The organism is Flagellimonas sp. HMM57 (assembly GCF_021390175.1).
GTDB lineage: Bacteria > Bacteroidota > Bacteroidia > Flavobacteriales > Flavobacteriaceae > Flagellimonas.
The window spans coordinates 3055750-3113420 of the sequence record NZ_CP090004.1 but is presented as its reverse complement, the minus strand read 5'-3'; the positions used below and the strand labels follow the sequence as shown (position 1 = coordinate 3113420).

Annotated in this window: 49 protein-coding genes and 1 tRNA gene (1 of these 50 running past the window's edge); 17 read left to right on the top strand and 33 right to left on the bottom strand. The window is 37.8% G+C overall.

Features of this window, described 5'->3' with window-relative positions:
• Window positions 1-992: 992 nt before the first annotated feature.
• Window positions 993-1610 (top strand): hypothetical protein, encoded by a 618-nt coding sequence (locus tag LV716_RS13865; protein ID WP_163418383.1) that lies wholly within the window; start codon window positions 993-995, stop codon window positions 1608-1610.
• A 187-nt stretch (window positions 1611-1797) separates the two neighbouring features.
• Window positions 1798-2310, top strand: coding sequence for a hypothetical protein (locus tag LV716_RS13860; RefSeq protein ID WP_163418382.1), 513 nt, complete (start codon window positions 1798-1800; stop codon window positions 2308-2310).
• Window positions 2311-2438: 128 nt separating this feature from the next.
• Here LV716_RS13860 and LV716_RS13855 read toward each other — a convergent pair whose 3' ends face one another.
• From LV716_RS13855 to LV716_RS13745, 23 genes are all read right to left on the bottom strand, one after another.
• Window positions 2439-2993 (bottom strand): hypothetical protein, encoded by a 555-nt coding sequence (locus tag LV716_RS13855; protein ID WP_163418381.1) that lies wholly within the window; start codon window positions 2991-2993, stop codon window positions 2439-2441.
• Window positions 2994-2995: 2 nt separating this feature from the next.
• On the bottom strand, window positions 2996-3655 hold the full coding sequence (locus LV716_RS13850; RefSeq protein ID WP_163418380.1) for a hypothetical protein: 660 nt from the start codon (window positions 3653-3655) through the stop codon (window positions 2996-2998).
• 17 nt (window positions 3656-3672) lie between these two features.
• Window positions 3673-4344, bottom strand: coding sequence for a hypothetical protein (locus LV716_RS13845; protein WP_163418379.1), 672 nt, complete (start codon window positions 4342-4344; stop codon window positions 3673-3675).
• A gap of 637 nt (window positions 4345-4981) precedes the next feature.
• Window positions 4982-5308, bottom strand: a complete 327-nt coding sequence (locus LV716_RS13840) for a pentapeptide repeat-containing protein (protein WP_233759140.1) — start codon at window positions 5306-5308, stop codon at window positions 4982-4984.
• Window positions 5309-5383: 75 nt separating this feature from the next.
• Complete coding sequence (locus tag LV716_RS13835; protein WP_163418378.1) at window positions 5384-5926, bottom strand: hypothetical protein; 543 nt, start codon at window positions 5924-5926, stop codon at window positions 5384-5386.
• Between the two features lie 4 nt (window positions 5927-5930).
• On the bottom strand, window positions 5931-6344 hold the full coding sequence (locus LV716_RS13830) for a hypothetical protein (RefSeq protein ID WP_163418377.1): 414 nt from the start codon (window positions 6342-6344) through the stop codon (window positions 5931-5933).
• A 330-nt stretch (window positions 6345-6674) separates the two neighbouring features.
• On the bottom strand, window positions 6675-7115 hold the full coding sequence (locus tag LV716_RS13825; protein WP_163418376.1) for a hypothetical protein: 441 nt from the start codon (window positions 7113-7115) through the stop codon (window positions 6675-6677).
• Between the two features lie 17 nt (window positions 7116-7132).
• A complete protein-coding gene (locus LV716_RS13820) occupies window positions 7133-7738 on the bottom strand; it encodes a DUF695 domain-containing protein (protein ID WP_233759139.1) in 606 nt (201 codons plus the stop codon).
• A complete protein-coding gene (locus LV716_RS13815; protein WP_163418375.1) occupies window positions 7726-8133 on the bottom strand; it encodes a hypothetical protein in 408 nt (135 codons plus the stop codon). Before LV716_RS13815 ends, LV716_RS13820 begins: the two co-directional genes overlap by 13 nt.
• An 18-nt stretch (window positions 8134-8151) precedes the next feature.
• Window positions 8152-8385, bottom strand: a complete 234-nt coding sequence (locus tag LV716_RS13810; RefSeq protein WP_163418374.1) for a hypothetical protein — start codon at window positions 8383-8385, stop codon at window positions 8152-8154.
• Window positions 8386-9058: 673 nt separating this feature from the next.
• Window positions 9059-9448, bottom strand: coding sequence for a hypothetical protein (locus tag LV716_RS13805; protein ID WP_163418373.1), 390 nt, complete (start codon window positions 9446-9448; stop codon window positions 9059-9061).
• 23 nt (window positions 9449-9471) lie between these two features.
• A complete protein-coding gene (locus LV716_RS13800; RefSeq protein WP_163418372.1) occupies window positions 9472-10152 on the bottom strand; it encodes a hypothetical protein in 681 nt (226 codons plus the stop codon).
• A gap of 74 nt (window positions 10153-10226) precedes the next feature.
• Window positions 10227-10958, bottom strand: coding sequence for a hypothetical protein (locus LV716_RS13795; RefSeq protein ID WP_163418371.1), 732 nt, complete (start codon window positions 10956-10958; stop codon window positions 10227-10229).
• Entirely contained in the window at window positions 10955-12550 is a 1596-nt protein-coding gene (locus LV716_RS13790) for an RNA-directed DNA polymerase (protein WP_205600129.1), read from the bottom strand. The genes LV716_RS13795 and LV716_RS13790 overlap by 4 nt, the downstream gene beginning before the upstream one ends.
• Window positions 12551-12750: 200 nt before the next feature.
• Window positions 12751-13416, bottom strand: a complete 666-nt coding sequence (locus tag LV716_RS13785; protein WP_163418370.1) for a recombinase family protein — start codon at window positions 13414-13416, stop codon at window positions 12751-12753.
• Between the two features lie 291 nt (window positions 13417-13707).
• Window positions 13708-14271 (bottom strand): BfmA/BtgA family mobilization protein, encoded by a 564-nt coding sequence (locus LV716_RS13780; RefSeq protein WP_163418369.1) that lies wholly within the window; start codon window positions 14269-14271, stop codon window positions 13708-13710.
• Between the two features lie 478 nt (window positions 14272-14749).
• Window positions 14750-17104, bottom strand: a complete 2355-nt coding sequence (locus tag LV716_RS13775) for a TonB-dependent receptor (protein WP_163418367.1) — start codon at window positions 17102-17104, stop codon at window positions 14750-14752.
• Between the two features lie 6 nt (window positions 17105-17110).
• The gene (locus LV716_RS13770; protein WP_163418366.1) at window positions 17111-18064 is read right to left on the bottom strand and encodes a DUF4249 domain-containing protein; all 954 of its coding nucleotides are present in this window, start codon (window positions 18062-18064) and stop codon (window positions 17111-17113) included.
• 132 nt (window positions 18065-18196) lie between these two features.
• Window positions 18197-19132 (bottom strand): hypothetical protein, encoded by a 936-nt coding sequence (locus LV716_RS13765; RefSeq protein ID WP_163418365.1) that lies wholly within the window; start codon window positions 19130-19132, stop codon window positions 18197-18199.
• A gap of 664 nt (window positions 19133-19796) precedes the next feature.
• Window positions 19797-21047: a site-specific integrase gene (locus LV716_RS13760; RefSeq protein ID WP_163418364.1), complete on the bottom strand. Its 1251-nt coding sequence runs from the start codon at window positions 21045-21047 to the stop codon at window positions 19797-19799.
• A 215-nt stretch (window positions 21048-21262) separates the two neighbouring features.
• Window positions 21263-21336: transfer RNA gene (locus LV716_RS13755), tRNA-Pro, on the bottom strand.
• Window positions 21337-21418: 82 nt separating this feature from the next.
• Window positions 21419-21715 carry a hypothetical protein gene (locus LV716_RS13750; RefSeq protein WP_163418363.1) on the bottom strand — a complete coding sequence of 99 codons (297 nt, stop codon included), beginning with the start codon at window positions 21713-21715 and terminating at the stop codon, window positions 21419-21421.
• A gap of 176 nt (window positions 21716-21891) precedes the next feature.
• Window positions 21892-30243, bottom strand: a complete 8352-nt coding sequence (locus tag LV716_RS13745) for a T9SS type B sorting domain-containing protein (RefSeq protein ID WP_163418362.1) — start codon at window positions 30241-30243, stop codon at window positions 21892-21894.
• Between the two features lie 147 nt (window positions 30244-30390).
• Here LV716_RS13745 and LV716_RS13740 point away from each other — a divergent pair, with 147 nt between their 5' ends.
• The gene (locus LV716_RS13740) at window positions 30391-31509 is read left to right on the top strand and encodes a PQQ-dependent sugar dehydrogenase (protein WP_163418361.1); all 1119 of its coding nucleotides are present in this window, start codon (window positions 30391-30393) and stop codon (window positions 31507-31509) included.
• Window positions 31510-31519: 10 nt separating this feature from the next.
• Here the strand turns inward: LV716_RS13740 and murQ are convergent, their stop codons facing one another.
• The 3 genes from murQ to LV716_RS18560 all read right to left on the bottom strand — a co-directional run bounded on the left by murQ (window position 31520) and on the right by LV716_RS18560 (window position 33087).
• Complete coding sequence (gene murQ / locus LV716_RS13735; RefSeq protein ID WP_163418360.1) at window positions 31520-32335, bottom strand: N-acetylmuramic acid 6-phosphate etherase; 816 nt, start codon at window positions 32333-32335, stop codon at window positions 31520-31522.
• 3 nt (window positions 32336-32338) lie between these two features.
• The gene (locus LV716_RS18565) at window positions 32339-32809 is read right to left on the bottom strand and encodes a DeoR/GlpR family DNA-binding transcription regulator (protein ID WP_370637531.1); all 471 of its coding nucleotides are present in this window, start codon (window positions 32807-32809) and stop codon (window positions 32339-32341) included.
• Window positions 32810-32910: 101 nt separating this feature from the next.
• The gene (locus LV716_RS18560) at window positions 32911-33087 is read right to left on the bottom strand and encodes a DeoR family transcriptional regulator (protein ID WP_370637413.1); all 177 of its coding nucleotides are present in this window, start codon (window positions 33085-33087) and stop codon (window positions 32911-32913) included.
• Window positions 33088-33264: 177 nt separating this feature from the next.
• Here LV716_RS18560 and nagB point away from each other — a divergent pair, with 177 nt between their 5' ends.
• From nagB to LV716_RS13685, 9 genes are all read left to right on the top strand, one after another.
• On the top strand, window positions 33265-35181 hold the full coding sequence (nagB, locus tag LV716_RS13725; RefSeq protein ID WP_163418358.1) for a glucosamine-6-phosphate deaminase: 1917 nt from the start codon (window positions 33265-33267) through the stop codon (window positions 35179-35181).
• A 17-nt stretch (window positions 35182-35198) separates the two neighbouring features.
• Window positions 35199-38291 carry a SusC/RagA family TonB-linked outer membrane protein gene (locus LV716_RS13720; RefSeq protein ID WP_163418357.1) on the top strand — a complete coding sequence of 1031 codons (3093 nt, stop codon included), beginning with the start codon at window positions 35199-35201 and terminating at the stop codon, window positions 38289-38291.
• Between the two features lie 10 nt (window positions 38292-38301).
• A complete protein-coding gene (locus LV716_RS13715; protein ID WP_163419460.1) occupies window positions 38302-39612 on the top strand; it encodes a RagB/SusD family nutrient uptake outer membrane protein in 1311 nt (436 codons plus the stop codon).
• A gap of 94 nt (window positions 39613-39706) precedes the next feature.
• The gene (locus LV716_RS13710) at window positions 39707-41224 is read left to right on the top strand and encodes a glycoside hydrolase family 10 protein (RefSeq protein WP_163418356.1); all 1518 of its coding nucleotides are present in this window, start codon (window positions 39707-39709) and stop codon (window positions 41222-41224) included.
• 1 nt (window position 41225) lies between these two features.
• The gene (locus LV716_RS13705) at window positions 41226-41708 is read left to right on the top strand and encodes a GNAT family N-acetyltransferase (RefSeq protein WP_163418355.1); all 483 of its coding nucleotides are present in this window, start codon (window positions 41226-41228) and stop codon (window positions 41706-41708) included.
• Window positions 41705-42985 (top strand): MFS transporter, encoded by a 1281-nt coding sequence (locus LV716_RS13700; RefSeq protein ID WP_163418354.1) that lies wholly within the window; start codon window positions 41705-41707, stop codon window positions 42983-42985. Before LV716_RS13705 ends, LV716_RS13700 begins: the two co-directional genes overlap by 4 nt.
• Entirely contained in the window at window positions 42978-44588 is a 1611-nt protein-coding gene (locus LV716_RS13695; protein ID WP_163418353.1) for a glycoside hydrolase family 3 protein, read from the top strand. Before LV716_RS13700 ends, LV716_RS13695 begins: the two co-directional genes overlap by 8 nt.
• The gene (locus LV716_RS13690) at window positions 44585-45253 is read left to right on the top strand and encodes a bifunctional 2-polyprenyl-6-hydroxyphenol methylase/3-demethylubiquinol 3-O-methyltransferase UbiG (protein ID WP_163418352.1); all 669 of its coding nucleotides are present in this window, start codon (window positions 44585-44587) and stop codon (window positions 45251-45253) included. Before LV716_RS13695 ends, LV716_RS13690 begins: the two co-directional genes overlap by 4 nt.
• Window positions 45250-46326, top strand: a complete 1077-nt coding sequence (locus LV716_RS13685) for an anhydro-N-acetylmuramic acid kinase (protein ID WP_163418351.1) — start codon at window positions 45250-45252, stop codon at window positions 46324-46326. Before LV716_RS13690 ends, LV716_RS13685 begins: the two co-directional genes overlap by 4 nt.
• A 6-nt stretch (window positions 46327-46332) precedes the next feature.
• On the opposite strand, the gene LV716_RS13680 is transcribed toward LV716_RS13685, so the two are convergent.
• From LV716_RS13680 to LV716_RS13650, 7 genes are all read right to left on the bottom strand, one after another.
• A complete protein-coding gene (locus LV716_RS13680) occupies window positions 46333-47547 on the bottom strand; it encodes a multidrug effflux MFS transporter (protein ID WP_163418350.1) in 1215 nt (404 codons plus the stop codon).
• A gap of 73 nt (window positions 47548-47620) precedes the next feature.
• Window positions 47621-47914, bottom strand: coding sequence for a type II toxin-antitoxin system RelE/ParE family toxin (locus tag LV716_RS13675; RefSeq protein ID WP_163418349.1), 294 nt, complete (start codon window positions 47912-47914; stop codon window positions 47621-47623).
• The gene (locus LV716_RS13670) at window positions 47901-48143 is read right to left on the bottom strand and encodes a type II toxin-antitoxin system ParD family antitoxin (RefSeq protein ID WP_163418348.1); all 243 of its coding nucleotides are present in this window, start codon (window positions 48141-48143) and stop codon (window positions 47901-47903) included. The genes LV716_RS13675 and LV716_RS13670 overlap by 14 nt, the downstream gene beginning before the upstream one ends.
• 102 nt (window positions 48144-48245) lie before the next feature.
• Entirely contained in the window at window positions 48246-48725 is a 480-nt protein-coding gene (locus LV716_RS13665; RefSeq protein WP_163418347.1) for a hypothetical protein, read from the bottom strand.
• Window positions 48726-48735: 10 nt separating this feature from the next.
• A complete protein-coding gene (locus tag LV716_RS13660; protein WP_163418346.1) occupies window positions 48736-50277 on the bottom strand; it encodes an acyl-CoA carboxylase subunit beta in 1542 nt (513 codons plus the stop codon).
• Between the two features lie 5 nt (window positions 50278-50282).
• Window positions 50283-51725 carry an acetyl-CoA carboxylase biotin carboxylase subunit gene (gene accC, locus LV716_RS13655; RefSeq protein WP_163418345.1) on the bottom strand — a complete coding sequence of 481 codons (1443 nt, stop codon included), beginning with the start codon at window positions 51723-51725 and terminating at the stop codon, window positions 50283-50285.
• 7 nt (window positions 51726-51732) lie between these two features.
• The gene (locus tag LV716_RS13650; protein WP_163418344.1) at window positions 51733-52218 is read right to left on the bottom strand and encodes an acetyl-CoA carboxylase biotin carboxyl carrier protein subunit; all 486 of its coding nucleotides are present in this window, start codon (window positions 52216-52218) and stop codon (window positions 51733-51735) included.
• Between the two features lie 194 nt (window positions 52219-52412).
• Here LV716_RS13650 and udk point away from each other — a divergent pair, with 194 nt between their 5' ends.
• From udk to LV716_RS13625, 5 genes are all read left to right on the top strand, one after another.
• Window positions 52413-53021 carry a uridine kinase gene (gene udk / locus LV716_RS13645; RefSeq protein WP_163418343.1) on the top strand — a complete coding sequence of 203 codons (609 nt, stop codon included), beginning with the start codon at window positions 52413-52415 and terminating at the stop codon, window positions 53019-53021.
• Between the two features lie 4 nt (window positions 53022-53025).
• Window positions 53026-53358 (top strand): septum formation initiator family protein, encoded by a 333-nt coding sequence (locus LV716_RS13640; protein ID WP_163418342.1) that lies wholly within the window; start codon window positions 53026-53028, stop codon window positions 53356-53358.
• Window positions 53351-54748, top strand: a complete 1398-nt coding sequence (locus tag LV716_RS13635; RefSeq protein ID WP_163418341.1) for a methylmalonyl-CoA mutase subunit beta — start codon at window positions 53351-53353, stop codon at window positions 54746-54748. Before LV716_RS13640 ends, LV716_RS13635 begins: the two co-directional genes overlap by 8 nt.
• Before the next feature lie 61 nt (window positions 54749-54809).
• Window positions 54810-56807 (top strand): methylmalonyl-CoA mutase, encoded by a 1998-nt coding sequence (gene scpA / locus LV716_RS13630; protein ID WP_370637530.1) that lies wholly within the window; start codon window positions 54810-54812, stop codon window positions 56805-56807.
• 135 nt (window positions 56808-56942) lie between these two features.
• Window positions 56943-57671 carry the 5' portion of a ParA family protein gene (locus LV716_RS13625; RefSeq protein WP_163418339.1) on the top strand. It continues 45 nt past the right edge of the window, so 729 of the gene's 774 nt are visible here — the first part of the coding sequence; its start codon is at window positions 56943-56945; the stop codon falls past the right edge of the window.

The window sequence follows — 57671 nt, the reverse complement described above, 5'->3', positions numbered from 1 at the left end:
TTGTCGTTTTTCACACCTAATATGGTCACTGGGTCATTAAGGGAATGAACAAAGTGCTTTTGGCGGCAATAAAGACCCAAATAAACTTGTGTAATAGAGAAACGAGAATTTATATAAAAATATTAATGGGGATTGCTTATTTCCTTATAATCCCAAGAAAAATTTGTAACATCCCAATATTCCCCTCCTACGTCACATTTTTTAATAATACCAGCACTTATTGTATGATAGTTTCTACAAAGGATTGATTTTTAACCAACGAATGAGAATTGAAATATTCTTTGAGTTAGTAGTTAGTATTAACGACGGAGGCTGTTATTAAAACCTCCGTCGTTATTTTAAGATCATAGGACTGTTGGCGTTCGTTCTTGTACAAAACCCTGCACGATTAAAATGATACCTAATCAAACGATAACATGAATTCAAAAGAACCAACACCGGACTTTTTCTATAAGGTCACGCATTCAGTAACCTTATTTCTTCTAGGCATAATAATACTTAGTGCTTCTTTCTGTCTTAACCAAGGTCTCATTCATGCAATTATGCCAGGGGCATTGATTGGAGCAAATATTAAATACGTTCTTTCATTATTGAAATCTAAATAAGCGATGATTCAAAATTCAACAAAGCCACCTGAGAGTAGTGATATCACAGATTTAATAGAGATGCTTGCCATTTGGGCATGTGGAATAATCCTGTTGGTGATAATAATTCGAACCATATATTTCTCTTACAAAAACGATGAGTAATAATTTCGAAGCCCAAATTCAAAGAAATCTTATTGGAAAACAGTTGTAAAAGGAAGATAAAGGATGAGGCCTAAGGAAAAGAACAGCTATTCCCTTCGACACGCCGCCGCAATAGACCTGTTCACATTTATGAGACCCTAAAAATCGTGGTCAATAAGTCATATAAATTGAATATGATCATTAACTATACATCCCTATATTAGTTAATGATTATATCCAATTGTTAGCCACAAATTGAACACAATGAATAAAACTGATGAGTCATATGCGCGAATTGCTAACTTGAGTCAATCTTACTTGAAAATTAGTGTCGATAACTATTTAGCTTACTCAAAATGTAGAAAAGAACTTGAAAAAATTGAAAATGAAATAAGTGATGACTTAAACTTATACTTCCACGAAAAACATAGCTCGCTTAGAGATGAAACAGGGACATATTATGTTATAAGTGTTATTTTTTGTTCTATGTTCTTGGAAAGTTATATTTACGATTTTGGAGCGAGGAATACTAGTGATAAATATATTTCAAAATATCTAGATAAATTGGACACAATGTCTAAGTGGGTTATTATTCCAAAAATCATTTCTGGAGTTGAAATAGACCGTTCAAAAAAATCGTTTGAGTTTATTTCTAAGTTAATATCTGCAAGAAATAAATTGATTCATTGGAAATCGAAAAGAATGACTTTTGAAACATTGGAGAAAAATAAAGACGAAAAAATTTACAATTTAGTTGATTTGGAAAAAGTATTTATTTCTATTAAAGACATTTTTGCCCAACTTGATGATGGTCAAGAAGTAAAATCACATAGTTTTTATATAAGTTATATCGATGAAAAATCTGTGGCTAACAATGTATAACCGCAATTACGGCGGATTTGACTATGCGTCGACTACGCTCAGTGCAATTGAATCCACTCGGAATTGTTAATCTCAGTGCTAAACCTAACCTAAAATTAACGCATATAAAACCGTAACTGATAGTTATACGAGACCGTTGTAGCCAATTTATAAATTGGAACAATTTTTGGAGGATTACTCAATAATTATGAAGAAAATTTTACTCTATACATCATTTATTATAATACTAGGTATTATAAAAGTCACAGCTCAAACCGATGACAATAAGTGTTCAATAATGCGTGATGGCACTTTCTTTTATGGAAAAAAAGAAGATAAAATGATTATTATCAATGGAAGTATTGTCACTGAATATTTTAGAGGTTATACGATAAAAGGTAAACTGGTTTGGGTAAATGAGTGTGAATATAATAGGACTATAACAAGTGTTAAACTTCCAAGTTATCTTAAGAAAAAAAAGAATATAGATTGGTCACGAAATGATAGAGATTTTTATGTCCCGGAAAGAATAGAAAGAAAATATAGGAATCATATATTTAGTGTTGGAGATGTTTTAAATGTCAAAATTAATAGAATAATAGAAAACGAAATATTTTATACTGCATCGAGAAATGGTAAGAGTTGGGAAGGAAAAGTGATTAAAAAAATAAAAGAGAAAGGAAATAAAAAAACTGGTCACAACAGCGTGTATAAAACATAGGTACTATTTCAGTTTTTCTTTATCCCATATCGTTATTTTTTAGCACCGAGGCGTTTCTTCTGCCATAAAGACCAAAAAGGCCTATACTAAGGCATAAAAAACCGCCCAACTTGGGGCGGCTCTCTGTTCTATTCCTCGGGTATGTACTCGTACTCCCTCAGTTCTTCAAGCTCTTTTAATACTTTGACTTTCCACTCCAATTGTTTCTTTTGGTCAGTGACGACATCAATATCATATTCTTTATGGAGCTGTTTGTTCATCTGTAGATTTTCTCCAAAAATCTCTTGATAAACCGTTACATCGGACACTCCATTTTTGCTCAATTCCGCAAACTTTTTCCGTATTCTTCTTGCTGATAGCTCAAAAATGTGAAAATGGATTTGTTCATGCTCCAATGATTCTAGATCATCGGTTATTGTCCAAGAACTGCATTTATCCATGAAAACGCCAACTGTAAATATTGGGGTATTGTTTGCCGACCATTTAGTGCCAATCGTTTTGATCTCACCAAAAATTTCTGCCAATACATTACCGTGGTAGTTCAATTGCTTGCCCTTAAAATCTTTCCATGTCAAAGATCTGTCCGCCTGCCACAGGAGCAGGCTGTCATTTTCTATGACAACCTCCTGCGATAGAACTTTGCCGAAGACAAAGAGCAATATCAAACATACTATGTTCCTCATACCTAGTTGTTGTTTCTCAACTCGAACTTTTGGTCGTCACGTATCGTATTGTCTGGCCTTCTCCTGGTCTCGAACCTTTTCGGGTCAAAATCCCAGTTTATCCTTTCAGGGTCGATTCCCTGGTTCTCGAAGAACTTGATAATCGCCGCAGCCCTCTTGGAGACAAGCCCTCTGTGCCTGTCCTTGTCAAAACTGCCCTTTGCCTTTATATCCGTCAGGAAGTTCACGTACATGAACATCTTTAATTGTGGATAGTCCTGTAAGGTCTTTACGATGGCGTTCAACGTCCTGTTGTTCACATTATCGTTTCTATCCAAGACCGTGCCATCGTTGCCCGAGAAGTTGATACGGGTTGGCACTGTAAGTCTCGTAGCGATTTCTCTTCCTTGAAACATAGGAATTGAAGGTCTTGGAAAAAGGATGTTGCCCAAATTAGGTGTTGCAAAACCATGCGGCAAATCTATTGCAGCTATGCCAGAGGTGTTGCCAGCCCTAGCTTTTCTTTCTCTCTTTACGGTACTTCCAGAACTTTTAGAACGTTTACGCTTTCCTTTTCCTTGTCTTGGTAAAAAGTCAGGCCTTTCAAAAGCATCCGCTACTGATTCAATGGCATCACAGCTACACTGCTTGCCCTGTGTCACTCGCTTGACACCTCTTTTCAAACGTTTCCAAAAATTCCCTATGACCACCACTCTGACCCACCAATAGTACCACTTCTTGGGTATGTTTGACTAATAATAGGCTTACAGAAGAAGTCATCAATCAATTCCCCATAGGTATAACTTTCATCACGATCACCATACAAAAAAGTCAGATCGCATATTGATCCAACGCAATTCTTTACATGGTAATCCAAATATCCTTTTCGATGCGCTTTTCCTTGGACTCCCATATCAAAATACCCCTTGTTAAAAAAACACTGTTCAGCTTGTATCTGACCATCTTCTCTATAATTCAAACATTCCGTTTCATCAGCAGAACTTGGTATAGAGGTGAAAACCGTTGATTCATCAGGGACACCCCTAACTTTCCTGGTAATGTAACCTCCGACATTCAAGGTCCACCCCATTCCCAGTTCACCATTTATGGCATCTACTCGATTACTGGCACTGTTATAGGTAAGTGATATATCGTGCTTTAAATTGATTCCTTCGAGACTGAAAAGTCCGATTGTAGGGTGAATTTTTCCCGTACTCAAATCTACAAAGTCATTGAAGTCCTGGAATTCTGTCAGTTCCCCTGGAATATCATGATCAATTTTTTCGTTACCGGTAATCCTTTGCCCATAGGTTTTGGATATCAAAATTGAACATGTAACTACTAATTGAAGTAGAAACTTATTTTTGTTCATGGTCATATTTGTTTGAAATAATTAGATGTAAAATGAAAACAATAAACGCCTTATTGGAATTCTCAGAAATTCACAATAAAGGATACTGGGAAAAGAGCTGGTCATTATAATCTATATTACATATTGTATATATGTAATAAAAGGAACTCTAAAAACGATGATTTTTCATATTGGATTGTTAGATTATACATGAATGTTTGATTGATGGAAAAGTATTAATAATCTAATAAGAAAAAAATTACAAATATCATGTTTTTAGAATCTGATTTTTATTACGTTAACGCCTGTTCATTTATAAAAAATTAATACTCAATAGATTAATACTAAACAGCTATTCTCGAAAAGAATGATATAAATACAAAATTTAGCATTGATTTAATCTATTGTTGATAAGTGAATAAACGTGGTGATGGGCTGGATTTATCTAAAGAATTATTGCACAAGGGTTTGGCACGGCCTCACAAAAAATACTCTAAAGACCAAAATTTGGGACTAATGGATGCGGTCGCACATCAGGCTATTGGTCGATAAAGCACGTATGCCGCCGTGTGAATTGCGGAGAGGATACATAACGAAACTGGTCGAACTGGTCGGCTATTATATTTAGAGATGTCATATCAAGTAATTTTCATAATTATTAATCGATGGCGATTCTTCTTCCTAACTCAAAAGTTGGTAATTCTCTTGTGCTATAAGGTGTTTTTCTAATTATAATATGGACCTTAACAATTGAATCTTCAAAATACAAAATACTGTCCATTCTATATTGTTTGAAAATATCATTAGCCCCCTTTAAATTTAGGCTGTCCTTAATGTAAGTCAACCAATCATACCTATCTACTTTTACACTATCCAGTGACCAAATATCTGTAAAATCAGCATGATGCAGATTCTCTCCCCACAATACCGCTCCTTTCAAACTACTCCTTTTCCATTTTGTTTCTCTTAAGTCTGTATTTATCAATGCAGTATTTTTTAAGTCTGATTCTTCAAAATTGGAAGCCCTTAAATATCGTTTATTTGAACTTTATCAAAATTTTCATTTGCCCTTTATGGAACCCAAAATACGATTTATCAGTAAAGAATCTTGTCTGTCAAATTCTCTATTGTGGGCACTGATGTTCAAATTCAATGAACCATCTAGTCCATCTTTTCTTAAGAAAAAGTTCCTCGTGCGAAGGTTCAAGTTGTTCAAAGAATCTATCCCCTTTGCAGAATATTCGTAGATATCAAAACTGTTTAAAGTGTAAAATTTTTGATTTGAAGTTTGAAATCCTCCGTTTTTATTTATGGAGTCCATGGAGCTTTCAAAGTGATCATTCAAAAAAATTTCCCAATCATTCCATGTCAAATGAACCAATATTGTTTCTTTAATTGTTTGTGATGTATCGCTAGCAATGATGGTAGAGTGGCGCTCTGAATTTTCTTTTTCAACATGCCAATTTTTTGGGCTGCCAACAGTAAACTTTTCACTTAAGTCACTTTGTTGAATCAACTCCAACGAAACCTCATTTTTACAACCCCAAAAGCATATTAAGATAATGGCCATGAGGATTAGTGATTTATCTAACTGTGTTGTCATTGTTTTATTGAACTTTTGTTAGGTCTCGAAATCTAAATACTTGACTTATGGCAAGTACGCCAATGAAATAATACCAGTAAAGATAATCTTCTGTCATGGCCCAGATTGCAAATGGAATAGAAACAATAATAAACTCGATCATCAATAACCTTTTGATTTCGGTATATCGTAATTTCTTTTTTGAAAATGCGAGTTCAAAAACTAACATGAAAATTAATGTCGGTGGCCATATTATAATACCATAGGTAAAAAAGGAAAAAATTGAACCTAAAATACCAATTCCCAACACTTGACTTATACTATCAACCTCGCTGTCAAAGTCGGATATTTCCCCAATCAAACCAAGTACAACTATTCCCAACAAAAGAGATATCCATGTTATCCATAGTGTTTTAGGAAGTTTAAAATTTAGACTCAAGCTACAATCGTTTATTTGAACTTATTTAGTTTTTAGGAAAAAAATTAACCAGAATAAGGACCAAATCAAACCCAATATATTGATAATTGTTAGCCAGATACCTTTTCTACTAAACCTAATTTCTACAATAGCAGGAAGCAACAATAAGTTGATAGAAAGTGTTATTGGCAAGGCTATTAATCCAATTCCCATGGACCCTCCGGCGTCTTTAATTATTACAAAAGTGCACCACAGGAAGTAGATATTTAGAAAAACAACAAGTGCGGCAGGTATTTGCTTAAAGCTTCTTATCATAAAGCTGTCATTAAAGACTCATGGTTTTATCGAACTTTATCTATCGTATATACTATCTAATTCATGTAAGAAATCAATATAGTCCCAGCTATCCTTTATGTTTGAAAAGTTAAGCCTAATCATGGTATCTAGTTCTCTCCTTCTTAATCTCATATCCAAGGTTTTCTTCTCTTTAGTAACCGAGTCACCTATCTTTAAGAACTTAAATAGTTCTGCCCACTCATAGTCAAACCTTACCTCTCTTGTTTCATATTGATTTACAAGAACAACTTTTTTATATCCATGTTGCTCCCAGTCAACAAGCTTTTTTGATATAACCCCACTAAAACTATCATTGTAATATGTGTTTGCAACCCTTATGAAAAAATCATCATTAAGCCCTATGGCGTTATTGACCTTTTTTTTCATTAAGTAAAATCCAAAAATCCATCCGACTAAAACCAGAACCACTATTGCTAAAATCTTTGAACTCTTCACAATCGTTTTTTTGAACTTTATTTCTGTTTAAAATCTTTGAGTATCCTCTTGAAATCGGTCCACTCCTTATCCTCATAAAAGTTTATTTCAATAGGAAAAACATCATGATTTTCTAAAGCACCGTTGAGCATTTTCATAAATTCGTCTTGCTTAGTGGTATAATAAACCAGTTCTTTTAAACTATTTCCCGTTCTACTGTAAACGTGAGTAAAAATGTCTGAATTACTCATCGAACTTTCTAAAGCTCCCTCAAGTACAATCATTCTTTCGTTAACGCTTTTAGTAGGCATTCCGTTTCTCTCACCTCCATCATATTTCCATGAGACCACCGTAAGGAATGGAAATTTGCTTACGATTGAATCATTTGGGGGCTCATTCACAAATTTCATAATTACTGGAAGACCATCTTCGTAATATCTGCCAATTATTCCTTTTGGCTCTTCTGTCGAATTTTTTTCTTGAGCTCTACCTTTTCCTAATCCAAAAAATGAAAACATAAATATCAAAATTAAAAGTCGAGTCATTTCACTAATCGTCTTTTGCGAAGGGAATCGTTTATTTAAACTTTGATTAAGGTTAGCTATATATTTAGCCATTGTTGTGGATAGTTTTATTTCAAACATATCCGTCCTATTTTTTTCACGGATTTACCGTTAGCTAGAGTTAAGACTGCTGTATAGTACATACATCTGTCATTCAGTGGAGTTTGTGTGACAACAATTCCATTATTATCATTGACAAGCTTTTGTGATTTGTTTAGTTCATGCTTGCTTTCGTCAAATTTTAATCTATATGTGCATTCATCAATCCATTCTAGATTAGAATAAGCGCCATTTTCTTTATCTCTAAGACCCGAATACTCTACCTGGACATTTCCTTTTCTTTCCATTAGAACAGAATCCTTGTCGGAATATATCATATAAAAGGCCCCTGTTTTAACTTTTTCACATGTTAGATAAGGACCGCATGAACTTACCATTATGGCTAATAAAATAAACAAGGATAATTTTATTCTCATCTATTGTTTATTTGAACTTTATTCTTTGTTTACAACTAGTTTTAACCTTCTTAATGCGTCAACTGCATTCTCAAGTTGGGTCAATTTTCGATCCCCAATTATTTCTAGATTCAGAGGCAGGTAAGTCAATTTGATTTGCGAAAATTGTCTTGGGTCAAGTATCTCTAAATTTGAATCAAGGATATATTCTGTTTTGATATTGGATTCTCCAAAGTACTTCATCAATCTATTGTATTCATCTTCAATCTCCATAAATAAGAATCCTTTATTTGAACTTTTTGATATATAATTTAATACTTGAACATACTAATGCCTTTCTGGAATAAAAATTCTGGATCTTATTATCATAAAACACGATCCAGCAAAAATGAGGGTAAAACAGATTCTTGGCATTTGACCTATATCTATTTGCCAATGTATCATAACATTCAATAATCCAAATCCCAAAGCAAAAAGTATAAATATTCCATTTAAAATCTTGTTTGCAGGTATGAGTCTATTGAGCAATTGAATGTAATCAAATGTAATAAAACCAATAAGTCCTGCTCCTAAGATTGTTATAAGAACTATCCAGAAATTCGATAATCTTTCGAATAATATGAATAGAAAACTTAGTAGATAATAGAATGCCAATAGGGAAATCAGGCTTAATAAATAGAGTAAAGTTTTTTTAATTATCTTCATTCTTTATTTGAACTTTATCTGTTTCTTAATATCTTTTCTAAGATAAAACAGATTATTGTCATTGGGAGAAAAATTAAGACCGATCTGTTAATATCCTCAATCGTTCTCGTTTCTCCATAATCCTTTAAAAAGTAGTTAATCAATATCAGGATATCTACCACTATTAAAATCACCAAAAAGAAAACCACAACTTTATATATCCATGATTTGATATTCAAAACAAATCGTTAAATTGAACTTTTTAGTATATAGTTCTTGTGTTACCGCTTTTCAAAATCCATTGTTCGACAACCCCATAGGCTTCAAATAAAACTTTGGTAAGATTGGAATCTCTACCTGTTCTTTTCCATTTTTTATTCTTTTTCCCACTCTTATTATTGGATACCCAAACTTTCAAACGTCTCCATTTGAGAGTTTCAATCCAAATTTGATAATCGTTTCCAGCATCATCCACTACCTTCATCGAACGTACCTTATCATCTTTATATTCATATTGTGGATGAAGCCCAACCTTTTTTGACCAATCCTCAACAACTCGATTTATTTTGGAATGCCTTCTTTTCTTAGAATTGGAACCAAGCCAGAATAAATCCAAGACTGAAATTAGAATTTCGGCAATACCTTCGAGCATATACTTTATCCTTTTTTTGAACTTTACTGTTTATAGATATGTTTGGCCAAGATTGAATTCATATTTGTAAAATACTTCTTAATTAAATCTATGAAGGATGTTAGGAATGAAATCTTTTCAATATAAATTTCATGATTAACTAGATTCACTCCAGGCTTGTTTTCTATAAATCTTTCCAAATCAGCATCTATTTTTTTAAGCTTACCTTTATTATGAGCTATTGCATTTCGAAGAATCTGATGTTTTCTGATTTGAGCCCATTCTGTATTTAAAGGTTCAAGGTCAACACCTACTACCTTGACTAAATAGTTGCGACATAGTTCAATATAATTTCCTCCAGCCAAATCTTTTACGTGAAGAGAACTACCAATCTTTTTTCCAACAAGTACACATAGCTCTTCAAAGTGAGATTCAAACAAAGAGTAAATTACCAGAAAAATAGAGTTATTTAATAGCTCAGGAAATTTCTCATGATTTAACACTTCATTTTCGTAAATATCAAAAGCATCCGGAACATCTGGATTATCTGCATGCTCTTTTTCCCATTTCTTAAATTTTAGCTTAATCTCTTCTCCTTTCCTCCTTATCATTACTTCAGATTCCTCTAGATAAGAAATTATAGGGTCAAACTTGAAATCCAACATAACTTCATCAGCATGAAAAAGCCATAATTTAGAATCCCCCATCCTATTTATTCTCGCCATTTTTTTGAATTTTTAGTTGCTTTGAGAGACTAGACTATGACTTTTCATAGGACACATTGTTGTCCACAGTTTTATTAGAACTTGCTGTCAACTTCTATGTCTCTCATCAGTCCATTCAGTAGGTTTTCCAAAGTTTCGTTTGGTGTTTTTCCTCCAGTTAAGTTGTAAATCAAGCTCTTCACGTTAAACTTGCAAAATGTCCCTTTTCTCGGATTGTATAAGCCAGCATATTTCCAATTTTTGCCATCCTCAACTTGTTTTAGAGCTAAGTAAATAAAAAGTTGTTTTAAATCGCTCGACTTAAAATTTCGATTAACAGTTTTGATTTCGTACAATGTGTCGTCAATTGATACATCTGCAGTTAAATCTGGAATAAAACTGTATCCCTTTAATTTAGGTTTAAATTCAACTTTATCTTTTTTTAATAGCTGTATGAACTCTAAAGTGTTAGAACATATATTTCGAATTTCGTTCAATTCGGATTTTTCAATTTTCAAATCACTTTTTGAATAGTTACCTGAAGTCCAAATCGATTCTGCGGTTTCTGAAACTATTTTTTTAAACCTTTTCGCATCATCAATTATCTCGTCTATCGTTTTGTCCCCAACTGTAGCAATTTCACACAGATTAAAGGCTGTTTCAGCTACAATATCATATCTAACATTTTCGCTATTTGGTATAGAATCTTTATTGATAGTTTTTATTTGAGCTTCATTAAAAACTCTCATAAAACTTGGTGTCATAAGAGGAAAATTCTGTTTCCAAATCGCACTAAATTTTTCTGATATGTCTCTCTCACTAATCATACGAGTATTGGTCTATTTGAAGTTTTTCTGTCTGAGCACCAATCTCTTATCAGTAATTCCTCCTTGCTGAATAAGCTTTTATTATTTCTTCTCCAATGTGAACCTTCGTCTCCTAAACAGTAGGAAGCATAAATAAACGCTCTTCGTTCCCAAGTAGTTAATGTGGTGAATTGATTCTTAATATCTACTAGCCAGTAATGACTTTCCCAATTAGTCATTGCAACAATTATCTGTCTTTTTAGAAAATGATTGGTCTCTGTTTCAAATAGTTTGACAAATAATTCTTCTTTTTGATGTGAATGCCGTATTGATAGAATTTGAATCAGATAATTTAAATTCAATTCAATTTTTGTTAGATAATTCTCTGTCGCAAACAATTCTAAAAGTGAACCGTCAACAATATCTTTTCCTTCTTCTGATAATTCATCATAGACACTTCTTACTGAACGCATTATTGTTGTAAAAACCGGTGATAACGTAGTCAGATTGTCTTGGTCTAAAAGAATTTTTACTGCTTGGACTTGATTCTCTTTTGTTAATGCCTTAATAGAATTAATGGCCTGTTTTGTTACTGTTTGGTCAATTTTAGTTTTGTTAACCTCTCTTGAAAGAATTCCAATTATATCAATTTCTCGAACAGCATCTTTCAATGATTCATAGTCCTCAACAGCAGTTGTGGAATAAGGGTCAAAACGTATAGAAATACTAAGTAATTTCTGCTCTTCCTCTGAAATTTCATCATCTACTGGTTTAGGGTCAAGAAACTGGTGTATCTCTTGATATTCCGTTGATGACATTATTTTTGTTTTGCCTTTTTGTAAACCAAGTTGGTCATTGGCTAATTTTTCAGATAGCAGAATCAATATCTTGTATGCCTCAGATTCTGAGTCACAAAAAATTGTGTAATCATCTGCATATCTACAGAATTTAATTCCTCTCGATTTCAAATGAAAATCTGTATGATTTAATGCTAGTTCAGCGAGTATCCTTGAGGCAGGTCCGCCAACTGGAAGTCCATATGAGATAGTGCCAGAAAAAACACTTAATAGTTTAAGAATTTTTTTTGGTATATCTGTACTCGGGTCGACACGCCTTAGTTCATTTTCTAATTTATGATGATTAACTCTTGGATAAAAATTTGATATATCTGTTTGTAATACAAAATCAGAAGATTTTGAATACTCTATACACTGCTTTTTATAGCTTATCCAAGTTGTGTCCTTAAATAAGGAACCTTTTGAGTTATCCCATTCATAGCGATATGAAAATACTTTTTTCTCTTCTTCTTTAATTCTTGTTGTTTCAATTTTTTCGGCTAGGGAAATTACTAATCCAAGAAAGTAGCCATTCCAAAAAGGCTCAATCATTGTAGCTTGTCGAAATCCATAATAGCCAACAGGACTTAGCTTGACTAAAGTTAATGGTGGTGATTCACTAATTGCATTATCTAAATTCGAGTGAATTGCTTCGAGAATATCTAAAACCTCTGTATTTTTTTCCTCAAACAAATACCTTTCAAAGGGAAATGGAAAAATGTCAGTATCTCCGTGTTTAATAATATTCAGAAGTGCTTTTTTAAAATGTTCTCTCATATTTGATTATTGTTAAAACACGGCTTTCTTAAATTGTGAGTAACTTGTTATATCGCTAATAAATGTTTCATATTCCGAGTACGTTTACAGAAAACAAGACATTTTAGTTGTTTTTATTCCTTCAGGCGAGGATTAGAAACTGATTCTGATTTACACCAGAGTATATAAATTTAACATAATAAGTATTACAAGTAAAGTAATTATTGTAGGGCTTTATGTTTTTCACAAAAAGCTTTGGAAAGATCCTGCTTTTTATCCCAAAACAACTTACCACACTCCTTACAGGTTCTCCGACCTTGATGAGCCAAATACTTATATAGAGTACGTTTGGAACCAATTTCTAAAAGCTTCATTATTTCCTCTATGCTCAACTTATTATCCCGGTAATATTTTTCGGCCAGTATAGCCTTATGTAAGGCCTTTTTGCTAAGACCAGGTTGGCGACCCAAACGAACTCCTCTTCGTCTTGAGCTTTCGAGACCGGCCCGTGTTCTCTCTATAATGATATCACGCTCCAATTGGGCTATGGATGCGAACAGGTTAAACACAAATCGACCATGCGGGGAAGAAGTGTCGATAAAGTTTTCCTGAATACTTTTGAAGTGAACACCTCGTTTCTCAAAATCTTCAATGAGCTTTACCAAGTGGGATAGACTACGTGCAATCCGATCCATCTTCCAGACCACGACCGTGTCACCCTCCCTTAATTTGGATAGCATTTCATCAAGACCTTTCCGCTCACTTTTTACTCCTGATGAGACATCGGCGTAGATATTTTTTGTTTTGACACCCTCTTTCAAAAAGGCATCTACCTGTAAATCGTGTTTTTGGGATTTTGTGCTCACCCTTGCATAGCCAAACTTCATTTTGTTGCATTTAGACGTATACAATGTAAACTATTAAAGTGTACGGTTAAAGTAAACTTGATGGAAGTAATGAACAAGTTTAGAAATCATAGTTTACAAAAACGGTCTTTTCATTAAATGGTTCATAAAATATTGTAGATTATTTTAGCATACTTGATTGCGTGAAATTTGATAATGATTATTTTCGTTTTCAATATCCCTCGTTTTCCTTTTCAAGATACTTGACAAAATCTTCAAGGCTTCCTTTAAAATTTCTCCTTGGTGTTGTTTGGTAATGGCGATGTACATAACTCAACTATTTTTTATGGTTCTCCTATATTTTTCTATTGCTTTAATGGGAAGCTCCAGCTTTAGGTAGTCCTTTCTGAAACTGTTCTTAACGATTTTCACATGTTCGAGCACATAGTCAAAATCCTTTTTGAGTATTTCCATTTTGTCCTCCAGTCTATCGTATAGGATTTTGGGAACTGTGGTCTCTTCCATCCACTGTTCCTCCTCATGCCCATTTTCAATTTTCTTTTCTATAAAATCAAAACCGTCCTCAAAATCACTGTTATTTTCTTGTGCTTTGGAATTCTCCTCAAATAGGGATTGCAACATGGCAACTGTAGGCAGGGTTTGATTCTTTTCAATATCCTTGATAATGGCTATGATGGCGTTGGTGCGTTTTCGGTTCTTTATGATTTCCTCTACCATACTCTTCCCGAAACTGTCTGAGGGCAAAAAACCGTGCCACTCAAAAAAGTGCATCACCATATCCAAAGTTTTAGAATAGCTATTGGACACTTTTTTTGAAAAGCTCTTAAATCTTATTAATGTTTTCTTTTTTATTCGTACCGTTTTAAAATCATCCATTTTAAGTTCTATTATACATTACATTGTGACAATATTTTTTATTGTTTATGGAGCTCCTAAAAGGTTTTGTGACAATTTGTTTTATCGTCTCAAAACTTATAGAAACCCAAACCACCCATAAACAGGGGCTTTACGGAGTAAATGAAAAACGTAACGCTGCGCCAGCACGTTACCCTCTTGCTTCTCCATTTTTCTCGTTGGTCAAAATTCCGAGCCACCTGACTAAAAAGTCAGATGCCTTTTTAAGGAATTTACATGCTACCCTATTCTATATATTGATGTATACGGTCATCAGGAAAGTCAAATCAAAAAAAGTAGATAACCGTACTTAAAAAAACGCTGTAGTTAGCTTTATAAATGTAGTCCATAAATGATTGAAACAAAAACGGTATTTGTTCTCAAATGGTCTTTTTTGATACCAAAAAAAATTATTCTTGAAAAAACTAAAAATCAAAACACCAGATTTTGAGGTGAAGATTTAAAATCTAAAACCATAACTGATAGAAGGTAAAATAGGAAATAGGCTCTGTTGGCTCAAAAAGGTTCGCTCACTTAATTCGTTTCCAGTTTGGTCATATTGCTCCTCGGCATCAACAAAATAATAATAGGGGTTTTGACGGGCATATAGATTATAAATGCTGATATTCAATGTACGCTCGCCCCATTTTTTCTTTTTGCGAAAATTGATACCCACATCGAGACGATGGTAGGCGCGCATCCTATTTGCATTACGCTCCCCGTAGATGAAAACTTCCGATGTACCCCCCTCTTGGTTTGAGTCGTCGATAATATCGTATTTGCCGATTGGCAATGTAAATGCCGCTCCCGTACCATATACCCAACTGGCAGAGATATCGATATTCTTCTTCCATTGGTGGGCGATCACCACACTGGCGTCATGCCTTCTGTCGTATCTGTAGGGAAACTCCCTGCCATTGTTGATATTGTCGAATTGACGGTTTGTTTTCGACCATGTATAGCCAATCCATCCTGTTGTTCTGCCCTGCTTCTTTTGAAGTAAAAGTTCGATTCCATAGGATGTTCCTTGGCCACCACTTTCCACCAATTCTTCCCAGTTGTTGGTGGTTCCCAAAAAACTGGCCCCTTCCTTATATTCAATAAGGTTCTCCATGTTCTTATAGTAGCCTTCAACGCTAGCTTCGTAAAGGCCATCCTTCAAAGACCTGGTAATGCCCAATGACCACTGGTCGGATAATTGTGGGGCAATGTTATCGGTAGCGGGCACCCATAGATCGGTCGGTAACCCCACGCCCGAATTGGTCAATAAATGTACGTTTTGTTGCATTCTTGAATAGGCCCCTTTTATGGCCATATCGTCCGATACAAGATAAGATGCCAATACCCTTGGCTCATATGATATATAATCTTCACCGCTGACATGGTACACAGCACCTCGGAACCCAAGGTTGGTGCTGACTTTTTCTCCAAGTCGCAATTCACTTTCAACATAAGCCGAGTTTTCCCAAGCGAAAATATCTTCATTGCCAATGGTGCTGTCCAGTGTACTTTGTCCGTTTTGGTTCTGTCTGTTAGTAGTCGCTCCAGGTCTGAAATTATGGTATATACAGTTGGCCCCAAATTTAAATTTGACATTGGGGTTCAGGAAATAATCGAAATCCAGCTTCCCGCCAAGATCATAAATGCCCGACAAAAATTCACGTGACGAACTGAACGATTCTCCATTGTTGGTAAAATTACCCTCTACCTCGGTCAAAAAACGATAGCGGGTATGGTATAAGGTCATATTGCCAAAAAGTTTTTGACCAAAAAGATGGTTCCACCTTAATGCTACCAGATTATTGCCCCATTGCAAGGTATTTTTAAATCCGTTCTCACCCTTCTTTTTGATAATACTACGGTCGTCCCCGAAATAGGCACTCAGAAACAGACGATCTTTTTCAGAAAATTTGTGGTTCAATTTGATATTAAGATCATAAAACGTATAACCCAATGAAACCCCGTTAAAGGCCGAACGGCTGATAGGTCTTGTCAAAAGGTCGTACAACATACGGCGGGCAGATATCATGAAAGAAGTCGTGTCCTCTTTTATGGGGCCTTCCACTGCTACTTTCGCCGCAACCATGCCCAACATTCCGTTACCCTCAAATTTCTTCATATTGCCGTCCTTCATACGTATATCCAAGATAGAAGACAACCGACCGCCGTAACGTGCGGGAAATCCTCCCTTGGTCAATGAAACGTTATTGATGGCGTCAATATTGAACGTGGACACAAACCCGCCAAGATGGTTCACATAATAGAGGGGTACATCATCCAGTAATACCAGATTCTGGTCGGGACTTCCTCCTCGCACATAAAGGCCGCTTGAACCTTCGTTGCCCGATTGTACACCGGGCATTAGCTGCAACGCTTTGAGCACATCTACTTCACCGCCCAATGCGGGCAAGACCTCGATCTGTTCAATGGGAATGCTTAGCACTCCTATTTCATTTCTTTTTTCTATCGGGATTTCCTTGCTCCCTGTCAACTCCACTTCGTCCAACAAATAATTTTCCGATAATAACGGGAAATTGATATTCTGATTTTCGGTGGGGTAAACGATTTCATTTATAGCTGCATAACCCAGATAAGAAATTCTTAAAGTTGTCGATTGTGATTGCGGAATACTTAGGCTATAGAAACCGTAGTTATTACTTATGGCTCCCTTCTTGGAAGTAACATCATAGATATTGGCGCCAATAAGACGTTCGCCCGTTTCAGTATCAAAGATATACCCGCTTAATGTAACACTTTGGCTTTGAGTATTATAAAATGAAAATATGGAGAATGCTAAGAAAACAATTTTGCTCATTAATTATTATTCATTAAATATTGTATCTGTCACCTGACTGTAACCTGCAAAAATTCCATAACCGTTTTTAATGTTTGTAAACATTTGTATTGGCTCGCCAGTGCCGTCCCAAATGTCACTTTCTTGGTTCTCTAAGTGAGCGGTCAATGATTTTCTATGGTTATAATAATTTTCGGAGATACCTCTTAAAACAACTACCAAATCGTAATTATTGAAATCACCGTCCGATTCGGAGAACAAAATCTTTGGCCTATAATTGACTTTCATCGTATAGGTCTGCCCATCAAATAATTTATCGCTGAAAACCGGATTCGTAAAGGAAAAGAAACCGAGCTGCCCTTCGTTTACAAGAACTAAATCATTTATTTCAAAATCATAGATGACCGGTACGGAGGCTGTACCGAATATACTGTTCGCAACATCAATCGTCGTTGAATCACGGTAATTCTGTTTTATAATCAATTCGTAATAATTGACTTCATTGGGCCTATCCGATATGGTAATCGTGGCCTGTGACCAAACATCTCCTTCGGAACCTGTATATAATGAATCAATAAAACCAGTATTTAGCATTTCAGGTAACAGCGGTATTTTGTCCATTGCCTCTATATCCTCCAAACCAGAAATGGCTACTCGCAGTCGGTAATCTTTTGCCATTGTTGCCCTTATATCAGATACAAATGATCCGTTTTCAAAAATCAAGGTATCGGCAATAGTACCGTTTTGATATAATTGGACTTCGGCGTTGGAAATCGGCTCAACTTGCCTATTGTCAAAAATACCTTGGGTTTTAGTGAGGGAAACGATAAAAACAGAATCTGGCAAAAACACCGAATTTACTACGGTGACTTTCCTCGATTGGGGTATATCGACAGAAATTTCTTTTGTACAACCGATTAATAGAGAGAATACCACCAATAAAAGAGCTTTTTCCCATAGATTGTTAATTTGACAGATCATCTATTTTATAGTAATGAATATGCTTAATCAATTATATGCTTATTTATCCGTTTTATAATTACTTAGTAATCAAGAAGAAGAAACGGAAAAGGTTTATCTTTTCCGTTCGTTTCACTCTCTGACTTTGAAAAATCAACGACACCGACCACATGTAATTCTTAAAAATTTGGACATCTGTCCACTGATATTACTTCCATAAAAATTAACGTTGTAATCAAAGGCTTCTAGAGCTCTAGAAGAATAATAAATCCTTAAACTATATTCTCTTCCATTACCACCTCTTCCTGTGTTATTATATCTTCTGTCACAATTTGAATTTCTTTTTCTTCTTTGTGTAAATGTTGATCGTTGTGTTTGAAGACCGATATTGGTCTCTTGAACGGCTGGCTCACCATCTTTTCTCTTTATTTTTGCTTGCAAAGAACGTGCAGGCCACCCTGCTTGATAGACCACTTTGAGATCATATTGATCCTGACCAATGTAAACATGTTGAGTTTTTTTGTTTCTTTTGCATCTTTTGTACTTACGCTTAGAAGTCAAATTCTCGTCCTCCGTTACAGAACCGTCCAGAAGGCCAAATATGTCGTCATCAGTATCAAAAACCCTTCTAGATTTACCTGAAAAACTTCTTTTAGAGGTAAAATCGCTATTGTTTACCATAACTACTTCGTTTGCCAAATAATCTGTTTTAAAAGTATTCTCACCAACAGTTAGCATCATATCAGGATTAAGAAAGACGGCTAAAAGCCTATCGTTGATACCCAAGTTTTCCAAATCACTATCGCTTGATATACTGCTTAAACTTTTGAAGGAAATTTCATTTTCCCATTTAGCGAAGTTTTCATCTCCTAAATTTGCAACGTACTCAATAGCTTTGTCAAAATCATCTTGACTCGGGAAAGAAAGAATACCGTTCTTTGCCTCCACTTTAAAATCATATTGGGCTTTCACAATTTCTTCGACCTCTGCCGCACTGTTTTCGACTGTAGGGTCGGTATCATTTTCGGTCTGACAGCCAACGACCATCATTAAAAGTAATAACTGTATAATTCTGTATTTTTTTTTCATTGTACTCGTATTTAAAATGATTGAAATGTTACTCTATTCTGCTACGAGGTTGCCTATCCCTGATAGACATATCCTCTATTGGTGCTTGGTTTAGTTCATAAGCTATTTTGGTTTAGTTATTAATTTAATGGTAGGGACAACCCCAGTAGTGCTAAAAACCAATCTCATTAAGAAGATTTCCTACAGCAAATGTTAATTTTAACATAATTGCTCGCTAAAAAAAGTGTTGAAATAGGTTGAATTAGGGACAAAAAAGAGGACTGGTGGGACAATAGAAATCTGCTTTTGAACTTCTCGGATATTAAAGTCATTTCGTCAAAAATCACTTCGGATTCCTACTGGGAAACGTAACATAGGTAGTCAAGCCTTTTTTCAATAAAAAAAGAAAAAGTAATCCTTTTTGATGAGTACTGTTATAGGGAAAGTCTAGCCAAAAAAGTAGATAACCGTACTTAAAAAAATGTCGTATTCAGCTTTATAGATATAGTGACTTTATTATCAAAAGAAAAATGTTGTTTTTGTTCCCGTTTGACACGTTTTGGCACTAAAAAATATGATTCTCGAAAAAACTATAAAAAATGATAATGGTGAAATGCTTGTTGAACTGGAAACAACTCGACCTTGGGAAGAGTTGTTCTATTTCAACAATGCCCCATATCATTGCTCAACAATTACTTATGGTTTTACTTCTCTTTTGCTCAAACCGTTCCAATAAGTTGTTGATATCCTCGCTTATTTTACTCTCGACTACTCTAGCATATATCTGGGTCGTGGACAATTTAGTATGTCCCAAGAGTTTGGATACCGTTTCTATGGGTACCCCATTGGACAGCATTACCGTAGTAGCAAAGGTATGTCTGGCAACATGAAACGAAATGTTCTTATGGATACCGCAGGATTTCATTATTTCTTTTAAGTAAGTATTTACTTTTTGGTTGGAGCTAATGGGCAACAGATTGTTTGTGACACCCATATCTTGGGCTGCTCTATATTTTTCAAGTATTGTCCATACTTTGGGCAATATGGGAACTTTTACAGATTCATTCGTCTTTTCCCTTTTGGTATATATCCAGTAGTTATCATCTATACCTTTGACAATATTCATTTCAGTTAGTTCTTTGACATCTACATATGACAGCCCTGTGTAGCAGGAAAAAATAAAACAATCTTTTACCCGCTGTAACCGTTCACTTTTAAAATCAGTGCCCTCCAATAGGTTTAGTTCCCTTTCATTTAAAAATACCCTGTCATATTTATTGAACTTTAGTTGAAATTGGTTAAATGGGTTTTTGGTCATCCATTCGAGTTTAACCGCTAGGTTTGTCATTTTCTTTAAACGTTCCAGATGTTTCATCACTCCGTTATTTCCAAGAACAAGCTCCTTTTTGGAGTTTTTACAGTTTCTTAGATAATACTCAAAGTCCGTGATAAACCTAAAGTTCAATTGTTTCAGATAAATATCATTCACTTTTCTATTTTTCAGTAAAAACCGTTCTAAATACTTTTCAGTTGTATAATAGTTTTTCATCGTTCCCGCTTTAAGGACATGAATCATACTACCATTGTGATAGGCTATTAACTCTTTTAAAGTTTTACAGTTCGAATCCTCTCCCAAGTATCGGGATTTAATAGCCTCCGAGGATATTATTTTGTCCTCCTCTGTGAGCTGTTTATGGCATTGGAGTAGTTTGCCATACACTTGGTCTAAATAGGCGTTCAAGGCTCTTATTTTTTCTGAATTTCCCCTACCCCTGTTTCTAGTGGAATCCCATTGCTCGGAATTTACACACCTTTTTAGACTGATTTCTGCTCGTTTGCCCGCTACGGTAATTCGCACATAGATGGAAAGCCCATTGGGATTGCTTCTTGATTTTCTGGTGAAGAAAATAATGGCGAAGGTGCTTTTTGATTTCATTTTCAATGACTTTGGTTCAACAATAATTTGTAAAGACGAAAGTCAAATCATGCCTCAAAGCTCCATAAAGTTAGCACAATTTTAGTGAAACATTGCACACCTAATTGCACACCTTTTATATGGTTTTATTTGGCATCAAAAAAAATGAACAAAAACAAAAAACACTGATAATCATACGATTAACAGTGTTTTGTTTCAACCTATTTCTAGGTTCGTCGGGATGACAGGATTTGAACCTGCGACCCCACGCCCCCCAGGCGTGTGCGCTACCGGGCTGCGCTACATCCCGAAATTGGATTGCAAAAATATAAATTTTAATGACACTCGTGTACTAGATTTAGGAATTTAAAGTACAGTTTTGAAGAGGTCCATCATAATCCTGACAGAAACTCCCTGATCTCTATGCTAAATGCCTCTCGAGCTTCAGCTGAATCGTTAAGTGGATTAAAAAGAAAATAGCCTAAAGCTTGATCATGACAAAACTCATCTAAATCGCTGCCTTCCCATAAATGATAGCTTACCAACAAAGTATTGTAGTCAATCTTATAAGGTTTATTACTTGCATTATACCCATTTAGGTATAAGTTTAGAAGAAAAACCGAGGAATCAAGTTCACTATATTCATTGGTCAAAAATGAAAATGTTGGGGTAGACTTATTGTCATTCATTTAAAAGGATATGTTATGGTTCAGTTTGATTGTTTTACTATCGAGGGGGTAAATTAGTGATTTTCAATTTAAAAATATAGTAATCCACTAGCTCTTTTGTAAGATAATGTTTCATAAAACAAACCTATCCATACAATCCTAAGAGATTTAATTAAAACACAATTATTCAAGAAATACTATCTGTACAATGTAAAGTGACCCACAAATTGTTGTTTATCCTCATCATTTGCATTTACAACGTACCAGTAATCCCCTGTAGGCAACTCATTTCCTTCATAAGTTCCGTCCCAACCTTTTACCTGATTTAATATAGCCACAACTCTACCATAACGATCATAAATCTTTACTTCTAAATTTGGAAAGAGCTCACTATTGCCAAGCCTCCAAAAATCGTTGAGGTTATCGCCATCTGGCGTAAAGAAATTAGGAATCTCTGGCATACTGTCAAAATCGAATGGCATGACCAAATTGGCGACGCATCCATTTTGATCTCTTACCATGATATTAATGTTTGCATCTTGGAGTACAGTGAACACATTGACTTCTCCAGTGGATTCTCCTTGGAAGAAGTACTCATATCCTCCAAATCCACCAGTAGCGATTGCCGTTACTTCATTCTCCGCTGATTTGACAGCTTCAAGAGTCAATGGTTCGTATTCCTCAACTTCAAATTCTACGAATGTCACACAGCCATTTTGATGATAAATGTAAACCGTATGCTCTCCGGCAGGAAGGTCACCAAAGGTTCGTTGCTCCGTTGCCAGACTAACATCGTTCTCATCTAAAGAAAATAACAAATTTGATAGTAAAGAACCATCTGCTATTGAAACGGTTGCCGTGCTATTGGGAAATATACCATCACAGCCATATTCTACAATAGGTTCTGCCATCAATTCTATTCCTAAACCAATATCCGCAATCACGTTGGTTTGACAACCATTAGCATCCCTAACAAAGATCACATAGGTCTCTCCACCTATTAGATTATCGAAGAAGAATGTACTATCCAAGGTAAAGTCGGCATCATCCGCTGAATTAACACTGGTATAATAAGGAGCAGTACCTCCGCTAACAGATAGTGTTAAAGTTCCGTTCCCTTCGCCCAAACAAATTTCGGGAGTTGTAGATGCTACAGCAGCGACAAGCTCCATTGGTTGCGTTATCTCTACAGTTCGGGTAATTGTACAACCCAAGTCGTCCTGAATAATCACATCGTAGGTTCTTGGTGACAAATCATTGAATGCTTTTCTATTTGGGTTTGATGGGTCATCGCCTTCAAAAAATTCACTTAACGTATCGGAAATTGAATAACGAATCTGTCCTGTTCCGCCACTGGCTTCTATAATAATCTGACCATTGGTATCTCCTGCACAAGCAACTGGGACTGCTTCCAGATAATCCAATACTAGAGGTGGCGGAGAAGTTATTACTATAGGGGTCGAAATTGTTTCACAACCACCACTATCGGCATATACGTAATAGGTTCCGGGACCTAGATTTCTAAAGATTCCCGATGCTTGTCGGTTTCTCACAATATCACTTGCTATTGGAGCGTTGGGAACACCACCATTCGCTACACTGCCCAAGTCATTGTTCACTAGGGTATACATATAACTACCTATTCCACCAAAGGCTTCGGAGCGAATAATACCAGTCGCCTCACCAGCACAATTAATGGTAGCGTTTGTAAGGTCCAAACTGATTACCAAAGGTGCTGCAGGGTCTAATCGAATTTCATTTGAGCGTTCAAATGGACATCCGTTAGAGTTTTGGACTTCATATTGGAACGGACCTGGATCAACTGTGATATCAGCAGTAATTTCAATACTTGTCATTCCAGTTCCAAAAGGTATGAAAGAACCACTAGTACCCTCTCTTCGATAGAAATAGTCCACACCTACTTCTGGATTGGTCACCCTTAGCTCCATTCTTCCTATATCTCCACAACCTGGAGGCTGAAGCTCAACTAGTTCTGCAACTATAATGTCTGGATCTTGAATTGTTATTAAAGCTGTCTGCCCTTCACAATTCCATCCATCAAAAATGGTGATTCTGTAATCTCCTGCCGATAGATTTGCAAATGTTGGGGTTGTCTGTAAACCACTATTGGTACCATCCGTTATTCTGTTCAATTGATACAGATAATTTCCTGGGCCCTGTCCTCCTGTTTCATTAAATGCTTCAATAATACCATCATTATCGTTATTACAGGCTAAACCTTGAACAATTCGAATATCTGCGGTAATAGGGTCCGGCAACAATAAATCTTGGGTGGTCGATGTCTCACAACCTTCAATATCCCTAATATTTATTGTATAGCCAAGACCTGCAGATAGATTCTCGAAGACAGGATTGGTATTGGGGTAATCAACCAGAACAGTAACACCATCGGGAGCTATCAATTGATATTGATAGGTACCCCAGCCACCATCGCCAGTAGCGGTAATTTCCCCTAAACCGGGAACATTACAGGTAACATCAGCTGTTTGAAGTGTAGTTACCGTAAGTGGCCTGTCTGGTGACCTTACCGTAGTTACATTGCTTATAGCATCACAAAATGGCGTATCCAATGCTTCAATACGGACCACTAAGTTTCCGGCAGGCACCCCAGTTATAATCTCTGGGGAATTGATAGGTGCATTGGTATCAAAACTTCCCGTAACTCCTGTTGTTGTCTCAACTCCAGAGTTGTCCCTAGAGAAGACTTCATAGTTGTACTGCCCAGTATAGTTATTGACTTCCAAGCTAATTTCACCATCACTAGCACCAAAACAGGATACCGGGCTTACCTCAGCTATTATGGGTTCTATGGTATTGTATTCGGGCACATTGACAGTAGTGGTCAAATATGAACACCCACCGCTACCAATATCAGTAACCGCAAAAATATAGTCCCCTGGAGTTGAAATTGGCCATACAACCCTATCTGTACCCGATGAGCTTCGCGGCGCTTCTGAACCTAATGGCAGAATTTCGACTTGATAATTACCAGGTCCCTGGTCTACAATAATTGTTATGGAACCTGGACTGACTCCAGAACCAGAAGCATCACAAGTAATTTCGCCGACAGCGTAGGTAAAAGTAATATCGGTCGGAGCATTTATAGTAATTGTTTCGGTTTCTTCACATCCATTCTGGTCTCTAACCGTGAGTATAATGCTCTGGTTCGTACCATTATCAACAACCTCAAAAGTATTGCTGGTCTGGAAGTTAGTACCATCAAATTGGGCAGTACCATCGTTCATACTGTACGTATATGGACCTGTTCCTGTTGCTGTGCCCGATCCATCCCCGTTTGTATCTGTAAAAATAGTTATCGTTGCAGTACTAAATTGGTTACTGGATGGGTTACAACTAAATTCAGTATTTATAGTATTGACCATCAATGCTGTTGGTTCACTGATAATAATATTGGCTGAACGATCTGTACACCCCCTATCGGATACCACTTCAACCTGATAGGTATTGGGTGTCAAATTATCAAATACAGGAGAACCTTGGGGTCCTGCAATTACCGTAGAGCTAGCTCCATCGTACAATATGTAACTTAGCGGAGTATCTGTATCGGTTCCAGGTTGCAATTCTACTGATATTGTCCCATTATCAGCTCCGTTACAAGTAATATTTGTACTTGGTGTAGCTGTAATAACAGGTGTATTTACCGTAGATACGTTTACCACAGCCTCATCCGAACAAAGTGGCGATGTATTGGAATCCAAATCGGTTACTAAAATGTTGTAATCTCCAGGGAATACACTTGTAAATATATTTGAGCTTTGTGGAGGTCCGATATCCGTCAAAGTTGCATCATCACGTAGTTGGTACCTAAAATTACCACTACCCCCTGTGGTATTCACAACAATTTCACCATCACCTGCATTACAGGTTGGGAAGGAAGTTGCATTGGCACTTATCGCAAAGAAATCGAAAACATCTGCAGTAACTGTATTTGTACATCCGTTTCCATCTCTTACAGTTATAATGTAACTACCTGGATTTGGAACTACAAAATTGACACTGGTCTGGTATCCACTACCTATATTATATTCAAATGTTTCTTCTGGCAGACCAGAGCCTGTTGACAAAGGAGCCGTTACCTCTATTTGGTAACCACTTACTGCAGTACATTGGTTCGTAACATCTATGGTTGGCGTTGGAACTCCAGCATCTTGGGTTACTGTTGCCGTTGTCAGTGCTGTACATCCATTAGCATCCTGAACATAGAAATCATAATCACCTGGATAGGGTCCTGCAATTTCAAAAGTTGTCTCCGATGCAAAGGTAGAAGGTGCTGGGTCGCCTGTAGGAACAAAAGCATACGTAAACGGTGCTGTTCCTCCAAAGCCTCTCACCGTTACAAAAGCTCCGGCATTACAGGTAGCCGCCACATTATTATCTATAATGATTGAAGGTGAACTGAAACCAATAAACACCAAAGTGCTACCGCTACAACCCAAATCATCCGTAACTATGATTTGGTAATTGCCAGGTGGCAAGCCTGTAAAGGAATCACTAAAAGGCATTGATTCTCCTGTACGTGTTGTCGGTCCTGATATTGTAGCACCTGTGTCGGTATTTTCCAAGGTTACTGTGAAATTTCCAGAAGGAATGCCGTTGACTTCATACGTAATGCTTCCGGTTCCTGATACATCACATGACGCCGACGTTGCAGTTGCAGCTACCGCTACGGGATTCGCTGGACCTATAGGACCAATTTCTTCAATATATGTACATCCATTTGCATCCCTAACTTCAACAAAATAGTTTACGCCTGGAACTACCTGACCAGAAAAATCATACACATCTCCTGGACTTGGGGCATTATCAGCTGGATTAAATGTTGGTTCGCCAACTAGTCGGAATTCGTACGGCGCTGTACCTCCGCTAGCTCGAACCCTGTATGGAAACGACGTATCTGAACATAATAAAGGTGCAGAATCCAGAGGAGTCAAATTCAATTCATTTTGATCAATGATAAATTCGTCCCTATCCTCACAACCTTGAGAATCAGTAGTTACTACAGTGTAATTACCTAATGGAAGGTTTGGAAAATTAGCTGTAAGACTGGGAGTCCCTATAGATGAAGCGATTGGAGTACCATTCACGTCCAATAAGACATAATCAAAAGGTGCTACGCCAGAACCACCGGTAATTGCAACAGCAACAGAACCATTTACGGTTCCTGATGTACATACTGCATCAGTAGGAGTGGTAGTTGCCTCTAAAGCAGAGCTATTACCTATTGTTGCGGTATATATCGGACTAATACAACCTCTACTATCCCTAATTACAAAGCCACCATGGGTTCCGGGACCATAACCAGAGAAAATATTTTGGGAGCTAAACGTTGCCCCTCCATCATTACTGTATTCATAGGGTGGTACACCTTGTGTGGTATCGGGAATCAATTCTACGATTCCACTAGTATTATCACCACACTGCGTATCCGAGCCTACCGCTGAACCTGCTATGGTCTCTGGTGGAGAAATGGTCACAATATTTGATTCCGTGGTACAGCCACGACTATCTGTAATCAAAAATTGGAAGGTAGTGTCTGTAGTTATAGAACCGTCATTGGGCACATTGTAAATAAAAGAGTTTCCAGTAATATTATTGTTGTTCGATGTGTACCCACCTCCGTTTATCTGCACTTCATAAATATCGTAATCTCCACTGGTGGTATATCCGTTACTTATATTAACACGAATCTGTCCCGGAGGACCCGCACAGTCCAATTCTTGGATAGTCGTTGCCAAGGCAGTAACCTGAGGCTCGATTGTTGCCGTGACAGTATCCCTACAGTCATTAGCATCAACAACTTCTATGGTATACGTTCCTGGTGTAAGGCCAGCAAATGTACTACTGGCGCCTAATGGACCGCCATTAATTCTATATTGATAAGGTGCTGTACCTAAAGTTGCGTTAACTACTAAGGTTGCAGCTGTAAAATTATCGTAACAAAAATCTGAAGCACCCAAATCCAATGTTAAAGTCGGGGCCTCTAATTCTGTAAGTGTAAAACTGTCTGTAACTGTACAGCCGTTGGCATCCGTAACGCTCACCTGGTACGTACCATCTTGGGACAGGTTTGAGAAAACACGTCCATTTTTTGGGCCTCTTGTTGTAGCATCTGGCTGTGTCAAAGTATAACGATTACCTCCCCAGCCTCCTACTGTATTAACTCTAACCGAACCTATATTTCCGTTTTGGCAACTCATATCGGTTACGTCCAAACTGGAAATAGCGAATGCAACAGCTGGCTCTTCAATAACCAACGTCGCTGTATCGGTACAATTGGTATCTTCATCGGTAACGGATATTACATAATTTCCTGCCGTTAATCCCGTAATAGGAATTATACCACTACTTTGAGCCGTTTGCACTGCGCCACCATCTATACTATAACTATAGGTAGTATTGAATCCATCAACCAAAAAGCGTCCTTCACCGTCTGAATCACCAACGCAAGTAACCACTCTGGTCTGCTGTGCCACCACACCAATTGAACTAATATCGGTAATAGCGTAATTTTCATCATAGGAACAACCTTCATTATCGGTTACCCTAAACGTGTAAGTACCCAATCCCAATCCTGAAAAATCACTATTAGTACCATTATTGACAGCACTTCCGGACGGAGCAATAATTTCATAAGTATAAGGTCCTGTTCCACCTGTTACGCTTAGACCGACCGTAGCTGTTGTCGTAATACAGTCCAAACTCGATATAGTGAAACTCAAATCTGTGGGTTTGTTCAAAGAATTAAAAACAATCGGCGCCAAGGATTCGACACAACCATTGGCATCTCTGATCAGGGGAGTATAACTTCCAACTCCTAAATTGGAAAAGACAGGATTTGTACCAAATCCGGCTCCAATACTGAATTCGTAAGGTGCCGTTCCTCCTGAAACTCCTGAAATTGTAATTTGTCCACCATTTTCATTTAGACATGTTGGCACAGAATCAGGAGTAGCAGTGGCTGCGATACTTGAAGGTGTTCCAATCGTTCCTGTTATCGGTGTTGTATCACAGGTAAATGAGTCTTGCTCATACCTCAACACGATATCATAGCTTCCCGGAGCTAGGTTGGAGAATACATTACTTGTTTGAAAAGTTGCCCCATTATCGTTACTATATTCAATTTCATACCCAAACCCGTTGGTAACATTAACAGTAATTCTACCATTGTTAGCTCCACCACAATTGGCATCTTCCTCGGTTAAATTGAAAATAGGAGGAGGTATATTAGGAACATCGACAGAAGCACTTCGTTGACAACCATTGGCATCTTCTACCAAAATTGCATATGTAGCGGGAGTATTTACTGTAAAGAGTGTTGATCCCGTGTAAGTTGCACTAAACGGTCCGGCATCCACACTAAAACGATATGGCGCGGTACCTCCAGAAGTAGTCAAATTTACATCTATTGAAGTAGCGCCACAACCAAAACTCTCTGAAGCGGTAGCAGAAACAGCTAGGGGACTTATTCCCCCACCAATTTCAATTGTATTGCCGCTGGTATCTGTCGTTACAGTTTCTGAACAATCATTGGTTTCTACTCTAATCTCATAGGTTCCCGGACTGACATTAGCAAAAGTATGCGAGTCAGAGACATTAGGACCGAATGTGTTTATGGTAACGCCATCCTTAATTAGCCTGTAGGTGTAAAACCCAGGAACACCGGATACTTGTACGTCTATACTCCCCAATTCACTTGGACAAAGAATATCATTGGCCGTTACATCTACCGTAATGTCCAAATTTTGGATAGTTTCCGTATTGGAGGGGAACAAACAAGCACTTGCAGAAACACCTTTTAAACGCACCCATACACGATAATCGCCTGGAGTTGCAATATCAAAAAATGGATCATCTTGGTAAGGCCCTGCGGAACTGTTTAAACTGTATTCATAACCAGCCGGCACATTTGTCACCTCTACCCTACCTGGGTTTCCACAAATTATATCTTCCGATATTAACTGTGGATCTAGAGGATTTAGTGTTGATTTAAAATAAAAGAACTGGCCAGAATCAACACGAACCCTAAATTCACCTGCAGTGCTCAAATCATAGGTAGCATTTGTACCTACTGTATTCCATGTACAAGCAGTGTTGATGGTAGGACAATCGTCCACGACCGTAGGAGCACAAGTATTGGGGTCGAGCTGTTGCCATTGGTAACTACTACCCGATTGACTCAATGTCAATGTTCTTATGTCGCTAACACCACACAAGAAGAACTTGGCCAACGTACTTCCATCATTTGGACATACCGCTTCTTCATTGGCGCCTTGAATGATGGTCATAAACATACTGCTGTTTGCTGAAGAAAAAGTAGCTGTACTTGTTGTAGAATTATCAACTTTTACAACTGAAGAAACAGCTTCAGCCTTAGATTTGGAAATAGTTGACACAAGACCGTCCCAAATGGAACTGACCTCTGTTTTTGCCAAAACTGTTGAACAAAAAATTGATATGAAAACTAAAACCACGGCATAAAGAATATGCCTTGTTTTTCTAGGAAGCATAGGTTAAGTCTTATTATAGCAGAATACTTCGGATTTGGGGTCTTTATATTCCTAGTTGTAATTATCTAAACTTATAAATTTCTCTTTATCTTTCGGCTATATTTAACCGTATTTCGTCTATTAATTCATTTATTTCAACGTTAAATTATGAAAAATAGTGCTCTACTTCTTTATTTTTTCGTTGTAATGCTCTATTCGTCTTGTGCCCAAAACACGGATAAAGGCATAAATCTTCCCAAAAAGGTTGATTTTACTGCTAATCCAGTAGTAGAGCAGTTACAGAATCCATGGGGTATAACTTTTTTGCCTGATGGTAGTTCTTTAATTACAGAAAAGGCAGGAAAAATTCTACTATTTAAAAATGGTAATACCAAAGAGGTCGCCAATGTACCAGAAGTCTATGTAAGAGGCCAAGGTGGATTATTGGATATTGAAATACATCCCAACTATGCAAAAAATGGTTGGATCTATCTTTCTTACTCCTCGGATGAAGGTGAAGGAAAAGGAGGTAATACTGCGATTATGAGAGCTAAACTGCAGCAAAACAAATTAGTAGACAAACAACTGCTTTATAAGGCTGAGCCAAACACTACCAAAGGACAACATTTTGGATCCAGATTAGAATTTGATGATGAAGGATACCTCTATTTTTCTGTAGGAGATAGGGGCAATAGGGATGTAAATCCCCAAGATATCACCAAAGATGGTGGAAAAATCTATAGAATACATGATGATGGAAGTATTCCCCAAGATAATCCATTTGTGGATTCATCAGGTGCTAAAACCGCTATTTTCAGTTATGGACATAGAAACCCCCAGGGCCTTACAATCCATCCTGAAACTGGTGAACTATGGGAACATGAACATGGTCCAAGAGGAGGCGATGAAATCAACATCGTAGAGAAAGGAAAAAATTACGGTTGGCCGGTCATTACTTATGGAATCAATTATAGTGGCACTAAAATTACCGATGAGACTTCAAAAAAAGGAATGGAGCAGCCTGTTTATCAATGGACCCCATCTATAGCACCCAGTGGAATGGCTTTTGTATCTTCCGATAAATATCCCGATTGGAAAGGAAACTTATTAGTTGGTTCTTTAGCTTTTCAATATTTAGAACGATTGGTATTGAAAAACAATAAAGTGATCTACAGGGAAAAACTCTTGGATGGCATGGGCAGGGTACGTAATGTAGAGCAGGCACCGGATGGGTTTATCTATGTTGGCATTGAAGGTAAAGGTATTTATAGGTTAGAACCTAAATAAATTTTAAGTCTTACTTCATTGCTTCCATCGCATTTTTGACAGAACCATATTTTTTTAAGGCTTTTTCCGCCTCATTGTAGTCAAGCCCCAATTCCTCTACCAAATAACGTGTCCCACGGTCTACCAATTTAGTGTTACTAAGTTGCATGTTGACCATTTTGTTGCCTTTTACCCTTCCTATTCTAATCATAAGAGCAGTGGATATCATGTTCAATACCATTTTTTGACTGGTACCACTCTTCATACGCGTACTACCTGTTAAAAATTCTGGACCAACATTAATCTCCATAGGAATATTCGTATCAGTAGCTAAGGGAGAACCCGGATTGTTAGTGATTCCTGCGGTTAAAATTCCGTGATCTTTGGCATAGGCAATACCGCCCAATACATACGGTGTGGTTCCTGATGCCGCAATACCTACCAAAACATCATTATCATTTATATTGTATTCCTTTAAATCCTTCCAAGCTTGATGAACATCATCCTCTGCAAATTCAACTGCCTTTCTAATGGCACTGTCGCCACCTGCGATCAATCCAATAACTCTATCATGTGGCATTCCAAATGTTGGAGGTATTTCCGAGGCATCTAAAATACCTAACCGTCCACTAGTACCGGCTCCAATATAAAAAAGACGACCACCCCTCTCAAAACGGATAGCCAAAGCATCAACCAATTCGGCAACTTTGGGCAAAACCGATTCAACGGCATCTGCTACTTTTTTGTCTTCATTATTAATATTGACGATTATATCTAGAGTATCCATTTGATCCAACTGATCGTATAAGGATGGTTTTTCTGTAATCTTGATATGATTTCCTGCCACTTTTTACAATAATTGTATGTTCATATTTTTAAAAACATCCAGTTTAATATCCCAAGGTTCCAATTCGGTAATCAATACATCTACCTCTTCTACCCCACATATTTTATAACGTTGCAAAGATCCTATTTTTTCAGAAATACAGGGGGACACTACTTTTCTGGAACTATGAATCATTGCTTTTTTCATTTGTACAATTTCCCAATCAAACTCTGTTAGCCCTTCAATGGGGTGAATAGAGTTTGTCCCAAGAAAGCATATATCCACTTTTATCTCGGATAACATATTTATTGCACTACCACCTACCGCTATCTGGGAATCTTTTGACATTCTTCCACCAATAAATATGACTTCTACATTCGTTTTCCCTAAAAGCTGAACCGCTATTGGAAGGCTTGGGGTGAAGCACGTCAATTGAATTTTTGACGGTAAACGTCTAGCCAATTCAAGATTTGTAGTACCACCACTCAAAAGTATTACCTGACCTTCCTTTATAAGTCCAAGCGCTTTTTCGGCAATTTGCGATTTTTTTTCGAGAGAATAAATTTTCTTTCCAATAGGATTATAATTGTTAAATCCTAATGATATTGCCCCCCATGTACTTTCTTCAATTGCTGGGAGTTGTGCAACTCTTTAATATCCCGTCTCACGGTATCCACCGAAACATTGAGTAAATCCGCTATATCCGTTAGTAGTACCCTATTATGAATCCTTACTTCATTAAGAATAAACTGATGTCTTTCTTCTTTTAACATATGGGGTGTAAAGTTAAAAAAATCTTAAAAAATATTTGATGTCGGCAAAATACGGCAAAATAGATACATAACTAAATATAATCTTCAAAAATTGCATTTAATCGCAATTTATGCAGTTTTTTGCATATATTTGATGTTAAAGTTTCCGTTTTTTGCTAGAACACTATATTTATTGTAATGAACAACCAATATCAAGAAGACCAAAGGTTTGAGAAAATTCAAACCATAATACACGAGAACTCCAATAATGCCTCTTTATCTGTAGCGAACGAGATTGCCAGTTTAATCAATCAAAAAAAAGAACAGGGAAAAAACGCCATTCTTGGTCTGGCCACAGGGTCTACCCCAATAAAGGTGTACGAATATCTTGTTCAATTTTATAAAGAGGGAAGGTTAAGCTTTAAAAATGTAATTACTTTCAATTTAGATGAATACTTCCCCATGCAATCTCACTCTATCCATAGTTATGTTAGGTTCATGAACGAGCACCTTTTTGATCATATCGACATTGAACCGCATAATATTCATATTCCAAATGGAAGCTTGGATAAAGATGAGGTACGCCAATATTGTGAGGATTATGAAGAAAAAATCCAAAACGTTGGAGGCATTGACATCCAAATTTTAGGTATTGGACGGACCGGACATATTGGATTCAATGAACCCGGATCCGCCTTAAAAAGTAAAACACGGTTAATACGATTGGACCGTGTTACCAGACTGGATGCCGCAAGTGATTTTTTTGGAGAAGAAAACGTTCCAAAAAGAGCAATCACTATGGGCGTAGGAACCATAATGGATGCAAAAAAAGTCATACTTATGGCTTGGGGAGAAGGGAAAGCAGAGATTATTAGACAAGCTGTAGAAGGTGAGATACGTGAATCTGTACCAGCTACCTTTTTGCAACATCATGAAAATTGTGAGTTTGTTCTGGATGGAGCCTCAGCATCATCACTTACAAGAATGAAAACTCCATGGTTGGTGACCGATTGTGACTGGAACGATAGACTCATCAAAAGCGCCACCATTTGGTTATCCGAAAAGTTGGGCAAAGCCATTCTCAAATTGACCAATGAAGACTATAACGAGTACGGCATGAGCAATTTAGTTGCTGAAATAGGATCTGCCGAACAAATCAATTTAAAAGTTTTCAATCAATTACAACATACCATTACTGGGTGGCCGGGTGGAAAACCCAATGCAGATGACAGTCAAAGACCAGAACGCGCCGAACCTCACAAAAAAACATCATTGATTTTTAGTCCGCACCCAGATGACGATGTAATCTCTATGGGAGGTACGCTTTTACGCTTGGTAGATCAAGGTCACGAAGTTCATGTTGCCTACCAAACATCTGGGAACATAGCAGTTTTTGATGATGAGGTGATTCGCTTTTTGGATTTTGCAACAGATATTCAAAAGGATAATAAAGACCTCAAGAAAGAATTTAAAAAAGTCCGGGAATTCTTAGCATCAAAAAAGCCAGGACAAGTAGATAGCGATGAAATCCAACATTACAAAGGGCTTATTAGGAAAGGAGAAGCGTTGGCTGCTTGCAGATACTGTGGTGTTCAAGAAAAAAACGCACATTTTCAAAATCTTCCTTTCTATGAAACCGGAGCCGTCAGAAAGAAACCCTACTCAGAAGAAGATATACAAATTACGTATGACCTGTTGAACAAATTACAACCCCATCAAGTATTTGCTGCTGGAGATCTTTCGGACCCACATGGTACGCATAGGGTTTGTCTAGAGGTAATTTTTAAAGCATTGGAAAAGTTAGTGGAAGATCGTGCTGAATGGATAAGAAATTGTTATGTGTGGCTTTATAGAGGCGCATGGCAAGAATGGGAAATAGCCGATATGGAAATGGCCGTTCCCATAGGGCCAAAGGATATGGCCAGAAAGATAAATGCGATTTTCAAGCACCAATCACAAAAAGACAGTGCCATGTTCCCCGGTAACGATGAACGCGAATTTTGGGAACGTGCAGAACAACGAAATAAAAAGACCGCCAACCGATACAATGCACTCGGTATGGCAGAGTATGAAGCTATAGAGGGCTTTGTACGATACAATTTTAACTCTAATTAATTAAACTCAACTACTCTATGAAAAAAACCAATTTAAATTTAGGAAGGCTACTGCTTTTCCTGCCTTTATTGATTTTGTTTTGTTCTAGTACCATTTACGGACAAGACAATCAATATGTAGTAACAGGAACAGTGACCGATGCTGCAAACGGAAGTCCAATCCCAGGAGCTTCCGTATTCATTGAAAACACTTCTTTTGGTAGTGTAACGGATTTTGACGGAAATTATAGTTTTGAAGCCACGCTGTCTTCAGGTAGCTACACACTTGTAGCAAGCTATTTAGGATTTTCCTCCTCTAAATCTGAAGTTACTTTTGGTTCCAACAGCGCTGTAAGTACAGATTTCACACTTAAAGAAGATTTATTAAGTCTGGATGAAGTAGTCGTAACTGGCTCAACAGTGGTACAAGAACGAAAAAAATTGGGTAACGCCGTAACTACGGTAAAAAGTGTAGAACTTCTAAAAGCTGACCCAATCAATGTAACCTCTGCGATACAGGGTAAAGTTCCTGGTGCACAGATTACACAAAACTCAGGTGACCCAGCAGGTGGGTTTTCAATTAGGTTGAGAGGTCCCAGTACAATTAGCGGATCTTCAGAACCTTTGTATATAGTCGATGGTGTTATTGCGAGTAACCTAACGACTAACGTCACCAACATTAACGTTAGTGCAGGAGATGCAAGTCCAGGACAGAATAGAATGGTTGACATCAATCCAAATGACATTCAAGATATAAACATTCTAAACGGTTCTGCCGCAGCCGCCATATATGGTTCTCGTGCTTCAAATGGAGTCGTGGTAATCACCACTAAAAGAGGAAGCAATATGGCCGATGGCCCTGAAATCTTCTTTAAAACATCTTTTAATGTCAATCAATTAAGAAAAGAAGTTGATGTTAATTTAAGAGGAGAACAATTTGGAGGAGAAGATGTACGGTTGTGGCCAATTTTTGGTAGAGATGCTGAAGGAAATACCACGCCTTTCGCAAATCTTTTGACCAATAAAGTAGATGTTCAACGCTTTGACTATCAAGATTTAATTTTCCAAACAGGATTGGGTACCGATAATTACTTATCCGTTAGGGATGGAAACGAAAAAATGGGATATGCCGCTTCTGTTGGTTATTTGTCAAATGAAGGGATTATAAAGAACACAAAATATAATAGACTTTCGGCAAGACTCAATTTTAACCATACCGTGAACGATTGGCTCTCTTATAACGTTGGACTTTACTTCATGAACAGTACTTCGGATGAAAAACCTGATGGAAATGTTTTCTGGAGTCCGATTAATTCCGTGAACATTACAAACAATATTTATGATGCAACTCAACGGGATGCAAATGGCAACTTACAAAGTGTAGAACCAACACGAGTGAATCCATTGTCAATTATTGAAGAATTTGACATCACACAGGATGTTACTAGATTCATTCCCAATCTGACCGTCTCTTTAAGACCGACCGATTTTTTGACAATAGATCAGATTTTTGGTATGGACACTTACAAACAAGAAGGTAATATTTCAATTCCTATCTATCCCTATGAGCCTGTAAATGCCGCATACTTTAATCAAGGATTTCAAGGTAATGCTGAGGCGACCGTCTTTAACTGGAATTATGATGTGAATGCAACATTTGACTTCGATATCAACGAGAACATAAATTCACAAACCATAGTAGGATACAACTTCCAATCCAGTAGTGTGGAGGACTCAGGAACCCAAGGACGCGATTTAGATGCGAACGGTGTACCTACAGTTCCTTTGCAACCACAGGAAGGTGATGACCGATTAGATATTTTTGGAGCTTTTATACAAGAAACCCTATCATTCAGCGATAGATACTTTTTAACTTTTGCAGGTAGAATCGATGGAGCCACAAATTTTGACCCTGATAAAAGAACTAACTTTTACCCTAAAGTATCTGGTTCATATGTGTTATCCAGCGAGCCATTCTGGGAAAACTCGGGCATCTCTAATGTAATTAATTCAGCAAGAATCCGTACGTCCTATGGAGAGGCGGGAAATCTAACCGCGGTAGGCCCTTATGCAAGATTTGGAAGATATAATCCAAATGAGTTCCAGGGAACCACCACATTAAACCAATCAAGTGCCCTTGGCAATGAAGGCTTAGAAGTAGAGCGATTGAAGGAATTTGAAATTGGTACGGATTTGAGTTTGTTCGACAACAGGGCTTCCATATTGTTCACCTACTACAATCAGGAAATATCCGACTTAATTGTCCAACGTACATTAGCACCTTCAGAAGGTGGACTTACAAGATTTGATAATGTTGGAAGTATGAAAAATAATGGTTTGGAAATTTACTTGAGAGTAACTCCTATTAAAACAGATAACTTAAAATGGGACTTAAATTTTAATTTCTCCAGAAATAGAAATGAAGTTACTGCAACGACAGGTGGACCAATATCCATAGCGACTGTTAGTGGAGCTCCACCACAGGTAAGAGAAGGTGAACCACTAGGGGTATTTTACGGAACTTATTTCGCAAGAAATGACGATGGTAGCTTACTTTTAACTGAAGATGGTTTACCGCAACAAGAAAGAGGTGATGCCCTAGCGGGAACAATTCAACGAGATGGGGACGGACAACCGACCGGCGATCCGTTAAGAAGGGTAATCGGTGATCCAAACCCAGATTATCTTTTGGGGATAGGCACAGATTTGCAATACAAGCAATTTTCGTTCTCCATGCTATGGGAATCGGTACAAGGCTTTGATGTTTTTGATGCCGATAAACGTACGAGACAAGGTGTTGGTGTAGGTAGATTGGCAGAGCAAGAATTGTCTGGAGAATTACCAAGGGGGTATATTTCTTCAATCTACCCCATACAGGAGTTTAGAATGGAAGACGGTTCGTTTGTAAAACTGCGTGAGGTTTCCTTGGGCTATACATTCCCTGAGCTATTCAAAGGTGTGAAAAATTTCACTGTAGCTTTAAAAGGAAGAAACTTAATTTCTATTGACAACTTTTTTAGTTATGATCCAGAAACAAATGCTGGTGGACAATCGAACTTGTTACGTGCTGTGAATTTTGGAAATGTTCCAATTCCGAGAACTTTTATCTTATCACTAAGTGCAAATTTCTAATATGAAGACAATGAAAAATATCAATAAAATTTTTATAGCGATTACCTTGCTTTTTGTCGTCGTATCCTGTGACAAAGAGTTTATCGACCCAATTAATATCTCTGATCCAGAAGTTGAAGGTAGTGTTGAAAACCTGATTAGGCTAATCAATGGAATTCAGCAACGTTTTAGCACAGATCGTGCGGGCGCCAAGTATACAACCGTTACGGCATCTGGATTAACCGCGGACGAATTAAGACTAATCAATCCAGGTAACTTGGGAGAGGCAGAGCTGACCAATGGAGGTACCGAAATCTCTATCAACAATGGTGTTATTAGAAGTATGTGGGGTGAGATCATGTTGGTTAGAAATGAATCCTTAACTGTACTTGAAAGTGCCGATGTAGCTGCTACAGATGAAGCCGAAGCAAATAGCTTAAAGGCCTATGCCCTATTTTATGAAGCATTGGCCAACGGTACATTGATTCGGTTTTTTGAGCAAGTACCACTATTGACCGAAGCAAATGCTCAGTTCAATACCAGAGCAGAAGTCTTGGCAGATGCCATAGGTGATTTAAATACAGCTCTTGGTTACGCTCAGAGTGGTATCTCCTCATCTGTATCTTCGGGTGTTTTTCAATCTGTGGATTTGGAGAATTCCATTCAGGCACTATTGGCTAGATATCATTTAATGGCAGGTAATTACGCAGAAGCAGTTACGGCTGCAAATGCAGTTGATTTATCTGTGCAGTCAACATGGTCTTATGATGCCGCAGTTCCAAATCCAATTGCTGAAACCTATGGAACGAACAACGTTGTAGAAGCAAAAGACGACCAATTTGGACTACCTGATGATCTATTGCCGAATCCAGCTGATGAACGAATAGACTTTTACGTCACCATTGCGAATGATCCTTCAACCAATGAAGATGCTTTTTTTGCAGTTGGTTTCTTTGATGACAACCTAGATGAAATACCCGTATACCTTCCAGGCGAGATGCTATTAATTGAAGCCGAAGCACAGGCGAGACAAGGTCAAATACCTCAAGCTATTGCAGCACTGGATGAAGTCTTGACCAAAACTGCTGCGGAAGACGTCTTTGGTATCGGGGCAAACCTACCCGCCTACACGGGAGCAGCAACCGAAGAGGCTGTTTTAGAGGAAATATATAGAAACAGACGTATTGAACTTTTTATGACTGGAATGTCCTTAGAGGACAGTAGAAGGTTTAACAGACCTGGTCCAGGTGAAACGGACGCTGAACGTAACAGGAATTTTTACCCCTACCCTGATACGGAAAGAGACAATAATACAAATACACCTGCTGATCCAGCGAATTAAACAGCTTCAGTTTTGAATTAGTTGTTAGTTTTAATTTAATCAAGTGAAAAGGCCTACATTTAGTCCACAAGTAGGCCTTTTTTAGTTACTCTTTATGCGAAGTATTTCTTATGTAATCCTTATACTTTTTTGTCTTTCGTGTGCCACCAACAAGAGGTATACAGTTAATGTGCCCAAAACAGAGTTTCGGGGCGTATGGATTGCTACAGTGGTCAATATTGATTGGCCGAAAAACTCAAAAGATAATGTTGCCAAGCAGAAAAAGGATTTTATTGAAATTCTTGACTTTTATCAAAATTTGAACTTTAATGCGGCCATAGTACAAATACGAACGGCAGGCGATGCATTTTATAAAACGGAACTGGCACCATGGTCCAAATATCTTACGGGAAAAGAAGGCCAGGCACCTACAGACTTTGACAAACCTTTGGAATGGATGATAGCTGAAACCCATAAACGGGGCATGGAATTTCATGCATGGTTAAATCCGTATAGGGCCACTTTTGATTTGGATACACTTGCGCTTTCAAAAACACATGATTATTATCAACACCCAGACTGGATGGTAAAATATGGTAAAAAGTTTTATTACAATCCCGGTTTGCCAGAAGTCCAACAAAAGCTAACAGCTGTGATTGAAGAAATTACAGCAAATTATGAAATTGATGCCATTCATTTTGATGATTACTTTTATCCCTACAAAATACAAGGGGAAACATTCAATGATAGCATTGCATTTCAAACAAACAGATTACCTGATCAGAGTTTAGAAGATTGGCGGCGAAGCAATGTGGATTCTTTGGTCAAAAAAGCACACCAAACCATAAAGAACACAAAACCTTGGGTACAATTTGGTATAAGCCCCTTTGGAGTTTGGAAAAATAAGAATACCGACCCAAAAGGTTCCGATACACAGGCAGGGCAAACCACCTATGAAGACCTTTACGCAGATCCACTCCTATGGTCAGAAAAAGGGTGGTTGGACTATTTGGTGCCACAAATCTATTGGAGCTTGGAACATCCCAAAGCTTCCCATCGTACAATTGCAAATTGGTGGTCCAATACAACAACGAATACCAACCTATATATTGGAAACGGTACTTATAAAATCAAGAACAACCCGGACAAGGCTTGGAACAGAAAAAATGAAATCCCAAAACAACTTTCCTTGGCTAGAGCAAAAACCGAAATTACGGGCAATGTCTTTTTTAGTGCTAAATCGCTTATAGGACAAAACGAAAACGTAACCAATTTGCTAAAACGAAAATTCTACAAATTCCCTATTCAGAATCCAGCAAGTCCAAGAAAAATAAATAGATCGGTCGCTCCCATTAAAATCAAAACGTCTTCATTGGTTGAAAACAAACTTGAAGTTTGCATTTCACATAAAGATAGTATCCCCCGATTCATACACTTTTACACTATCAAAAACAAAGCTGCAATCAATGAAAAATTACTTATCCAAAAAAGGTACCTTTCAGAAAGTGAAAAGGAAAGTTGCTCACAACTGCAATTAACCAAATATCAATTAAAAAATCCTATAGGAGTATCTCTTATTGATGCCCTGGGCAATGAAAGTGAGTTACAATTCATTAATCCAAAGACAGATTAGTATGCAGGATATGCTTGTTAGACTTTTAGATCTACCGGATGTCTCCAATGAAGAAAAACACCTTTTGGAAACTGAAAGTATTGTTTTTAGAAAACCCATAGCTCCAGAAAAAAGCTTAGTAACCGATTGGGTAACATCAAATTTCAGTAAAAATTGGGGTGACGAAGTAAATGTAGCTTTTGCAAGCCTTCCCGTAAACTGTTTTATCGCTCAGCGGGAACAGTCCATTTTAGGCTTTGCCTGTTTTGAGTGCACCTCAAAAAACTTTTTTGGTCCTACCGGTGTACTTACATCCGAAAGGGGAAAAAGTATAGGTAAAATATTATTAATAAAAGCACTTGAAGCGCTTAGGCAGATGGGGTACGGCTATGCCATTATTGGTGGAGTCGGCCCTGCATCCTACTATGAAAAAACCGTAGGTGCCAAAATCATAGAAAAATCGGAAAAGAGCATTTATGAGAATCTATTAAAACAACCTAAATGAGCGCTGAAAAAAAAGATAAAGGTGCGTGGACATGGATACCGTTGCTCTATTTTACACAGGGGATTCCCTATATTTTAGTAGTGACCGTTTCCGTTATCATGTACAAACGCCTTGGGATAGGAAATGCAGAAATTGGTCTTTATACTAGTTGGCTCTACCTTCCTTGGGTCATTAAACCATTGTGGAGCCCCATAGTAGATTTGAACGGGACCAAGCGAAAATGGTTTTTGGCAATGCAATTTGTTGTGGCACTGTCTTTTTTGGGCATTGGACTGTTTCTCCCCTCAAATGCATTCTTTACAATAACATTGGCCTTTTTCTGGATGGCAGCCTTTGCATCCGCTACGAACGATATCGCTTCCGACGGTTACTATATGATCGGTCTAACCCAGAAAAAACAGTCATTTTTTATAGGGTTGCGCAGCACGTTCTACAGGCTTGCTATGGTCACCGGGCAAGGACTTTTGGTCATATTTGCTGGATTCTTGGAAAACAAATATGGTGATAATACCAAAGCATGGTCCATGACCATGATATGTGCTGCTGTTTTAATGATGGTATTGACAATTTCCAACTTTTTTGCAACTCCCAAGTTTGAAGACACTCAAAATATGGCGTTAAAAGACCGTATTGGATTTTTGGAAGTTTTTGCTTCGTTCTTTAGAAAAAAACAAATATGGATGGCGCTATTGTTCATTCTAACTTATCGCTTGGGCGAATCGCAATTGGTAAAAATGGCCTCCCCTTTTTTGTTGGATACTATAGAAGTTGGTGGGCTGGGCTATTCAACAGAAGCCGTGGGAACCATTTACGGAACCGTTGGTATCATTATGCTATCATTAGGTGGAATCATTGGAGGAATTCTGATTTCTAGGGATGGATTAAAAAAATGGATGCTCCCCATGTTGCTAGCACTTAACTTACCGAATATTTTTTATGCCATATTGGCCTATACCCAATCCACAAGTCTATTTGCAGTTGTTGGCACAGTAGTATTGGAACAATTTGGCTATGGGTTTGGGTTTGCAGCCTTTCTCATCTATCTTATTTACATTTCCGAAGGAGTTTCAAAGACCTCACACTATGCCATTGCAACTGGTTTTATGGCCTTGGGAATGATGTTGCCCGGAATGTTGAGTGGGTATATTCAAGAATGGCTAGGCTATGATGGCTTCTTTTTATGGGTGGTCATTGCAGCAATTCCTGCATTTTTAGTACTCACCTTTTTAGAATATCCTGAAGATTATGGTAAAAAATCAAATGTGAGCGATGCTTAACAGATTACCAAGCTACAAAGAAGCAAAAGAAAAGCTTACGCCTAAACAAAAAGTGGGGCAATTGTTTATGCCTGCCGTTTTTATAAACGATAGCGAAGAAGAAATCAACAGTATTGAAAATTTAATACGGACAGACAACATAGGCGCTATTTGTTTTTTTCATAGTCGTGCTAGCGCGGCCACTAACTTTGAGGGCAAGAAGAAGGTAGTTTATAATGAGAACAGTTATGACCGTTTAAAACAACTCATTGACAGGTACCAAAAGGCTGCCAAATTTCCATTACTTGTAGCTATTGACGCAGAATGGGGATTGGCTATGCGGATAGAAAACACAAACCAATTCCCTTATGCGATTACCTTAGGGGCGATTCAAGGAGACAACCAGTTAATTTATGAAATTGGGCGGCAAATAGCGCTAGATTGTATGGAAGCTGGCGTCCATTGGAATCTAGCTCCCGTAGTTGACATTAATAACAATCCTAAGAATCCAGTAATTGGCTATCGGTCTTTTGGCGATGATAAAAAGGAAGTTTTGGCAAAAGCTGAGGTTTATATAAACGGAATGAACAGTATTGGCACTTTAAATGCCATCAAACATTTTCCCGGGCATGGCGATACCGATACAGATTCCCATTTAGGATTACCTATAATCAACAAAACAAAAGAAGATCTTTTTGAAAATGAACTTTATCCTTACAAACAGCTTGTACATAAGAATGTTGATGCCGTTATGGTAGGGCACCTATCGGTTCCCGGATTAGATGATTCTGGAAACCCTTCCACCACCTCATCAAAAATTATTACGGATGTACTACGAACAGCTTTAGGTTTTGAAGGGGTTATCATTTCCGATGCTTTGAACATGCATGCCGTATCCAAAAAATACAATCAAAAGGGGGAACTTGAAGCCAAGGCTTTTGAAGCAGGTATGGATATGATGTGTTTCTCCGAAAACTCAGTAGAAGGCATCGCGAAAATAACAGCTACGGCCACTGAGAAGAATATTGAGGAGAGTTTTGAACGCGTCTGGAAATTGAAGGAAAAAATCTTCTTGAAATCAAATCAAGAAAAACATACTCTAGAACAATCAGCGTCAGAATTGAATGAAAACATAGCACGCAGGAGTATAACCGAACTGTATGGAAATCCAAGAGATATCGAAAGTATCAAACAGAAAAATTTCCTTAATCTATCGTTGGATAATCTATCGGAAAATCATTTTTCATCAAAGATTCAAAAAGAATATGGGCAGACGCACCATTGTTTAAAACTGGCTACAATTGTTGAAATCAAGAAAAAGATATCCGGATATCAGCATATCGTATTGGCACTCTTTCCCCCATCCATCAAACCCAAGAATAAATTCGGAATCACAGAGGAGGTCCTAACCGTTATAATCGAAATGATATCCGAAAAAAATGTTTTGATCTATCTTTTTGGAAATCCATACGTACTAGATATACTCAAATTAAAACCCAATTCAAATGCTGTAGTGGTGTACCAAGATTTTCCAGAGTTCCAACAGGAAGCATTTCGTCATTTTTCAGGTGAGCTTAATGCTGTAGGTAAGCTTCCTGTAACACTGAAAACATTCGATGTATGAAAACAGATATTATCTCATCCTGGGAAAAGAATGCTGCCGAATGGATTAAGGTAATTCAAGGTGACAGTATTCCATCTAGAAAATATACCAACGCCGCTATTCTTGATATAATTTCCAAAATAGCGTGTGAAAAAATTGTAGACGTAGGCTGCGGTGAAGGTTGGCTTACCAGAGAACTTAGCAAATTAGGATTAGATGCAGTAGGTCTTGATGCCATTGAGCAACTATTGGTGGAGGCTAGAAAAAAAGGCAGTGAGGATTACCACACATTCACTTTTGAGGATATTATAGCAGGCAAAACTATTCCTAATGCTCCATTTGATGTTGCAGTTTTTAACTTCTGCCTGTATTTGGGCGAAGACCTTGAAACGCTTTTGAAAAAAACGCTGGATGGGATTTCTGACAACGGGACCCTATTAATTCAAACGCTACATCCTTTTTCTCTTGTACAAAATGGACTACCCTATAAAAGCCAATGGCTATCGGATTCTTGGAAAGGACTTCCAGGTCATTTTAAAGATGGACACGCTTGGTACGCAAGGACTTTTGAGGATTGGACTGCTTTAATGTCCAATCTTAAGAATGTGCGTTTCACCTCAAAAGAAGTCCTAGATGAGGAGCAAAAACCTATTTCATTGATCTTAAAAATCAAAAAAGTAGCATGAAAGTATATAAAGTACTTGGACTAATGTCCGGAACTTCTTTGGATGGGTTGGATTTGGCCTATTGCCATCTTTGGAAAGATGATTCGCATTGGAATTTTGCAATAAAAGACACAACAGAAATCGGATATACCGAAAAGATGCGCGACTATCTTAAAAACGCTATCTACTTATCGGAAGAAGAGCATGCACAGCTGCATAAAGATTATGGAACTTGGTTAGGCGACCAAGCTTCCCGCTTTATTGAAGCACAGCAGTTAGAAGTCGACTTTATATCCAGCCACGGACATACATCGCATCATAGACCGGAAGATGGTATCACCTTTCAATTGGGTGACGGACAATATTTGGCCAATGCATGTGGTAAACAGGTGGTTTGTGATTTTAGGACAAAAGACGTTTCCTTAAAAGGTCAAGGGGCCCCTTTGGTTCCTATTGGCGACCGACTCTTGTTTCATGAATATGATTTCTGCCTGAATCTGGGAGGTATCAGCAATATATCTTTTGAAAAGGATGGAAAACGAATTGCATATGATATTGGATTGGCCAATATGCCCCTAAATTATATTACCGAAAACATGGGGTTTGCTTATGATGAAGGCGGGCAATTAGCAAAAAGCGGAGCTTTGGATAAAGTGCTCTTGAAAAAACTCGATCAATTGGAATACTACCAACTACCCTACCCGAAATCTACGGGGTATGAGTTTTTCACCGAACAGGTGGTTCCCTTAATTTCAGCTTCTAAGGCTTCCGATATTGATCTGCTCCATACTTTCATACACCACAATTGTGAGCAAATAGCCAATGAAGTACACAAATATGCAACAAAGGAGCATCATAAACTTTTTGTGGCAGGTGGTGGAGCCTTTAACCTGTTCTTTATGGAAACGTTGAGAGAAAAACTTGGAACAACGGTAGAAGTGATTGTTCCAAATAAACAATTGATTGCTTTTAAAGAAGCATTGGTCTTTGCATTAATGGGGGTTTTACGTTTAGAAGAAAAAACAAATGTGCTCAGCTCTGTAACCGGTGCAAGTCAAGATTCTTCGAGTGGCTCAATCTTTTATCCCGAATAATTGTTTTTATGATTTTGATGTCACCAATCTCTTGGTCTTTTTTATCATCATAAATATCGCTAGTGAAGCAAATCCACAGAGTGCCAAACCTATAAAAAGGGGCAAAACCCTATCTTCAACAAAATTCCCGATAAAAGACGCAATGGGCACCGAAATAACAGTGGACACAAAACCGTTGATTGCCGCTCCTATTCCCGCAATATGACCAATGGGTTCCATTGCAATAGATCGAAAATTGCCCCACATAAAGCCTAGGCAAAAGAATTGTAAAAATAGAAATATAACTAAAATGAATACACTGGGATTTGGAGAACCCCAGAATAAAAGCACGAACAACGTAGCGTTACCACAAAAAGCGATAAGTGCCATAAACGACAATTTGCGCATACCGAAACGAAGTACCAGCTTACCGTTGGAAAATGTAGAAAGTCCTATAGAAACAGACAACCCGGCAAAAATGTACGGAAATGTATCCTTCAAATTGTACAGGTCTTCAAAAATATGTTGCGATGCACTTAAATACACCAAAAAAGCTCCTGTTACCAATCCCGAGACAAAAGTGAATGCAACCGTTTCACGATACCGTAAAAACTCCTTCAATCCATCGGTGAACATATGGGTGGTTATCGGAATCTTATATTCTGGACGTAACGTTTCTGGTTGACGTTTCCAAAACCATACTCCAACTAAGAACGTGCAGCCCAATTGCATATAAAAAATAGCTTGCCAATTAAATGCATCCAGAATAACTTTCCCAATGGCAGGTGCAACAATCGGAACCAAAATAAAAAACGCGGTTACAAAAGACATGACCCGTGCCATATAATCACCTTTGTACGTATCACGGATAATAGCAATTGCGATAGTTCTTGCAGTGGACAAACCTATTCCTTGAAGTATTCTGCCAAAAACCATCCATTCCAAACTTGGAGCTACGATACAAATAACGCTGGCAATACCAAATACCAGCATTCCCAAATACACTACAGGTTTTCTTCCATAACAATCTGAAAGTGGGCCAAAAAATAACTGCCCTACGCCCAAACCAAGAAAAATCATGGTGATGAGCATTTGGTTATCCGTAGCATCCGTACTTTTTATGGCCTCTCCAATATTTGGGATTGCCGGTAACAAAGCATCTATGGAAAGTGCCACGATCGACATCAATGCAGCCATTAATGCGATAAATTCAAAGTTAGGCTTCTGATTTTCTTTTTGCATGATGCAAAACTAGGTATACCCTAGCGAGTGGTGAAGCTTTTTTAGATAGTATTTATAAAGTTCTTTTTAACTGTTATAAATGTTCAATGAAGTTCATTCGCTTGCCTAAAACTCGTACTACGTAGATTTCATTATTATCATCAAATTGAAAAAAGACTACATGTGCTTTGAAATTATAGTATTTTAATGCGTTGGAAATAAAAGTTGCATCTTTTGCGAGTTCTTGCCTATTGGAAAGTTCTAGCAAAAACTTCTCGAGTTCATGCAAATATGTTGTTGCTTGGTTCTGCCCAAAATACTTAATACCATATTTATAGATTCCGACCAAGTCGTATTGGGCTCTTGTAGATAGGCTATAACTTGCCATTATCTACTTTCGCTATAATCTCACTTATCTTTAAGGGACTTTTACCACTTTGCAGACCTTCATCAATCGCATTTTTAAGCTCCAAAAGTTTCATGTTCTGTTGCTGATCTTTTCTAACTAAATCACGAATGTATTCGCTATCATTAGTAAAGTCACCATTTTTTACCCTAAGTTTTATCCAGTTGTCCTGTTGATTTGTAAAAGTGATTGATTTTCTAATTGTATCCATACGAATATCATATATGGTGCAATATAGTAAATATTCGCACCATATGAAGTATATATCATGTATTTGAACAAAAATGCCTACACTTCTACAATCTTTAAAAAACTATAAAAGATCAATAGAAATATGTTCTTTATGATTGATTTTATCCAAATCAAACTTACCATACTGCCCGTTTAACGGGGGGAGTTCCAAAAATTTAGTGACGTATTGTTCCAGAAGAAAACTTTTTACATGCTCAGGGTCATCAAAAAGACTGACCCAAATCTTTATCTTCAGGTCGTTGATATCAAAGGTATCCTTGATTCGATAAAATTTCTTGCTAAACGTTTGATGTCCTTTGTTTATCGAAATATTTCGCCGATTATAAAACACTTCAAAAATTGTTTTTTGGAAAGAACTTACCCTATCCAAGATCACGTCAGCTTTACCAATGTAGAGTATCCCGTTTTCATCTTTTCCTTTGAGCCTTGTTACTCTTCTTGGCATGCCGTCCTTGCACCAGATAAGGCCAAAACACCCTTTACTTTTCTGTGTAGAAAAATCAAGGATTTTGGTCGGATCAGAATCAATATTGATTACCATCTTACATTAGCTACAAAGGTATATTGCCGTGCTTCTTTTTTGGAACTTGCACTTCTTTATTCGCCAACATGGCAAAAGCCTTTAATAATTTGCGCCTTGTATCTTCTGGCAATATAACCTCGTCTATGAAACCGCGTCTTGCCGCACGGTATGGATTGGCAAACTTATCAGCATATTCCGCTTCTTTTTCTGCCAATTTTTCGGTAGGATTCTCTGCCGAGGCAATTTCCCTCCTAAAAATAATTTCGCTTGCCCCTTTGGCACCCATTACAGCAATTTCCGCATTGGGCCATGCAAAATTGAAATCTGCACCGATATGCTTGGAGTTCATAACGTCATAGGCACCACCATAAGCTTTTCTGGTAATGACCGTAATTCTTGGAACAGTAGCTTCACTAAGGGCATATAAAAGTTTTGCTCCGTGCATAATAATCCCTTCCCATTCTTGATCTGTTCCCGGTAAAAATCCTGGCACATCGACCAATACCAATAATGGAATATTAAATGCATCGCAAAATCTAGTAAAACGCGCTGCTTTTCTGGAGCTCTTTACGCCCAATACTCCTGCCAAAAACATGGGTTGGTTGGCTATGATACCAACACTCCTTCCACCCAATCTTGCGAAACCTACAATAATATTTTCCGCATAGTCTTTATGAATTTCATAAAATGAGTCTTCATCGATAATCCCATCGATAACGTCGTGCATATCGTAGGGTTTATTGGGATTGTCGGGTACAATTCCTGAAAGTTGTTCTCGTATCTCATCTCCCAGTTCATATGGTTTTAGTTTGGGAGTTTCAGAACTATTTTGAGGTAAATAATCCAACAATTTTCGAATATCGTTCAAACAGGCAGCATCATTGGAAGAGGTTTTATGGGCCACCCCGGATTTAATGGCATGTGTACTGGCACCGCCCAGCTCTTCTGAGGTCACCGTTTCATTGGTTACCGTTTTTACCACATTTGGACCTGTAACGAACATGTAGCTGGTCTCTTCTACCATCACAATAAAATCTGTCATGGCCGGAGAATAGACTGCACCACCAGCACATGGACCCATTACGGCAGATATCTGTGGGATTGCTCCCGAAGCTTGTACATTTCTGTAAAATATATCGGCATAACCGCCCAGCGACTTTACACCCTCCTGAATACGGGCACCACCAGAATCATTCAATCCAATGATTGGTGCTCCTACCTTCATGGCCAAATCCATCACCTTGCAAATCTTTTCTGCATGGGTTTCGGACAGAGCTCCACCAAAAACCGTAAAGTCTTGCGCATAAACATAAACCAGTCGCCCATTTATAGTTCCGTAACCGGTTACGACCCCATCGCCATAATACACTTCCTTGTCCATACCAAAGTCAGTGGTACGGTGGGTTACCAAGATTCCCATTTCCTCAAAAGAGCCTTCGTCCAATAGGTAGTCTATACGTTCTCTTGCTGTTAATTTTTTCTTTTGGTGCTGCTTTTCAATCCGTTTTTCACCACCTCCCAAGTGGGCTTCGGCTATCTTATCCTTTAAAATTTTTATTTTGGAATCCATACGAATCAGTTTGTCGGTAATTTTATAATTTTTTGGTCTTCTAGATATTGTTGCAGTGCGACCATGGCCGCTATTTTTGCTTCTTCAGTATTCTTTTGTTTAAGAATTTCTGGGGAATAATAATCTTTTACAAAATGTGTATCAAAATTTCCAGACCTGAATGCTTCGTGCTCCATAACAAACGTACCGAAAGGCAGTGTAGTTTGGACGCCTTTGATCTTGTAATCCTTTATAGCGTCCAACATGAGTTCAATAGCTTCCTCACGGGTTCTACCATAGGTTGTTAATTTTGAAAGCATGGGATCATAGTAAATCGGAATATCCATTCCTTCTTCAAAACCGTTATCTACACGTATTCCCTCGCCTTCAGGAAGTTCATAGACTTCCAGCGTACCAACACTGGGAAGAAAATCGTTTAAGGGGTCTTCGGCATATACACGCAATTCCATGGCATGGCCGTTTATTTTTAAATCTTCTTGTTTTAAGGATAGTTCTTCTCCCCTAGCTACTTTTATCTGTAATTCCACTAAATCAACGCCAGAGATAAGTTCGGTAACGGGATGCTCTACCTGTAATCTGGTATTCATTTCCAAAAAGTAGAAATTTAAATCGGCATCCATCAAAAATTCTACGGTTCCCGCCCCAACATAATCACATGCTTTGGCCACTTTAGTCGCAGCTACCCCCATAACTTCTCGTAACTCTGGAGTCAAAACCGATGATGGGGCTTCTTCTACAACCTTTTGGTGACGCCTTTGGATACTACATTCCCGTTCAAAAAAGTGCAACACATTTCCATGGGTATCGGCCATTACTTGAATTTCTACGTGTCTTGGGGAGGTAACATATTTCTCCACAAAAACAGAACCGTCACCAAATGCAGATGTGGCCTCACTTATGGCACGCTCCATTTGAGATTCCAAGTCCTCTTCCTTGTCAACGACTCGCATGCCCTTTCCACCACCACCTGCAGAAGCTTTGATCAAGACGGGATATCCTATCTCGTTGGCAATTTCTTTGGCTTTTGAAACATCGGTAATGGCCTCATCTATGCCTGGTACCATAGGAATATCGTAGGCCTTTACTGCTTCTTTGGCAGCTAGCTTACTCCCCATTACGCGAATTGCTTTGGATTTTGGACCAATAAAGGTGAGCCCATTTTTTTCAACAGCCTCTGCAAAATCTGCATTTTCACTTAAAAACCCGTAGCCCGGATGGATTCCATCAACATTTAACTTTAGGGCAACCTCAATAATTTTGTCTCCTAATAGATATGATTTGTTGGAAGGTGCTTCACCTATACAGACAGCTTCATCTGCAAACCGCACATGAGGTGCGTTTCTATCCACTTCAGAAAATACGGCTACGGTACGTATTCCCATTTTTTTTGCAGTCTTCATGACCCGTACCGCGATTTCACCACGATTTGCAACCAATATTTTTTTCATAGTTGACCTATTCAAATTCAATCAATAATTGTTTTTTCTCTACAGCTTCACCTTGGGTAACGGCTATGTTTTTAATAACACCGTTTCTTGGTGACGTAATGCTATTTTCCATTTTCATGGCTTCGAGCACCAACAGTTGTTCATCCTCTTTTACCTCGTCACCCTGCTTAACAGATATATCCAAAATGAGCCCTGGCATTGGTGCTGAAATAGAATCTATATTTTTAGCGCCATTGGTCGCAAAACCCATTTTATTGATAAGCTCATCCAAAGGTGTCTGTATGAACGCCCGACACTCACTACCGTTTATTTTAACAGTATAGGATTTGTTGTTGAAGTCTGCATTTACAATCTGAATGTGGTAAGACACACCATCTTTTAATAAATGGTACTCGTCTTCTCCGGTTTTAAACATGTCCAAAGAAGAAATTTCGTCTTCTGAAAATTGAAAATCAAAATTTTCATTGACCTTGATTACATAGGGATTTTCCATAAAAATTATTGCCTTAGGTTATCTAGATAAATATAAGATTAAAGCCTTAATACCAGACAAAACTAGTATGATAAACTTTTGTGAATTATGATATTAGTCATTCATTTTTTTAACAACACTCGCTAACTATGCACTTGATTTTGGCGAACAGAAAAATCTTATCAAATGCTTATTTTTGAGATTTAAACAATATTATGCTGATTTTAGGAATTGCAGGGGGTACAGGTTGTGGAAAAACCACAGTAGTAAATCAAATAGTACAGGAACTTCCAGAGAATGAGGTAGGTGTTATTTCGCAGGATTCCTATTATAATGACCTTTCTCATATGGATAAGGAGGAACGTGGAAAAGTAAATTTTGACCACCCCAATTCCATAGACTTTGACTTATTGATATCACATCTTAAACAACTAAGACAGGGTAAATCCATACATAAACCCATATATTCTTTTGTTGAAGAAACACGATTGGGGGAAACTATTTTGACCCAACCAAGAAAAGTTATGATCGTAGAAGGTATTTTGGTGTTGAGCAATCCAGAATTACGAAAAATGTTCGATATAAAAATCTACGTACATGCTGATTCTGACGAACGCTTAATAAGAAGATTGCAAAGGGATATACGAGAACGTGGCCACGATTTGGAAAAAGCGTTGACAAGGTATCAAACCGCAGTAAAACCCATGCATCAACAATTTATAGAACCCTCAAAAGAGTTTGCGGACATCATTATTCCCAATAACCACTACAATACCGTTGCGGTCGATATGGTGCGAACTATTATAAACGACAGGTTAAACTGAGGGTATGGGACTAAAAAATCTAAAACAAAAAAAATGGTTCAAGGTCATGACAAACATGTATGTCCTGGTATTGACAATTTTTGTGATTTGGATGACTTTTTTTGATACTAACTCCCTGATGATTCATTTAGAACTTCGAAATGAAGTCAAGAAACTGGAAAAGCAAAAAGATTTTTTGCAAGGAGAAATCGAAAAAGACAAAGAAATACTTAAAAAACTATCCAGTAAAAGCGAGCTAGAAAAATTCGCCCGTGAAAAATACTACATGAAAAAAGAAAACGAAGAAATTTTCTTAATCGAATACGAGGATAGCCTAAAGACCAAAAAAAATGATTAAAGAAGATTTATTCAGCGAATTTCCAGAAGTTTCGGCCAAACAATGGAAGCAGAAAATCCAAGTAGATCTAAAAGGGGCAGATTACACGAAAACATTGGTTTGGGAATCTTTGGAAGGTGTAAAAGTAAAGCCCTTTTATAGTGTCGAGGATTTGGAAGGACTAAAGACCTTTAAACTACCTAATGATCATCACTGGAGCGTTGCACAATCCATTTATGCAGGTGACTCCAAAAAAGCGAACACCAAGGCGATTACCAGCATAGCCAAAGGAACTGAGAGCATCTTGTTCACGATTCCCAATGATAATGTTGACTTTGAAATACTTTTCTCCAATATTGATTTAGAGAGCATACCAATTCATTTGGAGTTTCAATTTTTGGATAGTGTTATAGTAAGAAAATTACTGGTTTTTTTAAACGGAAAAAAGGCAACGATACATCTTAACTTTGATATTATCGGTAATCTTTCTAGAACTGGAAATTGGTTTCATAATCTTGAAGAAGACCATACTCTTTTAGAGAATATTTACAACCTTGCTTTAAAGAATGGAAATATTAGTTCCATTGCCGTTGATACTTCATTGTACCAAAATTCTGGTGCCAATGCAGTGCAACAATTGGCCTATGGATTGGCCCACGCCAATGAGTATCTAAATTACTTTCAAAATAACGACTTAACCAAAGCAGAAAAATCGCAGCCTATTATTTTTAAAGTTTCAGTAAGTGGTAACTACTTCTTTGAAATAGCAAAATTAAGAGCGTTACGATGGCTCTGGAAAAGCATTTCGGAAACTTACGATATAAGCGATGATTGCCATATTTTGGCAATTCCGTCCAAGCGCAACAAAACATTGTACGATTATAATGTAAATATGCTTCGTACCACATCAGAATACATGTCTGCCATCCTAGGTGGCGCAGATACTGTTTTGAGTTTACCTTATGATGCCATTTATCATAAGGACAACGAATTTGCGGAACGCATTGCACGAAATCAATTATTACTATTAAAAGAAGAAAGCTATTTTGACCAAGCTTCAAAAGTAGCGGAGGGTTCTTATTATGTAGAAGTCTTAACGCATCAATTGGCAGAAAAAGCCTTGGAACTCTTTAAACAGATTGAAAACTCTGGCGGCTTTTTAAATGAACTTAAAAAAGGAAACATTCAAAGAAAAGTAAAAGAGAGTGCTGCAAAGGAAGAGCAGCTCTTTGAAAAAAAGCAGACTACACTGGTAGGAACCAATAAGTTCGAAAATCTAGATGATAAAATGAAGGATAGCCTAGACCTCTACCCTTTCGTTAAAATTAAACCTAGAAAAACAATCATAGAGCCTATCGTTGAGAAACGATTAGCGGAAGCATTGGAACAAAAAAGATTAAGCGATGAGTAGAAAAAAATTTGAAAATCTCGAATTAACATCTTCCAGTAATGGACAGATAAAGAAGAACTCCATGAACTTTGCGGCAGGAATTGCGCCTTTTCTTCGTGGGCCCTACTCCACCATGTATGTCCGCAGGCCATGGACAATTCGTCAATATGCCGGTTTTTCCACAGCGGAGGAAAGCAACGCGTTTTATAGAAGAAATTTGGAGGCTGGTCAAAAAGGGCTTTCCGTAGCCTTTGACCTTCCTACCCATAGAGGTTATGATAGTGACAACGAACGTGTGGTGGGCGATGTAGGAAAAGCAGGGGTTGCCATTGATTCCGTTGAAGATATGAAAGTTTTGTTCGATGGAATCCCATTGGATAAAATGTCCGTTTCCATGACGATGAACGGAGCAGTGCTCCCAATAATGGCTTTTTACATTGTAGCTGCGGAAGAACAAGGGGTAACCAAAGAAAAACTCTCGGGAACTATACAGAATGATATTCTTAAAGAATTCATGGTAAGGAATACCTATATCTACCCTCCAACACCATCCATGCAATTGGTCGCCGATATTTTTGAGTATACCAGCAAGTATATGCCAAAATTCAACAGTATCAGTATATCCGGTTATCACATGCACGAAGCAGGAGCACCTGCCGCCCTTGAACTTGCCTATACACTTGCTGATGGCATAGAATATATTAGAACCGGATTAAAAGCTGGTCTTAAAATCGATGATTTTGCCCCTAGGCTTTCTTTTTTCTGGGGAATTGGCATGAATCACTTTACAGAGATTGCCAAAATGAGGGCAGGTCGCTTGCTTTGGGCCAAGCTTTTGAAAAAATTCCACCCGAAAAATGAAAAATCATCCATGTTGCGGACCCATAGTCAGACCAGTGGTTGGAGCCTAACGGAACAAGACCCTTTTAACAATGTAGCACGAACAACCATTGAAGCAATGGCAGCCACTTTTGGAGGTACCCAAAGTTTGCATACCAATGCCCTGGATGAAGCAATAGCGTTACCAACCGACTTTTCTGCTAGAATTGCCAGGAACACTCAAATTTATTTGCAGCAAGAGACCCACATTACCAAAACTGTAGATCCTTGGGCAGGAAGTTATGTTGTTGAAAACCTTACCAAAGAAATAGCGGAAGAAGCTTGGCAACTTTTGGAAGAGGTAGAAGAGCTCGGGGGCATGACCAAAGCTATTGAGGCAGGGATACCAAAAATGAGAATTGAAGAAGCTGCTGCTAGAAAACAAGCCCGTATCGATAGCGGACAAGACACCATAGTGGGGGTAAATAAGTATCGTTTACAAGATGAGGACGATCTTCAAATTTTGGAAGTGGACAATGACAAAGTGCGCAAACAACAGGTCGCTCAGATAGAACACATTAAATCGACCAGAAACGAACCTGCTGTGCAGGAGATCTTGTCCCAGATTACCTTAACATCCAAGAAAGCTAAAGAAAACGAAACCGAGCGTGAAAATTTATTAGCTTTAGCGGTGAAAGCAGCAAGAGCGCGTGCAACCTTAGGAGAGATCAGCGATGCGATGGAAGAGATTTTTGGACGTTACCGCGCTAAAATTCAATCATTTACAGGAGTGTATTCCAAAGAAATCAAAAACGACAAAAGCTTTGATAAGGCCAGAAAGATGGCCGACGACTTTGCCGTAGAAGAAGGTAGGCGACCCAGAATCATGATTGCAAAAATGGGTCAGGATGGCCATGACCGGGGTGCTAAAGTAGTGGCCACCGGATACGCCGACCTTGGTTTTGACGTGGATATCGGACCACTCTTTCAAACTCCCACCGAGGTTGCCAAACAAGCTGTTGAAAACGATGTTCATGTCTTGGGAATTTCATCTTTGGCAGGTGGGCATAAAACACTGGTACCAGAAGTGGTAAAAGAGTTGAAAAACTATGGCAGGGAAGACATCATGGTCATTGTTGGAGGGGTCATTCCTAAACAAGATTATGAACATTTGCTTAAGCACGGTGCCGTTGCAGTATTTGGCCCTGGCACAAAAATCAGTAGTGCAGCTATAGAAATCTTAAAAATTCTGATGGACTAACTCTTGTTAATACCCTTAAAGCTAAAACTTTAACGTTCTTTAACGCCCTATGTTAAGGTTATCCAATGCCTGTTAACAAAATACATTTTTTAGCATCTTAAATAATTGTATTTTTAACCTCTAACTTACTATGAAATGGGCAAGATAATTGCTATTGCAAATCAGAAGGGTGGCGTAGGAAAGACAACCACTACCGTTAACCTCGCTGCCTCACTTGGTGTATTGGAAAAAAGGGTGCTGCTTATTGATGCAGATCCCCAAGCCAATGCCACTTCTGGCTTGGGTGTTGATGTGGACAGTGTAGAGAAGGGTACTTACCAATTACTTGAACATACGATGGCCGTTGATGAAGTTATTATACCAACGGATTCTCCAAATGTTGATTTGATTCCGGCGCATATTGATTTGGTCGCCATTGAAATTGAATTGGTCGATAAGGACAATAGGGAATATATGTTGAAAGAAGCTTTAAAAAGCTTGGGAGACAAATATGATTTCATATTGATAGATTGCGCTCCATCTTTAGGCTTGCTTACCTTGAATGCACTAACAGCTGCAGATTCAGTCATGATCCCCATTCAATGTGAATATTTTGCTTTGGAAGGTCTTGGCAAGTTGTTGAATACCATAAAAAGCGTTCAAAAAATACATAATAACGATTTGGATATTGAAGGAATGCTCCTAACCATGTTCGATTCCAGATTACGTCTTTCCAACCAAGTTGTGGAAGAAGTCAAAAAGCATTTTGCAGATATGGTCTTCGATACCATAATCCAAAGAAATGTGAGACTGAGCGAAGCACCCAGCTATGGGGAAAGCATTATAAAATATGACGCCAGTAGTAAAGGTGCTACCAATTACCTA

Bases quoted from the DNA above. Each gene is read 5' to 3' on its own strand.
- LV716_RS13640 (WP_163418342.1), top strand. From the start codon at position 53,026: ATGGGACTAAAAAATCTAAAACAAAAAAAATGGTTCAAGGTCATGACA.
- LV716_RS13660 (WP_163418346.1), bottom strand. From the start codon at position 50,277: ATGGATTCCAAAATAAAAATTTTAAAGGATAAGATAGCCGAAGCCCAC.
- LV716_RS13680 (WP_163418350.1), bottom strand. From the start codon at position 47,547: ATGCAAAAAGAAAATCAGAAGCCTAACTTTGAATTTATCGCATTAATG.
- LV716_RS13795 (WP_163418371.1), bottom strand. From the start codon at position 10,958: ATGATTAGTGAGAGAGACATATCAGAAAAATTTAGTGCGATTTGGAAA.
- LV716_RS13760 (WP_163418364.1), bottom strand. From the start codon at position 21,047: ATGAAATCAAAAAGCACCTTCGCCATTATTTTCTTCACCAGAAAATCA.
- LV716_RS13700 (WP_163418354.1), top strand. From the start codon at position 41,705: ATGAGCGCTGAAAAAAAAGATAAAGGTGCGTGGACATGGATACCGTTG.
- LV716_RS13715 (WP_163419460.1), top strand. From the start codon at position 38,302: ATGAAAAATATCAATAAAATTTTTATAGCGATTACCTTGCTTTTTGTC.
- LV716_RS13720 (WP_163418357.1), top strand. From the start codon at position 35,199: ATGAAAAAAACCAATTTAAATTTAGGAAGGCTACTGCTTTTCCTGCCT.
- LV716_RS13675 (WP_163418349.1), bottom strand. From the start codon at position 47,914: ATGGCAAGTTATAGCCTATCTACAAGAGCCCAATACGACTTGGTCGGA.
- scpA (WP_370637530.1), top strand. From the start codon at position 54,810: ATGAACTTTGCGGCAGGAATTGCGCCTTTTCTTCGTGGGCCCTACTCC.
- LV716_RS13865 (WP_163418383.1), top strand. From the start codon at position 993: ATGAATAAAACTGATGAGTCATATGCGCGAATTGCTAACTTGAGTCAA.
- LV716_RS13710 (WP_163418356.1), top strand. From the start codon at position 39,707: ATGCGAAGTATTTCTTATGTAATCCTTATACTTTTTTGTCTTTCGTGT.
- LV716_RS13815 (WP_163418375.1), bottom strand. From the start codon at position 8,133: ATGAGAATAAAATTATCCTTGTTTATTTTATTAGCCATAATGGTAAGT.
- LV716_RS13860 (WP_163418382.1), top strand. From the start codon at position 1,798: ATGAAGAAAATTTTACTCTATACATCATTTATTATAATACTAGGTATT.
- LV716_RS13785 (WP_163418370.1), bottom strand. From the start codon at position 13,416: ATGAAGTTTGGCTATGCAAGGGTGAGCACAAAATCCCAAAAACACGAT.
- LV716_RS13790 (WP_205600129.1), bottom strand. From the start codon at position 12,550: ATGAGAGAACATTTTAAAAAAGCACTTCTGAATATTATTAAACACGGA.
- LV716_RS13775 (WP_163418367.1), bottom strand. From the start codon at position 17,104: ATGAGCAAAATTGTTTTCTTAGCATTCTCCATATTTTCATTTTATAAT.
- LV716_RS13800 (WP_163418372.1), bottom strand. From the start codon at position 10,152: ATGGCGAGAATAAATAGGATGGGGGATTCTAAATTATGGCTTTTTCAT.
- LV716_RS13780 (WP_163418369.1), bottom strand. From the start codon at position 14,271: ATGGATGATTTTAAAACGGTACGAATAAAAAAGAAAACATTAATAAGA.
- LV716_RS13765 (WP_163418365.1), bottom strand. From the start codon at position 19,132: ATGAAAAAAAAATACAGAATTATACAGTTATTACTTTTAATGATGGTC.
- LV716_RS13810 (WP_163418374.1), bottom strand. From the start codon at position 8,385: ATGGAGATTGAAGATGAATACAATAGATTGATGAAGTACTTTGGAGAA.
- LV716_RS13740 (WP_163418361.1), top strand. From the start codon at position 30,391: ATGAAAAATAGTGCTCTACTTCTTTATTTTTTCGTTGTAATGCTCTAT.
- LV716_RS13805 (WP_163418373.1), bottom strand. From the start codon at position 9,448: ATGCTCGAAGGTATTGCCGAAATTCTAATTTCAGTCTTGGATTTATTC.
- LV716_RS13745 (WP_163418362.1), bottom strand. From the start codon at position 30,243: ATGCTTCCTAGAAAAACAAGGCATATTCTTTATGCCGTGGTTTTAGTT.
- LV716_RS13820 (WP_233759139.1), bottom strand. From the start codon at position 7,738: ATGTTTGAAATAAAACTATCCACAACAATGGCTAAATATATAGCTAAC.
- LV716_RS13690 (WP_163418352.1), top strand. From the start codon at position 44,585: ATGAAAACAGATATTATCTCATCCTGGGAAAAGAATGCTGCCGAATGG.
- LV716_RS13770 (WP_163418366.1), bottom strand. From the start codon at position 18,064: ATGATCTGTCAAATTAACAATCTATGGGAAAAAGCTCTTTTATTGGTG.
- LV716_RS13670 (WP_163418348.1), bottom strand. From the start codon at position 48,143: ATGGATACAATTAGAAAATCAATCACTTTTACAAATCAACAGGACAAC.
- LV716_RS13835 (WP_163418378.1), bottom strand. From the start codon at position 5,926: ATGACAACACAGTTAGATAAATCACTAATCCTCATGGCCATTATCTTA.
- LV716_RS13650 (WP_163418344.1), bottom strand. From the start codon at position 52,218: ATGGAAAATCCCTATGTAATCAAGGTCAATGAAAATTTTGATTTTCAA.
- LV716_RS13845 (WP_163418379.1), bottom strand. From the start codon at position 4,344: ATGAACAAAAATAAGTTTCTACTTCAATTAGTAGTTACATGTTCAATT.
- LV716_RS13695 (WP_163418353.1), top strand. From the start codon at position 42,978: ATGCTTAACAGATTACCAAGCTACAAAGAAGCAAAAGAAAAGCTTACG.
- accC (WP_163418345.1), bottom strand. From the start codon at position 51,725: ATGAAAAAAATATTGGTTGCAAATCGTGGTGAAATCGCGGTACGGGTC.
- udk (WP_163418343.1), top strand. From the start codon at position 52,413: ATGCTGATTTTAGGAATTGCAGGGGGTACAGGTTGTGGAAAAACCACA.
- LV716_RS13635 (WP_163418341.1), top strand. From the start codon at position 53,351: ATGATTAAAGAAGATTTATTCAGCGAATTTCCAGAAGTTTCGGCCAAA.
- nagB (WP_163418358.1), top strand. From the start codon at position 33,265: ATGAACAACCAATATCAAGAAGACCAAAGGTTTGAGAAAATTCAAACC.
- LV716_RS13750 (WP_163418363.1), bottom strand. From the start codon at position 21,715: ATGAATGACAATAAGTCTACCCCAACATTTTCATTTTTGACCAATGAA.
- LV716_RS13665 (WP_163418347.1), bottom strand. From the start codon at position 48,725: ATGGTAATCAATATTGATTCTGATCCGACCAAAATCCTTGATTTTTCT.
- LV716_RS18560 (WP_370637413.1), bottom strand. From the start codon at position 33,087: ATGTTAAAAGAAGAAAGACATCAGTTTATTCTTAATGAAGTAAGGATT.
- LV716_RS13705 (WP_163418355.1), top strand. From the start codon at position 41,226: ATGCAGGATATGCTTGTTAGACTTTTAGATCTACCGGATGTCTCCAAT.
- LV716_RS13855 (WP_163418381.1), bottom strand. From the start codon at position 2,993: ATGAGGAACATAGTATGTTTGATATTGCTCTTTGTCTTCGGCAAAGTT.
- LV716_RS13685 (WP_163418351.1), top strand. From the start codon at position 45,250: ATGAAAGTATATAAAGTACTTGGACTAATGTCCGGAACTTCTTTGGAT.